At 67.3% G+C, this 53865-nt stretch carries 52 protein-coding genes and 1 pseudogene; 27 read left to right on the forward strand and 26 right to left on the reverse strand.

The window, feature by feature from the left end:
• The 6 genes and pseudogenes from ABDW21_RS01325 to ABDW21_RS01350 all read right to left on the reverse strand — a co-directional run.
• A partial coding sequence (locus ABDW21_RS01325) for a fatty acid desaturase (protein ID WP_343709971.1) occupies positions 1-866 on the reverse strand: 866 nt, incomplete at its 3' end.
• 142 nt (positions 867-1008) lie between these two features.
• A pseudogene (locus tag ABDW21_RS01330) lies at positions 1009-1665 on the reverse strand (transposase); the annotation flags it as partial.
• A gap of 319 nt (positions 1666-1984) precedes the next feature.
• On the reverse strand, positions 1985-3577 hold the full coding sequence (locus ABDW21_RS01335; protein ID WP_343709972.1) for a PPE domain-containing protein: 1593 nt from the start codon (positions 3575-3577) through the stop codon (positions 1985-1987).
• Positions 3578-3579: 2 nt separating this feature from the next.
• A complete protein-coding gene (locus ABDW21_RS01340) occupies positions 3580-3888 on the reverse strand; it encodes a PE family protein (protein WP_343709985.1) in 309 nt (102 codons plus the stop codon).
• 342 nt (positions 3889-4230) lie between these two features.
• Entirely contained in the window at positions 4231-6171 is a 1941-nt protein-coding gene (locus ABDW21_RS01345) for a neutral/alkaline non-lysosomal ceramidase N-terminal domain-containing protein (protein ID WP_343709986.1), read from the reverse strand.
• Positions 6172-6174: 3 nt separating this feature from the next.
• Positions 6175-7476, reverse strand: coding sequence for a D-arabinono-1,4-lactone oxidase (locus tag ABDW21_RS01350; protein ID WP_343602517.1), 1302 nt, complete (start codon positions 7474-7476; stop codon positions 6175-6177).
• Between the two features lie 76 nt (positions 7477-7552).
• Here ABDW21_RS01350 and ABDW21_RS01355 point away from each other — a divergent pair, with 76 nt between their 5' ends.
• A complete protein-coding gene (locus ABDW21_RS01355; RefSeq protein WP_343709973.1) occupies positions 7553-8182 on the forward strand; it encodes a TetR family transcriptional regulator in 630 nt (209 codons plus the stop codon).
• Entirely contained in the window at positions 8179-9333 is a 1155-nt protein-coding gene (locus ABDW21_RS01360; protein WP_343602514.1) for an alanine racemase, read from the forward strand. Before ABDW21_RS01355 ends, ABDW21_RS01360 begins: the two co-directional genes overlap by 4 nt.
• A gap of 6 nt (positions 9334-9339) precedes the next feature.
• Here the strand turns inward: ABDW21_RS01360 and ipdC are convergent, their stop codons facing one another.
• Genes ipdC through echA20 form a run of 4 tightly spaced genes read right to left on the reverse strand, consistent with a single transcriptional unit; the run spans position 9340 to position 12786 of the window.
• Positions 9340-10419 (reverse strand): (3aS,4S,5R,7aS)-5-hydroxy-7a-methyl-1-oxo-octahydro-1H-indene-4-carboxyl-CoA dehydrogenase, encoded by a 1080-nt coding sequence (gene ipdC, locus ABDW21_RS01365; RefSeq protein WP_343602512.1) that lies wholly within the window; start codon positions 10417-10419, stop codon positions 9340-9342.
• On the reverse strand, positions 10416-11159 hold the full coding sequence (gene ipdB / locus ABDW21_RS01370) for a cholesterol ring-cleaving hydrolase subunit IpdB (RefSeq protein WP_343602511.1): 744 nt from the start codon (positions 11157-11159) through the stop codon (positions 10416-10418). The genes ipdC and ipdB overlap by 4 nt, the downstream gene beginning before the upstream one ends.
• Positions 11156-12034 carry a cholesterol ring-cleaving hydrolase subunit IpdA gene (gene ipdA, locus ABDW21_RS01375; RefSeq protein ID WP_343602510.1) on the reverse strand — a complete coding sequence of 293 codons (879 nt, stop codon included), beginning with the start codon at positions 12032-12034 and terminating at the stop codon, positions 11156-11158. The genes ipdB and ipdA overlap by 4 nt, the downstream gene beginning before the upstream one ends.
• On the reverse strand, positions 12031-12786 hold the full coding sequence (gene echA20 / locus ABDW21_RS01380; protein ID WP_343602509.1) for a (7aS)-7a-methyl-1,5-dioxo-2,3,5,6,7,7a-hexahydro-1H-indene-carboxyl-CoA hydrolase: 756 nt from the start codon (positions 12784-12786) through the stop codon (positions 12031-12033). Before echA20 ends, ipdA begins: the two co-directional genes overlap by 4 nt.
• A 53-nt stretch (positions 12787-12839) precedes the next feature.
• On the opposite strand from echA20, the gene ABDW21_RS01385 reads away from it, so the two are divergent.
• Together ABDW21_RS01385 and ABDW21_RS01390 are read left to right on the forward strand one after the other, a co-directional pair.
• Entirely contained in the window at positions 12840-13616 is a 777-nt protein-coding gene (locus tag ABDW21_RS01385; protein ID WP_343602507.1) for an SDR family oxidoreductase, read from the forward strand.
• A 13-nt stretch (positions 13617-13629) separates the two neighbouring features.
• A complete protein-coding gene (locus ABDW21_RS01390) occupies positions 13630-14529 on the forward strand; it encodes an SDR family oxidoreductase (protein WP_343709974.1) in 900 nt (299 codons plus the stop codon).
• Positions 14530-14681: 152 nt separating this feature from the next.
• On the opposite strand, the gene ABDW21_RS01395 is transcribed toward ABDW21_RS01390, so the two are convergent.
• The 4 genes from ABDW21_RS01395 to ABDW21_RS01410 all read right to left on the reverse strand — a co-directional run bounded on the left by ABDW21_RS01395 (position 14682) and on the right by ABDW21_RS01410 (position 17497).
• A complete protein-coding gene (locus tag ABDW21_RS01395) occupies positions 14682-15185 on the reverse strand; it encodes a hypothetical protein (protein WP_343709975.1) in 504 nt (167 codons plus the stop codon).
• Positions 15134-15679 carry a histidine phosphatase family protein gene (locus ABDW21_RS01400; protein WP_343709976.1) on the reverse strand — a complete coding sequence of 182 codons (546 nt, stop codon included), beginning with the start codon at positions 15677-15679 and terminating at the stop codon, positions 15134-15136. Before ABDW21_RS01400 ends, ABDW21_RS01395 begins: the two co-directional genes overlap by 52 nt.
• Before the next feature lie 58 nt (positions 15680-15737).
• Entirely contained in the window at positions 15738-16142 is a 405-nt protein-coding gene (locus tag ABDW21_RS01405) for a nitroreductase family deazaflavin-dependent oxidoreductase (RefSeq protein WP_343602520.1), read from the reverse strand.
• A 167-nt stretch (positions 16143-16309) separates the two neighbouring features.
• Positions 16310-17497, reverse strand: a complete 1188-nt coding sequence (locus ABDW21_RS01410) for a steroid 3-ketoacyl-CoA thiolase (protein WP_343602501.1) — start codon at positions 17495-17497, stop codon at positions 16310-16312.
• Positions 17498-17615: 118 nt separating this feature from the next.
• Between ABDW21_RS01410 and ABDW21_RS01415 the strand changes: the two genes are divergently transcribed.
• The 7 genes from ABDW21_RS01415 (at position 17616) to ABDW21_RS01445 (ending at position 24593) form a co-directional block, all read left to right on the forward strand.
• Positions 17616-18884 carry a cytochrome P450 gene (locus tag ABDW21_RS01415; RefSeq protein WP_343599109.1) on the forward strand — a complete coding sequence of 423 codons (1269 nt, stop codon included), beginning with the start codon at positions 17616-17618 and terminating at the stop codon, positions 18882-18884.
• Positions 18884-19966 carry an acyl-CoA dehydrogenase family protein gene (locus ABDW21_RS01420; protein WP_343599108.1) on the forward strand — a complete coding sequence of 361 codons (1083 nt, stop codon included), beginning with the start codon at positions 18884-18886 and terminating at the stop codon, positions 19964-19966. The genes ABDW21_RS01415 and ABDW21_RS01420 overlap by 1 nt, the downstream gene beginning before the upstream one ends.
• A complete protein-coding gene (fadE29, locus tag ABDW21_RS01425; protein ID WP_343599106.1) occupies positions 19951-21114 on the forward strand; it encodes an acyl-CoA dehydrogenase FadE29 in 1164 nt (387 codons plus the stop codon). The genes ABDW21_RS01420 and fadE29 overlap by 16 nt, the downstream gene beginning before the upstream one ends.
• Positions 21111-22058: a bifunctional MaoC family dehydratase N-terminal/OB-fold nucleic acid binding domain-containing protein gene (locus ABDW21_RS01430; RefSeq protein WP_343599104.1), complete on the forward strand. Its 948-nt coding sequence runs from the start codon at positions 21111-21113 to the stop codon at positions 22056-22058. Before fadE29 ends, ABDW21_RS01430 begins: the two co-directional genes overlap by 4 nt.
• Positions 22055-22462, forward strand: a complete 408-nt coding sequence (locus tag ABDW21_RS01435; protein WP_343599102.1) for a MaoC family dehydratase — start codon at positions 22055-22057, stop codon at positions 22460-22462. The genes ABDW21_RS01430 and ABDW21_RS01435 overlap by 4 nt, the downstream gene beginning before the upstream one ends.
• On the forward strand, positions 22449-23609 hold the full coding sequence (locus ABDW21_RS01440; RefSeq protein WP_343599101.1) for a lipid-transfer protein: 1161 nt from the start codon (positions 22449-22451) through the stop codon (positions 23607-23609). The genes ABDW21_RS01435 and ABDW21_RS01440 overlap by 14 nt, the downstream gene beginning before the upstream one ends.
• Positions 23610-23735: 126 nt before the next feature.
• Complete coding sequence (locus tag ABDW21_RS01445; RefSeq protein ID WP_343599100.1) at positions 23736-24593, forward strand: hypothetical protein; 858 nt, start codon at positions 23736-23738, stop codon at positions 24591-24593.
• Positions 24594-24632: 39 nt separating this feature from the next.
• Here ABDW21_RS01445 and ABDW21_RS01450 read toward each other — a convergent pair whose 3' ends face one another.
• Entirely contained in the window at positions 24633-25496 is an 864-nt protein-coding gene (locus ABDW21_RS01450) for a MaoC/PaaZ C-terminal domain-containing protein (RefSeq protein ID WP_343599099.1), read from the reverse strand.
• Position 25497: 1 nt separating this feature from the next.
• Positions 25498-27177, reverse strand: coding sequence for a 3-oxosteroid 1-dehydrogenase (gene kstD / locus ABDW21_RS01455; protein WP_343599097.1), 1680 nt, complete (start codon positions 27175-27177; stop codon positions 25498-25500).
• Positions 27178-27250: 73 nt separating this feature from the next.
• On the opposite strand from kstD, the gene ABDW21_RS01460 reads away from it, so the two are divergent.
• From ABDW21_RS01460 to ABDW21_RS01500, 9 genes are all read left to right on the forward strand, one after another.
• On the forward strand, positions 27251-28036 hold the full coding sequence (locus ABDW21_RS01460; protein WP_343599096.1) for a 2-keto-4-pentenoate hydratase: 786 nt from the start codon (positions 27251-27253) through the stop codon (positions 28034-28036).
• Positions 28037-28046: 10 nt separating this feature from the next.
• The gene (locus ABDW21_RS01465; protein ID WP_343599095.1) at positions 28047-28961 is read left to right on the forward strand and encodes an acetaldehyde dehydrogenase (acetylating); all 915 of its coding nucleotides are present in this window, start codon (positions 28047-28049) and stop codon (positions 28959-28961) included.
• Entirely contained in the window at positions 28958-29995 is a 1038-nt protein-coding gene (gene dmpG, locus ABDW21_RS01470) for a 4-hydroxy-2-oxovalerate aldolase (RefSeq protein ID WP_343599093.1), read from the forward strand. The genes ABDW21_RS01465 and dmpG overlap by 4 nt, the downstream gene beginning before the upstream one ends.
• Before the next feature lie 66 nt (positions 29996-30061).
• Positions 30062-30373, forward strand: coding sequence for a hypothetical protein (locus tag ABDW21_RS01475; protein WP_343599091.1), 312 nt, complete (start codon positions 30062-30064; stop codon positions 30371-30373).
• Positions 30374-30468: 95 nt separating this feature from the next.
• On the forward strand, positions 30469-31596 hold the full coding sequence (locus ABDW21_RS01480; protein ID WP_343599090.1) for a hypothetical protein: 1128 nt from the start codon (positions 30469-30471) through the stop codon (positions 31594-31596).
• Positions 31597-31598: 2 nt separating this feature from the next.
• On the forward strand, positions 31599-32381 hold the full coding sequence (locus tag ABDW21_RS01485) for an SDR family oxidoreductase (RefSeq protein WP_343599088.1): 783 nt from the start codon (positions 31599-31601) through the stop codon (positions 32379-32381).
• The gene (locus ABDW21_RS01490; RefSeq protein WP_343599086.1) at positions 32381-33526 is read left to right on the forward strand and encodes a sulfotransferase; all 1146 of its coding nucleotides are present in this window, start codon (positions 32381-32383) and stop codon (positions 33524-33526) included. The genes ABDW21_RS01485 and ABDW21_RS01490 overlap by 1 nt, the downstream gene beginning before the upstream one ends.
• A gap of 790 nt (positions 33527-34316) precedes the next feature.
• Positions 34317-35558, forward strand: coding sequence for a PPE family protein (locus tag ABDW21_RS01495; RefSeq protein WP_343709977.1), 1242 nt, complete (start codon positions 34317-34319; stop codon positions 35556-35558).
• A gap of 22 nt (positions 35559-35580) precedes the next feature.
• Positions 35581-36768, forward strand: coding sequence for a PPE family protein (locus tag ABDW21_RS01500; protein WP_343599084.1), 1188 nt, complete (start codon positions 35581-35583; stop codon positions 36766-36768).
• A 55-nt stretch (positions 36769-36823) separates the two neighbouring features.
• Here the strand turns inward: ABDW21_RS01500 and ABDW21_RS01505 are convergent, their stop codons facing one another.
• Both ABDW21_RS01505 and ABDW21_RS01510 read right to left on the reverse strand, forming a co-directional pair.
• Positions 36824-37216 (reverse strand): hypothetical protein, encoded by a 393-nt coding sequence (locus ABDW21_RS01505; RefSeq protein ID WP_343709987.1) that lies wholly within the window; start codon positions 37214-37216, stop codon positions 36824-36826.
• 44 nt (positions 37217-37260) lie between these two features.
• Complete coding sequence (locus ABDW21_RS01510; protein WP_343599083.1) at positions 37261-38412, reverse strand: Rieske 2Fe-2S domain-containing protein; 1152 nt, start codon at positions 38410-38412, stop codon at positions 37261-37263.
• A 111-nt stretch (positions 38413-38523) separates the two neighbouring features.
• Between ABDW21_RS01510 and ABDW21_RS01515 the strand changes: the two genes are divergently transcribed.
• The gene (locus tag ABDW21_RS01515; protein ID WP_343599082.1) at positions 38524-39048 is read left to right on the forward strand and encodes a gamma carbonic anhydrase family protein; all 525 of its coding nucleotides are present in this window, start codon (positions 38524-38526) and stop codon (positions 39046-39048) included.
• A gap of 108 nt (positions 39049-39156) precedes the next feature.
• Here ABDW21_RS01515 and ABDW21_RS01520 read toward each other — a convergent pair whose 3' ends face one another.
• Genes ABDW21_RS01520 through ABDW21_RS01535 form a run of 4 tightly spaced genes read right to left on the reverse strand, consistent with a single transcriptional unit; the run spans position 39157 to position 43292 of the window.
• A complete protein-coding gene (locus ABDW21_RS01520; protein ID WP_343709978.1) occupies positions 39157-40047 on the reverse strand; it encodes a TIGR03619 family F420-dependent LLM class oxidoreductase in 891 nt (296 codons plus the stop codon).
• Entirely contained in the window at positions 40044-41225 is a 1182-nt protein-coding gene (locus ABDW21_RS01525; protein ID WP_343709979.1) for a thiolase domain-containing protein, read from the reverse strand. The genes ABDW21_RS01520 and ABDW21_RS01525 overlap by 4 nt, the downstream gene beginning before the upstream one ends.
• Entirely contained in the window at positions 41225-42289 is a 1065-nt protein-coding gene (locus ABDW21_RS01530; protein WP_343709980.1) for a thiolase domain-containing protein, read from the reverse strand. Before ABDW21_RS01530 ends, ABDW21_RS01525 begins: the two co-directional genes overlap by 1 nt.
• A gap of 10 nt (positions 42290-42299) precedes the next feature.
• On the reverse strand, positions 42300-43292 hold the full coding sequence (locus ABDW21_RS01535) for an OB-fold domain-containing protein (RefSeq protein WP_343709981.1): 993 nt from the start codon (positions 43290-43292) through the stop codon (positions 42300-42302).
• Positions 43293-43350: 58 nt separating this feature from the next.
• Here ABDW21_RS01535 and ABDW21_RS01540 point away from each other — a divergent pair, with 58 nt between their 5' ends.
• Entirely contained in the window at positions 43351-44382 is a 1032-nt protein-coding gene (locus ABDW21_RS01540; RefSeq protein ID WP_343709982.1) for an LLM class F420-dependent oxidoreductase, read from the forward strand.
• Between the two features lie 93 nt (positions 44383-44475).
• On the opposite strand, the gene ABDW21_RS01545 is transcribed toward ABDW21_RS01540, so the two are convergent.
• A complete protein-coding gene (locus ABDW21_RS01545) occupies positions 44476-45192 on the reverse strand; it encodes an acetoacetate decarboxylase family protein (RefSeq protein WP_343709983.1) in 717 nt (238 codons plus the stop codon).
• Between the two features lie 37 nt (positions 45193-45229).
• Between ABDW21_RS01545 and ABDW21_RS01550 the strand changes: the two genes are divergently transcribed.
• Positions 45230-46444, forward strand: coding sequence for a cytochrome P450 (locus ABDW21_RS01550; protein WP_343599072.1), 1215 nt, complete (start codon positions 45230-45232; stop codon positions 46442-46444).
• 158 nt (positions 46445-46602) lie between these two features.
• Here ABDW21_RS01550 and ABDW21_RS01555 read toward each other — a convergent pair whose 3' ends face one another.
• A complete protein-coding gene (locus tag ABDW21_RS01555; RefSeq protein ID WP_343599112.1) occupies positions 46603-47442 on the reverse strand; it encodes a hypothetical protein in 840 nt (279 codons plus the stop codon).
• A 187-nt stretch (positions 47443-47629) separates the two neighbouring features.
• Positions 47630-48418, reverse strand: a complete 789-nt coding sequence (locus tag ABDW21_RS01560) for a crotonase/enoyl-CoA hydratase family protein (RefSeq protein WP_343599071.1) — start codon at positions 48416-48418, stop codon at positions 47630-47632.
• 68 nt (positions 48419-48486) lie between these two features.
• Here ABDW21_RS01560 and ABDW21_RS01565 point away from each other — a divergent pair, with 68 nt between their 5' ends.
• The 4 genes from ABDW21_RS01565 (at position 48487) to fdxA (ending at position 53428) form a co-directional block, all read left to right on the forward strand.
• Positions 48487-50130 (forward strand): acyl-CoA synthetase, encoded by a 1644-nt coding sequence (locus ABDW21_RS01565; RefSeq protein WP_343599069.1) that lies wholly within the window; start codon positions 48487-48489, stop codon positions 50128-50130.
• A gap of 276 nt (positions 50131-50406) precedes the next feature.
• Positions 50407-52122 (forward strand): nitrite/sulfite reductase, encoded by a 1716-nt coding sequence (locus ABDW21_RS01570; RefSeq protein WP_343599067.1) that lies wholly within the window; start codon positions 50407-50409, stop codon positions 52120-52122.
• Between the two features lie 49 nt (positions 52123-52171).
• Positions 52172-52852 (forward strand): phosphoadenylyl-sulfate reductase, encoded by a 681-nt coding sequence (locus ABDW21_RS01575; RefSeq protein ID WP_343599065.1) that lies wholly within the window; start codon positions 52172-52174, stop codon positions 52850-52852.
• 261 nt (positions 52853-53113) lie between these two features.
• A complete protein-coding gene (fdxA, locus tag ABDW21_RS01580) occupies positions 53114-53428 on the forward strand; it encodes a ferredoxin (protein WP_343599064.1) in 315 nt (104 codons plus the stop codon).
• On the opposite strand, the gene ABDW21_RS01585 is transcribed toward fdxA, so the two are convergent.
• The coding region (locus ABDW21_RS01585; RefSeq protein WP_343709984.1) for a cytochrome ubiquinol oxidase subunit I at positions 53354-53865 on the reverse strand (512 nt) is incomplete at its 5' end. The genes fdxA and ABDW21_RS01585 overlap by 75 nt on opposite strands.

Genomic DNA, 53865 nt, shown 5'->3' on the forward strand with positions numbered 1-53865 from the left:
AACACCGTGGAGATGGCCGCGTTTCGCTCCAGGTAGGCCTCTTCGTTGCGCTTCCATGTCCGCAGGTAGCGATAGAACGGCACCGACGGGTGCAGATGGTGCACCAGGTGATAGTTCTGCGACAACAGCAGCGGTGTGAACAACCATTCCGCGCCGACACGGTTTCGGGTGGCCCGGTAACGGTCGGTGCGCTGGGTGTCCGCCAGTCCGTGATGCGGCAGCCAGTCGAACCACCACGCCAACACGGTCAGTCCGATTCGTTGCGGAATCAGGAATACGACCGCCAACGTCCAGAAGTGACCCGTGACGACGGCGACGGCGAGGCCGGTGGCGCTGAGGGCGAACATCGTCAGCGTTTCGGCGACCTCGGTTACCGGCCGGCTGCGAGCGCGGGGCGCGTAATACCTGAGGTAGAAAGCCTCGGCCAACGCCCAGCGCAACGGCAGCGACCACACCGAGCCGTGTGAGGCGAAGGTATCGGGGTCTTCGTCGTCGTCGTTGGCGTGGCGATGGTGCTGAATGTGGATGAATCCAAACGACGGGAACGCCACCACCGGTGCGACGAAAAGCCAAGCCAGTCGCCCGAATAGCCCGTTGACCCAGCCCTGGGAGCTGATGGAGTAATGCGACGCGTCGTGGACCACGGTGAACATCACGAAGGTCACCGCGGCATTGACCGGAATGGTGACCCACAGCGGCGCCCACCCGTTGAGATAGCCGACGGTCGACGATGCGAAAGCCGTCAGTGCTCCGACGAAAATCGCCACGGTCGGCAGCGCCAGCGTGGGGACCGACTCGCCGGGATCCGGCAGCGGCTGACGCGCGAAATCTGGGGCCGTTTGCTCGGGGGCTTCGACAGACGCCATAACTGCGTCAGCGTAGTCGACACCCGTCAACTACACCACCAGCCGCGTTCCTACGAAAATTGGAGGTGACCACGGCTGGTGAGTACAGCCTTCGGTGACCGGTCGGTCGGTCGGTCACCGGCTGAGGGGTTTGGTCTTCGTTTTATGCCGCGTCGGATTTTTCGAGGGTGACGCGGTAACCGAGTGCTTCCAGTTGGCGGACGGCGTTGGCTTTGTTGTGTTCGGGTCGACGTCGGGTGTGGTAGTCGGGATCGGGGTCGCGGTAGAACTCGCCGTTGGCGAGCATGTGCCAGGCGGCTTTGACCATGGCGTGCTCGACGGCGACGACGACCTTCATCGGTCCACGGTGTGCGCTGATGCGGCGGAATTCCGCGCCGAAAAACGTGGTGTTGGTGGATCGGGCCGCGGCCAATGCGGCGATGCCGACGGCGGCTTTGAGATGTCTGTTCCCGGGTCGGGTCTTGGTTGATTTGACTCTGCCGGCGGACTCGTTGGCTCCCGCCGACAGGCCGGCCCAGGAGACGAGTTCGGCGGCGGTGGGGAACACGCTGATATCCGCTCCGGTCTCGGCGATGAACACCTCAGCGATCCTCGTCGACCAGCCCGGGATGCTGCACAGCAGCTCTCGGGCCGCGGTGAAAGGCTTCATCGCCTCCTCGATACGAGCCTCCAACCGCTCCAAAGCCTGGGTGTGCTGGTCGATCAGGTCCAGGTGCATCCGGATCATGAACCCGTGGTGCTCGGTGAACCGGCCGTTGAGCGCCTCGGTCAGATCCAGGATCCTGCGGCGTAGTTTCCGCGCATTTGGCGCGTATGGCTCGTTCCGACTGGGCCGTGGCGTTGCCGCGGGCAGGTCCCTGACCTGCCCTTAAGCCTGCCAGCGGGCGCATAGAGGCTCGCGGGTCGAAGATGGCCGAAAGATCATCGCGAAGCGCCCTTGACGCGTGAGGGATGCGCCCGTAGGCTGCGCGGCCCAGACTCCTCAGTTCCAACAGAACCCCAGGTAGACGCCTCGGTATCTACCTGATTTTCACCCACGGAATCGTCACAAGAGCCCCACATGTGCGCGTCAAGAAGGCTCATGGGTTTTGACGGTTCGTTCGATCGGCGCCAATTCGTTAGCCGTCGTCTCCCCCTTCCCCCGCCTTGGCGGGCTGGTCGGGATCCCAGGTGCTCGGCATCATCGGCATGGCAAGCCTGCCGGTGAATGCATCGCCAGCCAGCGTGGTCAACCCTGCCGCCTCGGTGGCGGCGGCCGCGTGCGTTGTCCCGGCAAAACCGAGAGTCCCTGCACCCTGCGTGGAGGTCACCACCGAGGTGCCCCGCCCGGTGCCGTGCGGCGAGGCGTCGGGCTCTAAGTCCAGTTCTGGGTCCAAGTCCATGCATTCATAACCGCGGCCAAGCTGTTTGACCTCCGCTCGACGGCGCCGGCTTGTTTGCGCCCTATCCCGGATCGACGCTGCGGCAGCCACGGTGGACGGGACTGCCGCCCTATCATGGGTTGGCTCCTGAGCCTTGGCGCGGGTGCTCATCCCAGACCCCGTGCTGGAACCACCCACCAGGTACGGGAAGGCGCCCGGCGGCGGCGGCGGTGCGGGAGCGGGAGCCGCGGTCGGAGCGGGAACCGAGACCGGAACTGCGGCCGGGGCCGTTGCTGAGCTCGCGACGGTGGGCGTTATCGGGGTGAGCCCAACGGCCAGCGGCAGTTGGGGCACGGCCGGGGCAACCGCGGGCACCGTGGATACCGCGGCCAGGCCGGCCAGCCCCGCGAAGCCGCCCACCGCGCCGAGGGGGGCGATCAGCAGGGGGAGCGCAGCCGCCAGCACCAGCGGATACTGGACGGCAAACTGGATCACTGCGAGGATTGTGTCAATGGTGCCTTGGGCAACGACGATAAAAAGAGCTGCGAAGAACTGCGTAGGAGTTTGCGCAGCCAAAATCGCCGGCAGACCATAAACAAAAATTCCTTCATACATCCCTTGCAGGTCGTTCAATATTAGCGAGAGCGGGGTTGTCCCAGGGTGCAGTGGCGCAAAGGGATTAACGGTGAGCTGTAGACCCAGCTGGTTTAATGCCGCGGATAACTGGTTCAAGAATGGGGTGAGCAGCTGGTCTAATACGCCGGCTAATGAATCGCCGGGGTTTGATGAGGGGTCGGATGCCGTTGCGGCGGATTTCACTATCCGGGGCGCCGGTGTGGTGCGCGGCGCTGAAGCCACCGCGGTCCCGGCGACGGCCTGATAGGTGCCCATCACGGTGGCGGCCTGAACCCACATCCGCACATAGTCGGCCTCGTTCAGCGCGATCGGGATCGTGTTGATGCCAAAAAAATTCGTCGCCACCAATACCGCATGACTGGCGTGGTTGGCGGCCAGCTCGGCCAGTGTCGGCATGGTCACCAACGCGGCGCTATAAGCCGCCACCGCGGTCTCATACTGGGCGGCCACGGCGGCGCTATCCGCATTCGCCTGCATAAGCCACGCCACATACGGCGCATTGGCGGCCATATACAGCTCGGCGGCCGGACCGTCCCACGCCCCGGCCTGCATCGCACCCAGCAGCGCGGTGAGTTGGTCAGCCGCCGAGGCGTATTCGGCACTCAACGACGTCCACGTCGCGGCCGCGGCCAGCAGCGGACCCGGCCCCGGCCCGCTGCTCAGCAGCGCCGAATGCACTTCCGGCGGCGCGGCCATCCAGATCGGCGTGGTCATTGTCAGCCGCCTGTGATCAGATACGACAAGGCCGCCTGGGCGTCGCCAGTGGCATAACTGCTGCCGGATTCGCCTATACCGACATCGCAGCGGCCCAGCTCTTCCATACACTGAGCGGCCACTGCGGCGTGCTCGCCGCCCTGGGCGCAAAACCCGGCGGCGGTCTGCAGTGACACCGGGTCAACGGCCGGCGGCACCGCCGACGTCATCAGTGGGGCGGCGCCGAGATGTGCGGCCGCAAGCTGGGCGGTGAGCGTTTCGAAGCCTACGCCGGTTGCGGCCAGGCCTCCGGGAACGGCTCGCAGGATCATGACAGATACTCCTTCCCAACCAGCTGCATCCGGTGCGGCCAGCCGCACTGGATGCAGCTGAACAACCGGCTTTCGTCCCCAACCGCAACGCTCTGAGCTGCTGGTTTGTGGTGCATGACGAGCGAAATCGAGAAATCCGCCCTTACTCATCGCGCTCCTAGGTCGGGCTACCGCTGGCGTCATCCTTGGAGAGATTAGGTTAGGGTAACCTAATCTATATTCCCCTAATCGGTCAATCGGACGCGTTCCGACGAAAATTGGAGGTGACCACGGCTGGTGAGTACAGCCTTCGGTGACCGGTGGGGCGGTCGGTCACCGGCTGAGTCCTGATGACCGCTCGGGCTACTCCCAGATTGTGAACGGCTCAGTCGCACCGTTGAACTCGCGCATCGTGCCGTCCGTCGCGCGGGCGTTACCGTCGTAGCGCAGCCGGTAACGACCCGGCGGCGTATCCGCCGGCACCGTCCAGGTCATGGTGATGACCGAGGCTCGCCGTCCCGCGCGGCGCCACCGGAAGATGGTCGACCAGTCGCCGTCGTCCGCGACGGTGAGCCAGCCGTCGTCGATTTCGCGTTCCACCCGCAGGTAACTGTCGCCGCGGCGTAGGTCGTTGTTGGGGTACGCCCCCACGAATTCCGCCTGCACTGTCGCGCCGGTGTGGTAGCCATCGTCGGGTGCCCGCACGACATCGCCGAACCGGTGTCCCGCGACCGGCTTGTCGACTGCGGGGCGTCGCCGTGTTCGTCGCCGGCCGGACAGGTCGACGGGTTCAGTGCCCGCGGACACCGGGCGGCCGTCGCGCATCGCGGTGGCGAGCTCGGCGGCGACCTGCTGCAGCGCCGGCAGCTCCCAACGGCCGAACATCGTGCTGCCGCCCTCGTAGCGCTGCTCGTCGTATTCCTCCGGGGTGGTGACGTAGTGCAGGTAGCCGTTGCTGTAGCCCGCGACGAGCACATCACCCAGCGCGGCGCCGACGATGCCCGCCACAGTGCGGCGCAGCCGCAGCCCAGCCACGATGGTCACTTCGGCGGGAATACCGATCAGATACAGCTGGCCGATCCGCAGCAATTGAACCGGAGCGCGTTCGGCTATCAGGGGTACCAGCTTGTTCAGCCGGCTACCCCCGACCACAAAGCCTTTGGGAGCGTGGGCATCTCGCAGCCGCGGCGACAGGCGGTAGACGACGTGGCGGATCATGCCGTCGACGACGGGGTTGCGGCCCTGCTTGAAAAGCGGGTATAGCGGGCCGGGGCCTTCATCGGTTCCGGCCAGTGCGGCCGCACCGGCCAGCGCCGGACCGGTGCGGTGTTCGCGGCCGTCGCCGGTGAAGTGTGGCGCAACAGTGCAGTCGGACAGGTCGACGTAGCTGGTGCGGGTGTCGAGGCCACCCGTGAGCTCGGTCCCCGGCGCGGTCGCGAGTTTCACTGCGGCAGCGGCTTGGCGGCCGCCGATGATCCGAGTGTTCTGGAATTCGTCTTCGGTGGGCCCGCTGCCCGGTCGGCGGTTGAGATTCGGCGACATGTCACCGGTGTTGGTCTGGGCGAAGGCCGCCACGAAATCCATTGGCCCAGTGGCGAGGTAGTCGACGTGCGCGTCGAGCCGTTCCCAGTGGTAGGCCGCGTAGCCCTTGTTGTCACCGCTGATCAGGGTGTTGCGGTTGGTCATGCTGGTGCCGTGGGTGGCGAACCAGTTCACGACGCCGACGAGTCGGCCCGCACGTTCGATGCGCAAAAGGGTTGTCTGCGGGTCGATTTCGTGCGGGAAGTGAGCACGGTCGGCGGCGGGATTGCGCGCGAACGCCGACGGCGACCGGTTGATGCTCGCGTCGTGCAACTCCGCGTTGGCGACGCTGAGGTGAGCCGGCGCGAGGTCGGCGTGCGCGTGCGCGACGGCCTCGACGATGCCGTCGACGATGGCCCCGAAGGTCTGCGGCCGAAAGCCGCGGGTGTTGGATTTGTAGAGCAGGTGCTCGGAGTAACCGCCCGGGCCGCAGTGCGTGTGCGTTGCGGTGAGCATGACGTTGTCGAGCGTGTACAGCTCGCCGTAGGTCGCGGCCAGTCGCCGCAGCACTTCGCGGTGAACGCTTTCCAGCAGCAGCGGCAGCTCGCAGACCACCAGCAGTAACCGCCTCTGGCCGGCGGCGATCACGAAAGCCCTTGCGCGCAGTCGGTTGTGCAGCCCGGTGGTCTGTTGCGAGGCCACCCCGTAGCCAAGCATCCCGCATTCGGCGGGCTCGCCGGTGATGTCAGCGATGCCGCGCCCGACCTGGTACTCGCTCGTAATTGTTCAGTCTCCCAGGACGCGGGTCAGGTACTCGTTGCCGAAAACCCGCCCGGGATCGAGCTTGTCGCGCAGCGCGACGAACTCGTCGAAATGTGGATACGCGGGGCGCAGGTCGCCGGCGCAGCGGTTGTGCATCTTGCCCCAGTGCGGTCGGCCGTCCACCGCCCGGGCGATCGCTTCCACCGCATCGAAGTACGTGCGGTGGTCGCGGCGGTGGTATTGGTGCACGGCTATGTAGGCGCTGTCGCGCTCGTTGGCGGTCGACAGCCAGATGTCGTCGGCCGCGGCGAAGCGCACCTCGACCGGGAACCCGACAAGTTCGCCGCTGCGCCGCAGATACGCCTCGACCTCGGCCAGCACGTGGCGAACGGCCGTCCGCGGCACCGCGTACTCCATCTCCCGGAATCGGACCGAGCGCACCGAGGCGAACACCCGATACGAGCGGTCGACGTAGTCGCGCGCGGACAGCGCGTACACGGACATCGCGTTGGCGCGGGGGATCAGGTGAGGCCAACGCGTCGTCACACGCTGGATGCCCTCGAAGACCTTGTTCGGCAGCAGCTCGTCCTCGACGTAATGCCTCAACCTGCCCACTGGGCGAAGCGGGGTGCCCGAGGGCACGCGGTTGTTGCGTTTGGTCAGCACCCGATGGGTGTGCGGAAACCAGTAGAACTCGAAGTGGTCGTTGTCGTCGATGTTCGCGTCGAGGTCGGCCAGCACCGCGTCGAGTGGTTCCGGCGCCTCGGCGGCCGACAGGGCGTAGGCCGGTTCGCATTGCAGCGTGACCGCGGTGATCACGCCGAGCGCGCCCAGACCGACCCGCGCCGCGGCGAACACCTCCGCGTTCTGCTCGGCGGTGCAGTGCAACAGCGAACCATCGGCCAGGACGAGATCGAGTGCGCGCAACTGCGTGGCGATCCCGCCCATTCGCGCACCTGTCCCATGCGTGCCCGTCGACACCGCACCCGAAATGGTCTGCACGTCAACGTCACCGAGGTTCGTCATGGCCATACCCAGCTGCCACAGCGCCTCGTTGAGTGCGAGCAGCCGGGTACCGGCGCGAACCGTGACCAGCCCGCTGTCGGTGTCGGCGTCCACGATGCCGGTGAGCCGGTCCAGCCGCAGCTGGACGCCGTCGGTCTGCCCGATCGAGGTGAACGAGTGGCTGGCGCCGATAGGCTTGACTCGCAGCCCACGTCCGGTCGCGCTGGCCACCGCATCCTGTAGCTCGGCGAGGCTGCCCGGCGACTCGACGCCGGCGAGCTGCGCGGTGCTGGTGCCCGCCCAGTTCGTCCACGTCGTCATGCATACCACTATCAGTTGGACGCCTGTCCAAGTCAAGCGTTGACTTGGACAGGCGTCCAGATGTTGTATGGACTGCGTGCGATCCCGACTCCCGCAGGCGCAGCGTCGTACCCAGTTGGTCTCGGCCGCGCTCGACGTCGCCATCGCGGAAGGGATCGCGGCCACCACGATCCGGCGGGTCGCCAAGCGCGCCGGGGTCGCCCTCGGAGTCGTGCACTACTGCTTCGCGGACAAGGACGACCTGTTCGTCGCGCTGGCCGATCAGATTGTGACCGACCTGCTTGCCGCCGCGTCGGATGCACCGGGATTCGACGACGCCGAAGACCTCGCTGTTGCTTTGCGGTGCGCCGTGGACGGGCTATGGGATGGCATTGAAGCCACCCGTGCTGCCCAACTGCTGACCTACGAGATCACCGCACATGCGTTGCGCAATCCCGCCCTGCATCGCGTCGCGGAACAGCAGTACGCGGTGTCCCGCGCTGCGGTCTGCGCGCTGCTGTCGTCAGCGGCGACGAGTACCCGCTCGGCCTGGCTGCGCCCGGTCGACGAACTGGCCGACGAGGTGCTTGCGATGCTCGACGGAATCATCCTGCGCTGGCTGGTGGACGGCGACGGGGCGGCCGCGCGGGCACGGCTCGCCAGGTTCGTCGACTACTTGCGGATTTACGCCAAGACCACCCGCCGCCGGCGGAAGGCATCCGTGTGACCGATGTGAACGCGCTGACCCGCGCGACCGCTGCGCTGGACCCGCCACTGGCCGCCCTCGACCTGCGCGCGTTCCGCGCGAACGCCGCGGATCTGGTGCGCCGGGCAGGAGGCAAGCCCGTGCGGGTGGCCAGCAAATCGGTGCGCTGCCGCTGGGCGCTCGAGCAGGCGCTCGCGACACCCGGCTTCGCCGGGGTGATGGCGTACTCGGTGCGTGAGGCGATCTGGCTGGCGAAAAGCGGCGTGACCGATGTGCTCCTTGGCTACCCGAGCACCGAGGGCACCGCGCTGGCCGAACTCGCCGCCGACGAGGCGCTGCACGACGCGATCACGCTGATGGTCGATGACCCGGCACAGCTCGCGGTCATTCGCGCCGCCGGGGGGCGGGCGCCGCTGCGGGTCTGCCTCGACGTCGACGCCTCGCTCCGTATCGGACCGCTGCACCTCGGTGTGCGACGCTCGCCGATTCGCACTCCGGCGGCTGCCGCGGTGCTCGCGGAAACGGTTCTCGCAGAGGGGTTCCAGGTCGTCGGCGTGATGTTTTACGAAGCGCAGATCGCCGGACTGCAGGACACTTCGGCGGCCGTGCGGCTGATGAAGAAAGCGTCCGCGGCCGACCTGTCGCGGCGGCGCTCAGCCGTCGTGCAGGCGGTGCGGAACGTCCTACCCAACCCCGCCGCAATGGAGATCGTCAATTCCGGCGGCACCGGCAGCCTCGAGATCAGTTCGGCCGACCCATGTGTGACCGAGGTGGCCGCGGGGTCGGGGCTGTACATGTCGGGCATCTTCGACCGCTACGACGCGTTCGAGTCACGGCCGTCGCTGTACTTCGCACTGCCGGTCGTCCGCAAGCCGGCCCGCAAGATCGCGACCCTGTTCGGCGGCGGCTACATCGCCTCTGGTCCGGCAGGGAGGTCGCGACTGCCCAAGCTGGCGACACCCGGCCTGACGCTGATCGGCACCGAGGGCGCGGGTGAGGTGCAAACGCCCGTCACCGGACCATCCGAATTGCACATCGGCGACCGGGTCTGGCTTCGCCACGCGAAAGCCGGTGAGTTGTTGGAACGCTTCGACACCGTGCACGTCGTCGACGGAGACCGAATCGTCGATTCGGTGCCGTCCTACCGCGGTGAGGGCCGGAACTTCGGCTGATGCGCTCTACTGCACGAGGCCTGCCGCGGACTGCAGGTGCTTGATGGCGTCAGCGACGATCGCGTCGATCAGGTCCGCGCACGACGGCAGGTCGTCGACAATGCCGGCCACCTGACCGGATGCCAAGACCCCGGCGTCGGTATTACCTTCGACCAGGCCGGCTTTCAGCAGCATCGGGGTATTCGCCGCCATCACCACCTGCGACCAGCTGAGCTCCTTGCCGTGGCGCATGGCCAGGCCGTCGCGGATCATCGACCGCCAGGTCATGCCCGACATCTTCTTGAACTTCGCGGCATTGCGCACAGCAGCGGTGAAACCCCTTGCTCGCGAGCCGCTCTCCAGTTTTTCAACCAGTCCCGTGCGCAGCACCCGATGCGGCATGCCGTCGACGCGGGTGGTGACCACCGTGCCGTCCAGCGCGGCCTCGAGGTAGCGCGTTTTGACGGCGTCGGGCACGGTCGAATCGGAGGTGAGCAGAAACCGGGTCCCCATCGCCACGCCCGCGGCGCCGTAACTCAACGCGGCCGCCAGGCCACGCCCGTCGAAGAATCCGCCCGCCGCGATCACCGGAATCCCGGAGCCCTGAACGGCGTCGAGCACCGACGGCAGCAGCAGCGTGGTCGGCACCGGCCCGGTGTGCCCGCCGCCCTCACCGCCCTGCACGATCACCGCGTCGGCACCCCACGACGCCACCTTGCGGGCATGCTTAGCCGCACCGACCGACGGAATCACCACCGTGCCGGCGTCTTTCAAACGAGCAATCAGCTCCGGCTTGGGCGCCAGCGCGAACGACGCCACCTTGACGCCTTCGCGGATCATCAGCTCCACCCGGTCGCCGGCGTCGGCAGCGTCGGCGCGGATATTGACGCCGAACGGCCTGTCGGTGGCGGCCTTGACCTTGCCGATCGCCACCGCCAACTCGTCCACAGTCATGGTGGCCGACGCCAAAATTCCCAGCCCGCCGGCGTTGGCGGTGGCCGACACCAGTCGCGCTCCGGCCACCCAGCCCATCCCGGTCTGTACCACCGGATGCTCGACGCCGACCAACTCGGTCAGCGGGGTGCTGATTCGTGATGTGGACGTCATGACCGAACCTCGTTGTCGCGCAACGGCAGCGGGTCGATCACCTCGCGGATCAGCCGCAGCTCGTCGACACCGGGCGGCCCCGTCTCCTCGGCATCGGAGAGCCCGTGCACCTCGAACGAGGTCGCATCCTGGACATCGGAGGCGGAAACCCCCGGGTGCAGGCTCACCGCCCGCATGGTGTGTCCGGGCCCACCGAAGTCGAACACGCCCAGGTTGCTCACCACCCGGTAGACGTTGACGAACCGGAACGCCGGGTTGTCCGGGTCGATCTTGTCGTAGCCGATGCCGCAGACCACGTCGACGGCGTCGCAGAACACCCGCGGCGAATGGTTGCCGACCCAGTAACTGGTGGCGTGGTTGACGGTGTTGCCCGGCGCACCGCGCACCCCGAACATCTGACGGGTCGGCTGCTGCAGCGGACCCAACGCCGACAGGTTCTGGTTGCCGTAGCGGTCAATCTGGTTGGCGCCCATCACCACATGTCGTCGCCCCCACGCCAGCGTCTCGAACACCCGCCCGAACGGCATCCAGCCCTCGACCAAACCGGACGCGCTCAGCGCCGGCGTGTCCGCCAGCAGCTGGGCCTCGCCGTCGGTGAGCAGGATGTCCGGAGCAAACGTCAACCGGGCGAGCCGCGCGCCGATCGACGCCACGGTCGTCATCGGGCTGACCATGATCTCGCCGGCCCCGCGGAACAACTCCGCACACGCCATCACGCAGATTTCGGCTCGGCTGATCACGCGGACTCTCCAAACTTGCGCACCGCCGCCTGGTAGTCGGCTTCGCTGCCGGACAGATACGCCTCGACGAACACCCGCCAGCCCTCCGGCGTGGCCGCGGCCTGCGCGTAGTGCCGCTGGAATGTCTCGTCGCGCCCGTAATCGGTTGCGGCGGTGGTGAAGTGAGCGCCCAAAGGCGCTTCCACCACCGCGTCGACCATCATCCGGTTCACCAGCAGCGCCTGCGGCGGCACCGCCTTGACAAGCTCGTCGGTGGACACCACCCGCTCCACCGACAGGTAACGGCTCTCGGCGGCCATCAGGAACAGGTCGTCAAAATACGGGTCGATGCCGGTGTAGGCGGCATTGCCGCGGGCGTCACCGAGATTCAGATGCACGAACGCGGCATCCAGACGCAGCGCCGGCATCGCGATCAGCGTCTCGCACCGGCCGTCGGGCAAAGGATACGGCGAGGTGATCGTGCGCAACTCGCCCTCGAAGAAGTCCGGCACCGAGCTGCCCAGCCCGGCGCGGATCGGCAGGAACGGCAGCCGCTGCGCCGCCGCCTGCAACCCGCAACGCAGCATGCCCTCGTCCATCTCCCGCGCCTCGATCACGCCATGCGTGCGGGCGTGCGCGAACCACGGGTCGTAGAACGGCGGCGAATCCAGCGACACGAAACCGTAGTAGACGCGTCGCACCTTGCCCGCCGAGCACAGCAGCCCGAGATCCGGCCCGCCGTAGGTGACGACGGTCAGATCCGTGACGTCGGTGCGCAGGATCGCCCGCACGAACGCCATCGGCTTGCGCCGCGACCCCCAGCCGCCGATCCCGATTGTCATGCCGCTGCGCAACGAGGCGACGGCGTCGTCGAGGGTGGTCACCTTGCTGGTCATGACTTCGTCACAAAGGCGTCGCGGTGCTCGTCGGCAACCCCGGCGAGATTCAACTCAAACGTAAACCCTTGCTCCATACGGTAACTGGCGTTCACTCGTTGCACGTCGATGAAGTTCAGCGCCTCCTTGGCGGCGCGGATGACCCGGGCGTCCTTGGCGGCGATGTCGCGGGCCACCCGTAACGCGGCCTCGTCCAACTGCTCGGAAGGCACCACCTCGTGCACCGACCCGAAGTGGTGCAGCGTGGCGGCGTCCACGGTCGCCGCCGTGAAGAACAGTCGTCGCATCATGTGCTGCGGCACCAGCCGGGACAGATGCGTGGCTGCGCCCAGCGCGCCGCGCTCCACCTCCGGCAGGCCGAATGTGGCGTCGTCGGCGGCCACGATCACGTCGGCGTTGCCCACCAGCCCGATACCGCCGCCCAGGCAAAAACCATGCACCGCGGCGATCACCGGCACCGCGCACTCGTAGACCGCGCGAAATGCCGCGAAGCAGCCCCGGTTGGCGTCGATCAGCGCGGTGTGGCCCTGGCCGGCGGCCCGGGTGCGCTGCATCTCCTTGATGTCCACCCCGGCGTTGAACCCGCGGCCTTCGGCCCGCAGGATCACCACGTGGGTGGCGGGATCGCGGCCCGCGGCCGTCACAGCGTCGGCCAGCTCGAACCAGCCGGCTGACGGGATGGCATTGACCGGCGGAAAGTCAACGGTGACCGCGACGATGCCGGGTGCGACGGTGCGGGAATCGATGGGCATGGCACTCCTGGCTCGATGTACCTGAGCAAGCACTTGCTTGGTACGCTAGCACAGTGACTCACGCCGACGGAGCCTCCGCGATCAACCTAGGCCTGGCCGGGCGGGTGGTGCTGGTGACCGGCGGTGTGCGCGGGGTGGGCGCGGGGATCAGCTCGGTGTTCGCCGGCCAGGGCGCGACGGTGGTGACCTGCGCGCGACGCGCCGCCGAGGGTGTGGCGTACGAGTTCCACTGCTGCGACGTCCGCGACGACGATGCGGTCGCCCGGCTGGTCGACGCCATCGTCGAGCGGCATGGGCGCCTCGACGTGGTGGTCAACAACGCGGGCGGGTCGCCCTATGCGCTCGCCGCCGAGGCAACGCCCAACTTCGCGCGCAAGATCGTCGAACTCAACCTGATAGCCGGCCTGCTTGTGTCGCAGCGTGCCAACGCGGTGATGCAGCAGCAAAACGGCGGGTCGATCGTCAACATCTCCAGCGTCAGCGGGCGTCGTCCGTCGCCGGGCACCGCGGCCTACGGAGCGGCCAAGGCCGGCCTGGAAAACCTCACCCAGACACTGGCAGTCGAGTGGGCGCCGAAGGTACGGGTGAACGCGCTGGCCGTCGGACTCGTCGAGACCGAGCAGTCGGCGCTGTTCTACGGTGACGCCGAGTCGATGGCCCGGATTGCCGCCACCGTGCCGTTGGGCCGGCTGGCCAAACCGACTGAAATCGGCTGGGCCGCAGCGTTTCTGGCCTCGGACGCGGCGTCGTATGTCAGCGGTGCCACGTTGGAGGTACACGGCGGGGGTGAGCCGCCGCCGTATCTGGCTGCCACGAGTGCCAACAGGTAAAGGAGCAACGGGTATGGGTTTGGTCGACGGCCGGGCGGTCATCGTCACCGGGGCGGGCCGCGGCATCGGGCGCGCGCACGCCTTGGCGTTCGCCGCCGAGGGTGCGCGGGTCGTGGTCAACGACGTCGGGGTCGGCCTCGACGGGTCCCCGGGCGACAGCCCCGCGCATGAGGTCGTGGAGCAGATCCGGGCCGCCGGTGGCGACGCCGTCGTCAACGGTGACGACGTCGCCGACTGGGCGGGGGCGCGCAACCTGATCCAGACAGCCCTCGACAGCTTCGGTCGCCTGGACGTGCTGGTGAACAACGCCGGCATCGTGCGTGACCGGATGATCGCCAACACCAGCGAGCAGGAGTTCGACGCCGTCATCGCCGTGCACCTCAAGGGCCACTTCGCCACGATGCGCCACGCCGCGTCGTATTGGCGCGGGTTGTCCAAAGAGGGCAAACTCGTCGATGCCCGGATCGTCAACACCAGTTCCGGCGCAGGCCTGCAAGGCAGCGTCGGGCAGGGCAACTACAGCGCCGCCAAGGCGGGCATCGCGGCGCTGACCCTGGTTGCCGCCGCCGAGATGGGCCGCTACGGCGTCACGGTGAACGCGATCGCGCCGGCCGCCCGCACCCGGATGACCGAGAGCGTCTTCGCGGAGATGATGGCGAAACCCGGCGAAGGATTCGACGCGATGGCGCCGGAGAACGTCTCGCCGCTGGTGGTGTGGCTGGGCAGCGGCGACTCACAAGACGTCACCGGCAGGGTGTTCGAGGTCGAGGGCGGTGTGATCCGGGTGGCCGAGGGCTGGGCGCACGGCCCCCAGGTCGACAAGGGCGCACAGTGGGATCCCGCCGAGCTCGGGCCAGTGGTTGCCGAACTGCTGGCGAAGGCGCGTCCGCCGGCCCCGGTGTACGGGGCGTAGTCGGCCTGCGCCGAACGTGAAACTGTTGCGAGATTTCGCGTGATTTTTCGCAACAGCTTCACGTTCGGCGCCAGCAGGGTCGGCGCCAGCAGGGTCGGCGCCAGCAGGGTCGGCGCCAGCAGGGTCGCGGCAGCAGGGTCGCGGCAGCAGGGTCACAGCGCCGCGAGGGCGCCGGTCACGGCGTTGACGATGTCGTCGATCACGGCGATCGGGAAGTGGACTGTCGCCGCGCCGACGTCGCCGACGGCGCCCCCAACCGCGGTCAGGATCGTCGTCAAATCCCCGGTGAGCAATGACTCCCCGACGGTGTACGCCGCCATTTGCGGCGCCGTGATCAGGTCACGCACGTCGACGAACAGGTCGGTCGGCAACCCCGGATCCTGGGGGACGGGGGCCCCGTTCCAGCTGACCAGTGTCCAGCCGTCGGCGGGATCGCCACGGACTTCGACAATGCCGGTGTAGGGCAGCAGTTGGCCGGTGGTGAACAGCTCGGTGGCGACCAGCGGGAAGTCCGGATTGTTGACGTTCATCAGCGTCCAGATCGTGATCGCCCCTTCGTGGGAGAACACCGCGTCGGTGACGGCGCCGTTACTGTTTGCGGCGCTCAGGGCGTAGAGGGTGTCGACGGCGCCGCTGAAGCGGCTCTCGAACGCCATCCCGTCGAAATCCGACGAGCCCAGCTCCGGCACGACCCACAACCCCAGCGTCCACAGCGCCGGGGCCAGCAGATACACCGCGCCCCCAGCGGGATCGGGCCCACGTTGACCGGTATGCCTTCGAAAACGCCGGCGTTGATCTCGTCGAGCCCGGGCAGGACATGCACCGGTAACCCCAGGTCGGTGGCCAACGGAGCCGCGGTCTGCTGCGCCCTGGTCATCGCCGAGGCGAAGATCTCGTCGATGCCGGCGCCCTTGAGAACGTCGGCGACGGCATTCGCCTGATCCATGCCCGTCGACGTGAGCGGGGGCCCGGGTACCAGCGTGTTGACCACGGCGGTGTCGCCCGCTTCGCCGTGCCGCACGAGGTCCAGCGTGATCAGCTCGTCGGCCCGGGCCGTCGCCGCTGCGAGGAACAGCAGGCTCGTCGACAGCAGCGCGGACGCGACACAGCCGCGCTTGCTCGGCAATCGACGCCGACGCGGGTTGGGCATCACTTCTCCATCCGCAGCGGCGAGGGCAGCACTGCCACGTCTCGATCTGGTGTGTGTGTTACGGCTCGCAGACGACGACCGGAATCTTCCGGTCGGTCCAGGACTGGTAGTCCGCGAAGGCGGGGTACATCGCCACCAGCTGCGGCCAGTAGGTGGCGCGCTCTTCCTCGGTGGCATCCCGCGCGGTCAGGCGCAGCACCTCTTTCTTAATCTGCACCGAGACGGTGGGATTGGCCGTCAGGTTCAGATACCACATCGGGTTCTTCGCGGAACCGCCCCGGGATGCGACCAGGATGACGCGCTCGCCGTCGCGCAGGTAAAGCAGCGGGCTCACCCGCGGCTCACCCGTCTTGCGGCCGGTCGTGGTCAGCAGCGCTACCGGCCGCTTGAGGAACGTCCCGCCGAGACCCTCACCGCCGCGGCGGCGGTACATGATGGTGTTGACGCGCGACATCCACTTCATGAAGAAATCGGTGAACGGCGAATTCAGAAACCGCGGTGGTGATTTCGGGGGCACGACGACGATCCTATAGGCGCTCGACGAACGGGCGGAATCGCATCCTGATGTGTGCGATCCGGGCCGCGCCGCCAGTGTCGTCGGCCTGCGAAACCGTCATGACACCTGGGACACTAGATCCGCTCGATGATGGTGCCCGTCGACAACGCGCCGCCGGCGCACATGGTGATCAGCGCGGTGGCCTGGTCGCTGCGCTCCAGCTCGTGCAGTGCCGTGGTGATCAGCCGGCTGCCGGTGGCGCCCACCGGGTGGCCCAGCGCGATCGCGCCGCCGTTGACGTTGACCCGCGCCATGTCCGGGTTGTGCACCCGCGCCCAGGACAGCACCACCGACGCGAAGGCCTCGTTGATCTCGACGAGGTCGATGTCGCCGATCTTCATGCCGGCCTTCTCCAACACCTTCGAGGTGGCCTGCACCGGCCCGTCCAGGTGGTAGTAGGGCTCGGCGCCGACCAGCGCCTGGCTGACGATCCGTGCCCGCGGCCGCAGGCCCAGCGCGCGGGCTTTGTCTTCGTCCATCCACAGCACCGCGGCCGCGCCGTCGGAGATCTGCGACGACGTCCCCGCGGTGTGGATTCCGTTCTCCAGCACCGGTTTCAGCGCGCCGAGTCCCTCCAGGGTGGTGTCGCGCAGGCCCTGGTCGCGGGACACCATGTGCCGCTCGGTGGTGGGTTGGCGCTGCTCGTCGAGCACCGGTGCTTCGATGGGCGAGATCTCCCGGTCGAAGCGACCCTCGTCCCAGGCGCGCTTGGCGTGCTGCTGAGAGGCCAGGCCGAACTCGTCGATGTCGGCGCGGGTGATGCCGCGCCGCTTCGCAATTCGCTCGGCGGCCTCGAACTGGTTGGGCATGTCGATGTCCCACGACTCGGCCCGCCAGTTGTGGTCCGGTCCGGCGTTGGCGCCCAGGCCGACCCGGCTCATCGCCTCGATGCCGCAGGCGATGCCGACGTTGATGGCGCCGGCCGCGATCAGCCCGGCGATCAGGTGGTTGGCCTGCTGACCGCTGCCGCACTGGCAGTCCACGGTGGTGGCGCCGACGTGTTCCGGCAGACCCGCGGTCAGCCACGCCACCCGGGTGATGTTGTTGGACTGCTCGGCATACTGCGTGACGCAGCCGCCGATCGCCTGCTCGACGTCACCGGCGGTGAAGCTGGTGTCCAAGCCGGCCTTGTCCACGAGGGCGCGGTCCACGAGGGCGCGCTGCACCGCGCCGAGCAGTTCGGTGGCGTGCAGGCCCGACAACCAGCCGTTGCGTTTGCCGATCGGGCTGCGGGTGGCTTCGACGATGACCGGGTTACCCATGGGGCCAGGCTAGAACACGTTTCATTACTCTGACAAGCGACGATGTCGCCACCCTTTTGGTCTGCAGCGGAGGCGTGTTTTACTGGCACTAGATCACGTCGCAAACAGGAGCGCACGCATGGCCGAGTCCCTTCTTCCCCCCGGGTTCGACTTCGTCGACCCCGACGTCAACGTCAAGGGCCTGCCGGTGGACGAATTCGCCCGGCTGCGCCGCACTGCGCCCGTCCATTGGGTTGCGCAGGCGCCCGGTAAGGGGGGCGGCTTCCACGACGGCGGTTACTGGGCGATCACCAAGCACAGAGATGTCAAAGAGGTGTCGTTGCGCAGCGACGTCTTCTCCAGCCTCGAGAACTGTGTGATCCCCAGGTTCAGCAACGACACCCCACGCGAGAGCATCGAGGTTCAGCGGTTTGTGATGCTCAACATGGACGCGCCGCACCACACCCGGCTGCGCCGGATCATCTCCCGGGGGTTCACGCCGCGGGCCATCGAGGGGCTGCGCGGTGAGCTGAGCGCGCGGGCGCAGAACATTGTCAAAACCGCGGCGGCGCAGGGCTCCGGCGACTTCGTCGAGCAGGTGGCGTGCGAACTGCCGCTGCAGGCGATCGCCGAGCTGCTCGGGGTGCCGCAGGAAGACCGCGACAAGCTGTTCCGCTGGTCCAACGAGATGACCGGCAGCGAGGATCCCGAATACGCCCACATCGATCCGCAGGCCCCGTCCGTCGAGCTGATCTCCTATGCGATGCAACTGGCCGCCACCAAGGCGGAGAACCCGGGCGACGACATCGTCACCACGCTGGTCAACGCAGACATCGACGGGGAAAAACTCTCCGACGACGAGTTCGGGTTCTTCGTCGTGATGCTCGCGGTCGCCGGCAACGAAACCACCCGGAACTCCATCACCCACGGCATGATCGCGTTCTCCGAACACCCCGACCAATGGGAGCTGTTCAAGAAGCAGCGCCCGCCGACCGCCGCCGAGGAGATCGTCCGGTGGGCCACCCCGGTCACGTGCTTCCAGCGCACGGCGCTGCGCGACTACGAGCTGTCCGGGGTGCAGATCCGGGCGGGGCAGCGGGTGGTGATGTTCTACCGCTCCGCCAACTTCGACGAGGACGTCTTCGACGACCCGTTCGCGTTCGACATCCTGCGTGACCCCAACCCGCATGTGGGTTTCGGTGGCACCGGCGCCCACTACTGCATCGGCACTCACCTGGCCCGTCTGACGATCAACCTGATTTTCGACGCGGTCGCCGACCACATGCCGGACCTCTTGCCGCTGGCGCAACCGCAGCGGCTGCGCTCGGGGTGGCTCAACGGCATCAAGCACTGGCAGGTCGACTACACGGGACGTCATCATCCCGATTTGGGCCCGGTGGTGCACTGATGGATTTCACGCCGGACCCGGCTCAGCAGGCTGTCGCCGACGTGGTCACGTCTGTGCTGAGCCGGGAGACCACCTGGGACGCGCTGGTTGCCGGGGGCGTGACGGCCCTGCCGGCGCCCGAGCGCCTCGGTGGCGACGGGGTCGGCCTCGCTGAGGTGGCGACTGCGCTGACCGAGATCGGACGCCACGGCTGCGTCGGCCCGGCGCTGGCCACGCTCGGGTTGGGTGCGGTGCCGCTGCTGGAGCTGGCGTCCGAGGTGCAGCAGGACCGCTACCTCGCCGGCCTGGCCAAGGGTTCGCTGCTCACCGCTGCGCTGAACGAACCCGGCGCCGCGCTGCCGGATCGGCCGACGACCCGGATCGCGGGAAACCGGCTGTCGGGCACCAAAGTCGGCGTGGCCTACGCCGAACACGCCGACTGGATGATCGTGACGGCCGACGGCGGGGTCGTCGTGGTGTCGCCCGGCGCCGACGGCGTGGCGCTGACCAAGACGCCGGCCTCCAACGGGTCTGACGAGTACGTGGTGACGTTCACCGAGGCGGCGGTTGACGGTGTGCTGGAGGGGGCGAGCGCGCACCGGGTGAACCAGCTGGCGCTGGCGTTCGTCGGCGCCTACGCGGCCGGCCTGGTGGCCGGTGCGCTGCGGTTGACCGCCGACTACGTGGCGAACAGACACCAGTTCGGCAAACCGCTTTCCACCTTCCAGACGGTGGCGGCTCAGCTGGCCGAGGTCTACATTGCCTCGCGGACAATCGATTTGGCGTCACGATCGGTGATCTGGCGACTGGCCCAGGGATACGCCGGCGATCATGTGGCCGACGGCGACCTCGGTGTGCTCGGCTACTGGATCACCTCGCAGGCGCCGCCCGCAATGCAGATCTGCCACCACCTGCACGGCGGGATGGGCATGGATGTCACCTATCCGATGCACCGCTACTACTCGACGATCAAGGATCTGATCCGGCTGCTGGGTGGGCCGTCACATCGCCTCGACCTGGCGGCGATCGCGAGCGCGGCGGAGCCGGGCGTGGCGGGTCGCCGCCCAGAAAACCAACTGGGAGCGCAATGTTCATCGACTTGACACCCGAGCAGTGGCAGCTGCAAACCGAACTGCGGCAGTACTTTTCGAACCTGATTACGCCCGACGAGGCGAAGGAGATGGAGGCCGACCGCCACGGCGAGGCCTACCGGTCGGTGATCCGCCGGATGGGCCGCGACGGCAAGCTCGGTGTCGGGTGGCCGAAAGAGTTCGGCGGCTTGGGCTTCGGCCCGATCGAGCAGCAGATCTTCGTCAACGAAGCCCATCGGGCCGACGTGCCGCTGCCCGCGGTGACGTTGCAGACGGTGGGCCCCACCCTGCAAATGTACGGCAGCGAGATGCAGAAGCAGAAGTTCCTGCCAGCGATCCTGGCCGGCGAGGTGCACTTCGCGATCGGCTACAGCGAACCCGAAGCGGGCACTGACCTGGCGTCGTTGCGCACCACGGCGGTACGGCAGGGCGACGAGTACGTCGTCAATGGCCAAAAGATGTGGACCACCGGCGGACACGACGCCGACTATGTCTGGCTGGCGTGCCGCACCGACCCGGATGCCCCCAAGCACAAGGGGATTTCGATCCTCATCGTCGACACCAAAGACCCGGGTTATTCGTGGACGCCGATCATTTTGTCCGACGGAGCCCACCACACCAACGCCACCTACTACAACGACGTTCGGGTGCCGGCCGACATGCTCGTCGGCGCGGAGAACTGTGGATGGCGGCTGATCACCACCCAGCTCAACAACGAGCGGGTGATGCTCGGCCCCGCCGGCCGTTTCGCCGGCATCTACGATCGGGTGCATGCGTGGGCGTCGAGGCCGGGTGGCGACGGAGTCACCCCGATCGACCACGACGACGTGAAACGCGCGCTCGGCGAGATCCGGGCGATCTGGCGGATCAACGAGCTGCTCAACTGGCAGGTGGCGGCCGCGGGCGACGACATCAACGTGGCCGATGCCGCGTCGACGAAAGTTTTTGGCACCGAGCGGGTTCAGCACGTCGGGCGGCTCGCCGAGGAGATCGTCGGCAAGTACGGCAACCCCGCCGAGCCGGACACCGCCGAGCTGTTGAGTTGGCTGGACTCCCAGACCAAACGCAACCTCGTCATCACCTTCGGCGGCGGCGTCAACGAGGTGATGCGGGAAATGATCGCCGCGTCGGGTCTGGGCGTACCAAGGGTCCCCCGATGACCGACATCCAGGCCGCCGTCGAGCAGGTCAAGGCGGCGGGAAAGAGCAAGCCGCGGGTGGGCCGCGACCCGGTGAACCAGCCGATGATCAACAACTGGGTCGAGGCGATCGGTGATCGTAACCCGATCTACGTCGACGAGGAGGCGGCGAAGGCCGCCGGGCATCCCGGAATTGTGGCCCCGCCGGCGATGATCCAGGTGTGGACGATGTCGGGGCTGGGCCGCGCCCGCGCCGACGACGACCCGCTGGGCCGAATCCTCGGGCTGTTCGACGCGGCAGGGTATGTCGGCGTGGTCGCCACGAACTGCGAGCAGACCTACCACCGGTATCTGCGTCCGGGGGAAGAGGTTAGCGTCGCTGCCGAACTCACCGACGTCATCGGGCCCAAACAGACCGCACTCGGCGAGGGTTACTTCATCAACCAGCACATCAGCTGGCAGGTCGGCGACGAGGACGTCGCCGAAATGAACTGGCGCATGCTCAAGTTCCGGCCACGGCACGCCGACAAACCTCCGGTTCCCGACGACCTGGATCCGGTGTCGCTGATGCGGCCGTCGTCGTCGCGGGACACCCGGTTCTTCTGGGACGGGGTGGCCAGGCACGAGCTGCGCATCCAGCGGCGCCCGGACGGCAGTCTGCAGCATCCGCCGGTGCCGGCGATCTGGCAGGGCCCCGCCGAGCCGATCGACTACGCGGTGGCCAGCGGCAAGGGCACGGTGTTCAGCTTCGTGGTGCACCACGCGCCCAAAGTTCCGGGCCGCACGGTGCCGTTCGTTATCGCCCTGGTCGAATTGGACGAAGGTGTGCGGATGCTGGGCGAGCTGCGCAACGCCGACCCGGCGCGGGTGCAGATCGGAATGCCTGTCCGCGCAATGTATCTCGACTTTCCGGAGAGTGATTCCGGCCCGGCCTGGACCCTGCACGCCTGGGAGCCCGACGCGTGAACGCTCCGACGGTGGGCACCACGTTGCCGGAATTCAAGCTGTACGCCGATCCGACGTTCATCGTGTCGACCGCATTGGCCACCAGGGATTTTCAGGATGTCCACCACGACCGGGACAAGGCGCAGGCCAAAGGCTCCAAGGACATCTTCGCCAATATCCTCACCGACACCGGCCTGGTGCAGCGCTACATCACCGACTGGGCCGGCCCGCAGGCGGTCGTGAAGTCGATCGCGCTGCGACTGGGCGTGCCGTGGTATGCCTATGACACAGTGACGTATTCCGGCGAGGTGACCGCCGTGACAGACGGCCTGGTGACCGTTGACGTGCTGGGCCGCGACAGTCTCGGTGATCACGTCATCGCCACCGTGACGTTGACGATCGGCGCTGACGATGCTGTCCGGTAAGGCCGCGATCGTCGGGATCGGCGCCACCGACTTCTCCAAGGACTCCGGCCGCAGCGAGCTGCGACTGGCCGCCGAAGCGGTGCTGGATGCGCTGGCGGACGCCGGGCTCACCCCCGCCGACGTCGACGGCATGGTCACCTTCACGATGGACTCCAACACCGAGGTCGCCATCGCACGAGCCACCGGGATCGGGGAGCTGACCTTCTTCTCCAAGATTCATCACGGCGGCGGTGCGGCGTGCGCCACCATCCAGCAGGCCGCCATCGCGGTGGCCACCGGTGTCGCGGAATGCGTTGTGGCGTATCGGGCTTTCAACGAACGCTCGGGTATGCGGTTCGGGCAGGTGCAGACCCGGCTGGTGGAGAATGCCGATTCCACGGGCGTCGACAACTCGTTCTCCTACCCCCACGGTTTGAGCACGCCCGCCGCGCAGGTGGCGATGATCGCCAAGCGCTACATGCACCTGTCCGGCGCGACCAGCCGCGACTTCGGCGCGGTGTCGGTGGCCGACCGCAAGCACGCCGCCAACAACCCGAAGGCGTACTTCTATGAAAAGCCGATCACTATTGAGGACCACCAGAATTCGCGGTGGATCGCCGAGCCGTTGCGGCTGCTGGACTGCTGTCAGGAGACCGACGGCGCGGTGGCGATCGTGGTGACCTCGTCTGCGCGGGCCAAGAACCTCAAGCACCGGCCGGCCGTCGTCGAGGCGGCCGCGCAGGGGGCCGGCCCCGACCAGTATTCGATGGTCAGCTATTACCGGCCGGAGCTTGGCGGCCTGCCGGAGATGGGTCTCGTCGGCAGGCAGCTCTGGGCGCAGTCAGGACTGAAGCCGGCTGACATCCAGACCGCGATCCTCTACGACCACTTCACCCCGTTCACGCTGATTCAGTTGGAGGAGTTGGGTTTCTGCGGCTGGGGCGAAGCCAAGGACTTCATCGCCGACGGGGCGATCGAGATCGGCGGGCGGTTGCCGCTGAACACCCACGGCGGCCAGCTGGGCGAGGCCTACATCCACGGTATGAACGGTATCGCCGAAGGAGTGCGGCAGCTGCGCGGCACGTCGGTGAATCCCGTGCCCGACGTCGAGCACGTGCTGGTGACCGCTGGTACCGGGGTGCCAACGTCGGGTTTGATCCTGGGCTGAGTGTCGTCGCGCACCCAGCGTGAAGTTAGGTGCACTCCCGTCGCGCCGCGGTGAAGCCAGCTTCACGCTCGTGCGGCGGACCAGCGGTGAAGTGACGTAATCGCCGGCTCGTGCGAGGCTGCGCCGATGGGGGAGCCGTTTATTGGCAGCGAAGCACTCGCCGCAGGCGCGCTGACCAAGGGCCAGTTGGCCACCTCCCACACTCGGTTGTTTCGCGATGTCTACATCTCGCGCCACAGCGACGTCACCGCCGTCGACCGCGCCACGGCCGGGTGGCTTTGGTCGCGTCGTCGCGGTGTCGTTGCCGGCTTCTCCGCCGCGGCGCTGCACGGCAGCAAATGGGTCGAGGCGATGCGGCCCGCTGAGCTCATCCACGACAACCGGCATCGCCTCGGTGGTCTGGTAGTGCACACCAATACCCTCGAGCCTGACGAGATTCAGACCATTGCGGGGGTGCCGGTGACGATCCCGGCGCGTACCGCGCTTGACCTGGCCTGCTGGTACCCGACCCTGGCGGCTGTGCCGGCGATGGACGCACTGACCCGCGCAACCGACCTAAAATTCGCCGACGTGGAATTGCTGATGCAGCGGTATAAGGGCCGTCGTGGCCTACGCCGTGCGCGGGTATCGATGGACTTGGTCGATGCGGGAGCAGAATCTCCGAAAGAAAGCTGGCTGCGGCTCATTTTGATTCGGGCCCGGCTGCCCAGACCGAAGACGCAGATTCGGGTCTATGACGAGCTCACCGGTAGGGTGGCCTACCTCGACATGGGGTGGGAGGATCTCAAGGTCGCCGCTGAATACGATGGCGAACACCATCAAAGTGATCTACGCCAATACCGCCACGACGCCAAACGCCATGAGATGCTGCAACGCCTCGGCTGGATCGTGATCAGAGTGCTCGCAGGCGACCGAGAGCCTGAGATCATCCGCCGCGTCCGGGCCGCGCGGGCTCGACGTACACCACTACCGACACGACAGTGAACGTGGGTTCACTGACAGTCGTCCGCCGTGAACCTAACTTCACGCTCGCCGTAGCTCTACCCCGGACAGCACCACAGCGTTTTCGCGCGACGGCGCGACGACGCTGGCCAGCAGCCGGCCGTCGTCGCGCCAGACGCCGGCGCGCAACGTCTCGCCGGGGAACGCCATCCCGGCGAAGCGGGCGCCGTAGGACGCGACCCGGCTGACGTCGCTGTCGAGGCACGCATCGACGAGCGCCTTGCAGGTCATGCCGAAGGTGCACAAACCATGCAGGATGGGCCGTGTAAAGCCTGCGGCAGCGGCGAACTCGGGATCGGAGTGCAGCGGGTTGCGGTCCCCGCAGAGCCGGTAGAGCAGCGCCTGCTGCGGCAGTATCGGGATGTCGAGTTCGACGTCGGGTGCCCGATCCTCCACCGACGACCCGCCCCCTGACGGCCCGCGCTCGCCGCCGAAGCCGCCCTCGCCGCGGGCGTAGATCGACCGACGCTGAGTCCACAGCAGGGCCCCGTCGGGCGTGGTCACGACGGTCTCAGACCAGATCACTGCGGCCTTGCCCTTGTCCCAGATGTCCGTCAGCCGCGTCACCGCGCGGGCGCTGCCGGACGGCGGCAGCGGTGCCGGCACACTGACCTGCTCGGAGGCGTGCAGCACCTTGGCCAGCTCGACGTGGACGCCGGGAAACCTGACGGCCGGCGGTTCGGTGGCGTGGAAGGTGGCCGCCACACAGCCGAATGTCGGCAGCACCTGCGGAGCACCGTCGGCAAGGTAGCGCAGCTCCTGCGGGTCCATCGGATCTGCCCCGGCGCCCAGGGCCAGCTGGTAGAGCTGCACATCGGTGCTGCTCCAACGGAATTCGACCGGCTCGAGCTCGGCGCCGAGTGCGGCGTCCAGGTCGATCGGCATATCAGCGGGTCTCGGCGATGTGCAGGGCCGCCACGTAGCCGAACGTCATCGCCGGGCCGATGGTGCCGCCCGGGCCGGGATAGGTGTGACCCATCACCGGAGCGCTGACGTTCCCGGCCGCGTACAACCCGTCGATGACGCTGCCGTCGTCGCGCAGTGCCCGGGCGTGCACGTCGGTGCGGATACCGCCCTTGGTGCCCAGATCGCCCGGCACCATCTTGGCCGCGTAATACGGCGGGTGGCTGATCTCGCCCAGGTTCGGGTTCGGCTTGTTGGTCGGGTCGCCGTAGTAGCGGTCGTAGGCGCTCTCGCCGCGGTGATGGTCCTCGTCGACGCCCGAGCGGGCAAATCCGTTGAAACGCTGCACGGTTGCCAGGAAATCATCGATGGGCAGCCCGGCCTTGCCGGCCAGCTGCTCGAGGGTGTCCGCTGCGACGATCACGCCGGAGTCCACCCATTTGCTCGGAATGCGTTGCCCCGGTTGCAATCCCGCGAAGATGTAGCGGTCCCGATACCGCTGGTCGAACACCAGCCACGCCGGGATGTTCTCGCCCGGGCCGGGCCCCTGGCCGTATTTCCCACCGTACATGCGATGACACGCCTCGACGTAGGGCATCGACTCGTTCATGAACCGCTTGCCTGACATGTTGACGATGATCGACCCCGGCGAGTTGCGCTCCGACAGCGCGAACCACGGCGCGCCCACCAACGGCACGGTCGGGCCCCACCACGCGTCTTCCATCAGATCCACGGTTGCACCGAGCTTTTCAGCGGCCACGATGCCGTCGCCGGTATTGGCCGCCGCGCCCACCGTCCACTCGGTGGTGATCGGAGCGCGCTGGTATTTGATGCGCATCTGCTCGTTGTGCTCGAAGCCACCGCACGCCAGGATCACCCCGCGCCGTGCCCGGATGAGCGTCGGCTCGCCGGCATCGGTAGCGCTGTCGGCGACGTACACGCCACGCACCGAGCCGTTTTCGACGTGCAGATCGGTCAATGCGGTGTTCAACAGGACGGGGACGCCGGCCTGTCGCAGACCGATCCGCAGCGGACCGATCAGCGCACGGCCCATGCCGACCAGGTTCTGACCGGTTGCCTTCGCCCACATGGTCCGGACACCGACCTTCACGCTGCGCAGCATACCGCGGGGATGGCGCTTCAGCTGGTTGAGGCGCACGTAATCCTGTTGCATCACAACAACATTCAGGGGGACCTTACCGTATGGTGGCTCCAGCCCGGCCAGGTCCGGCCCGAGCGTGCCGGCGTCGAAGGGCTTCGGCTCGATCGACCGGCCGCCCGGACGTCCGCCGGGGGCTTCCGGGTAATAGTCGGAATATCCCGGCACCCAGCACATTTTCAGCGGCGTGTGTGCGAGCACGAACGAGAGCATCGCGGGACCGCGCTGCAGGTAGGTGTCGATCCGCTCCGGCTCGACGACGTCGCCGACGATGCCGTGCAGATAGGTGCGGGCCGCCTCAGGGGTGTCGGAGACGCCGTCGCGCCGCAGCACCACGTTGTTGGGAATCCAGACACCGCCGCCCGAGCGTGCTGTCGACCCGCCGTAGTGCGCGGCCTTCTCGACGACGATCGTCGACAGGCCCCGGTGCGCGGCAGTCAGCGCAGCCACCATGCCGGCGCCGCCGCTGCCGACCACGACGACGTCGTACTCCCGGGCTGTCATGTAGAACACGTTATAGAATTGCTCCGGCTGGGCGCTACCGGCCCGGTCACACCGACGAGGGGACTTCGGTCGAATGATCCCGGTTGCCATCCGTGACGCGCTGGCCGCCGACCTGGCGCAGGCCGAACGGAGCCGCGAGCCGGTCGCCCCGCTGACGGCCGCGCACCCGCAGATCGACGTCGTCGACGCCTACCAGATCCAGTTGGTCAATATCCGCCAGCGGGTCGCCGAGGGTGCCCGGGTGGTCGGGCACAAGGTGGGCCTGTCCTCACGAGCTATGCAGCACATGATGGGGGTCGACGAGCCGGACTACGGCCATCTGCTCGACGACATGCAGGTGTTCGAGGACTCTCCGGTCGAGGTGGCGCGCTACCTGTACCCGCGGGTGGAGGTGGAGGTGGGTTTCATCCTGGCCGACGACCTGCCTGGCGCGGGGTGCACCGAGGGCGACGTGCTGGGTGCGACGGCCGCGTACGCGCCGGCGATCGAGTTGATCGACAGCCGGATCACCGACTGGAAGATCGCGCTGTGTGACACCATCGCCGACAACGCCTCTTCGGCCGGCTTCGTCCTCGGCGAACAGCGGGTGGCGCCCGCCGACATCGACATCACCGCGATCGAGGCGGTGCTGACCCGCAACGGAGAGGTGGTGGCCGAGGGCCGCAGCGACGCGGTGCTGGGCAACCCGGCGACGGCGGTGGCGTGGCTGGCCCGCAAGGTAGAAAGCTTCGGGGTGCGGCTGCGAAAGGGCGACATCGTGCTGCCCGGCTCATGCACCCGAGCGATCGACGCTCGGCCCGGTGACACCTTCGTCGCCGACTTCGCCGGTCTGGGCTCGGTCCGGTTGTCGTTCGAATAGAGGAGCGCCAGTGCCTACAAAAGCCTCAGTCGCCATCGTCGGATCGGGCAACATCAGCACCGACCTGCTGTACAAACTGCTGCGTTCGGACTGGCTGGAGCCGCACTGGATGGTCGGGATCGACCCGGACAGCGAAGGCCTCAAGCGGGCGCGCGGCTTCGGTCTGGAGACCACCCACCAGGGAGTCGACTGGCTGCTGGAGCAACCCGAGAAGCCGGACCTGCTGTTCGAGGCGACCAGCGCCTACGTGCACACGGCGGCCGCCCCGCGCTACGCCGAAGCCGGGATCCGGGCCATCGACCTGACACCCGCGGCGGTCGGCCCAGCGGTGATCCCACCGGCGAACCTGCGTGAGCATCTCGACGCGCCGAACGTCAACATGATCACCTGCGGCGGGCAGGCGACGATCCCGATCGTGTACGCCGTCTCGCGGGTGGTGGAGGTGCCCTACGCCGAGATCGTGGCCAGCGTGGCGAGTGTTTCAGCCGGGCCGGGCACCCGGGCCAACATCGACGAGTTCACCAAGACCACCGCCCGCGGCGTGGAGACCATCGGCGGCGCGCGACGCGGCAAGGCGATCATCATCCTCAATCCGGCCGACCCGCCGATGATCATGCGCGACACCATCTTCTGCGCCATCCCCGAAGACGCCGACCGCGACGCGATCGCGACATCCATCCACGACGTCGTCGCCGAGGTGCAGACTTATGTGCCCGGCTACCGGCTGCTCAACGAGCCGCAGTTCGACGAGCCGTCGCTCAACTCCGGCGGGCAGGCCGTGGTCACATCCTTTATCGAAGTGTCGGGGGCCGGCGACTACCTGCCGCCGTATGCGGGCAACCTCGACATCATGACCGCGGCGGCCACCAAAGTGGGCGAGGAGATCGCCAAAGAAACACTCAGTGTTGCTGGAGGCGCGCGATGACTATGTGGGACGTGCGGATCACCGACACCTCGCTGCGCGACGGGTCGCACCACAAACGGCACCAATTCAGCAAAGACGAAGTCGGGGCGATCGTGGCAGCACTGGACGCCGCCGGCGTCCCGGTGATCGAGGTGACCCACGGCGACGGCCTAGGCGGGTCGAGCTTCAACTACGGCTTCTCCAAGACGCCCGAACAAGAATTGATCAAATTGGCCGCTCAGACAGCCAAAGAGGCCAAGATCGCGTTTTTGATGCTGCCCGGTGTCGGCACCAAAGACGACATCAAACAAGCGCAGGACAACGGCGGGTCGATCTGCCGCGTCGCCACCCACTGCACCGAGGCCGACGTGTCGATCCAGCACTTCGGGCTGGCCCGCGAACTGGGCCTGGAAACCGTCGGGTTCTTGATGATGGCCCACACCATCCCGCCGGAGAAGCTGGCCGCGCAGGCCCGCATCATGGCCGACGCCGGCTGCCAGTGCGTGTACGTCGTCGACTCCGCCGGCGCACTGGTCCTGGAGGGTGTGCGCGACCGGGTGGCCGCACTGGTGGCCGAGCTCGGCGACGACGCGCAGGTGGGCTTTCACGGGCACGAGAACCTCGGGCTCGGGGTGGCCAACTCGGTGGAAGCGGTCCGTGCCGGCGCCAAGCAGATCGACGGTTCCTGCCGGCGGTTCGGGGCCGGGGCCGGCAACGCGCCGGTGGAGGCACTGATCGGGGTATTCGACAAGATCGGCGTCAAGACCGGCATCGACTTCTTCGACATCGCCGACGCCGCCGAGGACGTGGTGCGCCCGGCGATGCCGGCCGAATGCCTGCTCGACCGCAACGCCCTGATCATGGGGTACTCCGGGGTGTACTCCAGCTTCCTCAAGCACGCCGTCCGGCAGGCCGAACGCTACGGGGTGCCGGCCCACCAGCTGCTGCACCGCGCCGGCCAGCGCAAGCTCATCGGCGGCCAGGAAGACCAGCTCATCGACATCGCGCTGGAGATCCAGCGCGAGCAGGCCGGCGGTCACGCCGTCACGCACTAGACCCGGCGTTTCCCGGGCAACGGCATGCATAGCCCACGCAAAGATAGCGGACGTAGCCTGGCCCGCATGAGCACATCTAAGACAGTCGACCCTCGTCGCCGCGGGTTGTACGGCCTGCTCGCCGGCGGGTTGCTCGCTGCGACCGCCGCGACGGTGATCGCGCTGCCCTTGGCGGGCACAGCCAACGCGGATCCACCGTGTGATCAGACCGTCGGTAATTCCATCAACGACTACCTGTTGCGGCATCCTGACCTCCATCGGCAGCTTCAGCACGACGCGCAGGCGGAGAACGGTAACGGCAACGTTATCGACTACCTGAACCGGCACCCAGATCTGCGACAGCATCTGATCGATCTGTCGCAGCAGTGCGTACCGTAGCCGGCATGTGAGCGCGCGTCGTCGCTGACCGCCCTCGGCGACACGCAAAATGTCCGCCCATTGACGGAAACTAGAACACGTTCTAGCGTCGAGGCGTGTTTTCCCAGCCCCTTGCCGAGGCGATCGCCGAAGCCGAGACGCTCGTCGCCGCCGCGCCGCACATCGAGACCGAAGCAGACCTGCTCGAGGGGCTGCAGTACCTGGCCGGCTGTGTCGCCGCCTGCACGCATGTTGCGTTCGATTACGACCGTGACCACCCATTCCTGCTGTCGGGCACCGGGCCGTTCACCAAGATGGGCCTGGACAACCCGGACACCCTCTACTTCGGCTGCCGGGTGCACGCCGGGCACGACTACCTGGTGACCGGGACACGGGGCACCACCACGGATGTGAGTTTCCAGCTGCTCGGGGGTGAGTACACCGACTCGGGTGTGCCCGTCAGCGAGGCCGCTTTCGACGACCGGGAACTCGACATCGCCGCCGACGGCAGCTTCCAGTGGCAATTCCGCCCGACCGGACCCGCTCAACTGTTGATCCGCGAGGTCTACGGCGACTGGGCGCAGCGGCGCGGCACGGTGGCCATCGCGCGGTGCGACACCGCGGGCACCGCGCCGCCGCCGCTGAGCCGTGCGATCATCGAAAAGCGTTATGCCACAGCAGCAAAGCAACTCGTCAACCGGGTGAAGACATGGCTTGCCTTCCCGCAGTGGTTCTACCTGAACATCCCGGTCAACACCATGGTGGCGCCGCGGCTGACCCCGGGCGGCCTGGCGACCCAGTACTCGTCGGCCGGTCACTTCGACCTGCGGCCGGATCAGGCGCTCGTCATCACCATCCCGGTCAGCGACGCGCCCTACCTCGGGTTCCAGCTGGGCAGCCTGTGGTACATCTCGCTGGATTACATCAACCACCAGACGTCGCTGAATGCCGGCCAGGCGCAAGCGGATCCCGACGGCAAGGTCCGCATCGTCGTCGCCGACCAGAACCCCGGAGTGACCAACTGGGTCGAGACGCTCGGGCATCGCCGCGGGTTCCTGCAGTTCCGCTGGCAACGGGTGTCGTGTCCGCTCACCGACGCCGACGGCCCCGGCGTCGAACTCGTCGACGTCGACTCTGTCCCGGCGGTGCTGCCCTACCACGAGCACAACAAGATTTCCGAAGAAGCCTGGCGCGCACGAATTGCCCAGCGCCAGAATCACATTGCCAACAGAATGCTGGGGTAGAAATGACCGGAATGCTCGACGGCAAGGTCGTGGTGATCAGCGGTGTGGGGCCCGCGCTGGGCACCACGTTGGCGCGGCGCTGCGCACAGGACGGCGCCGACCTGGTGCTGGCTGCCCGCACCGCGGAACGCCTCGACGACGTCGCCAAGCAGGTCGCCGACACCGGGCGACGTGCGATAGCGGTGGCCACCGACATCACCGACGACGACCAGGTGCAGAACCTGGTGGACTCCGCGCTCGCGGCCTACGGCAAGGTCGACGTGCTGATCAACAACGCGTTCCGGGTACCGTCGATGAAACCGTTGGCCGCCACCACGTTTGCGCATATCCGGGACTCCATCGAACTCACCGTGCTGGGCGCGTTGCGGCTCATCCAGGGCTTCACCCTGGCGCTGGCCGAGTCCAAGGGCTCGATCGTCAACGTCAACTCGATGGTGATCCGGCACTCCGACGCCAAGCACGGGGCGTACAAGATGGCCAAGTCCGCCCTGCTGGCGATGTCGCAGTCGCTGGCCACCGAACTCGGCGACCAGGGCATCCGCGTGAATTCGGTTGCGCCCGGATATATCTGGGGTGACACCCTGAAGGGATACTTCGCCCACCAGGCCGGCAAATACGGGACCACCGTGGAGCAGATCTACACCGCCACCGCCGCCAAATCCGACCTGAAGCGGCTGCCCACCGAGGACGAGGTGGCGTCGGCCATCTTGTTCCTGGCCGGCGATCACTCCAGCGGTATCACGGGTGCGACGCTCGACGTCAACTGCGGTGAGTATCACACCTGATGGCCGAGCGCACCGACGTCGGAACCGTCGACGAGCTGCACGCCTCGGCAACCAAGCTGGTCGGCCTGGACGACTTCGGCGCCGACGACGACAACTACCGCGAAGCCCTGCGCGTACTGCTGGACTCCTACCGGAGTGAGGCCAACCTGACGCCGTTGGGCAGCAAGATGTGTCGGTTCTTTCTGCGCGGTGCGCTGGCGGCCAGACTGGTGTCGGAAGCGTCGTGGAAGCAGTATCCCGAGCACGCCGACGTCGTCATCCGCCAGCCGATCTTCGTGACGGGCCTGGTGCGCACCGGCACCACCGCGCTGCACCGGCTGCTCGGGGCCGACCCGGCTCACCAGGGCTTGCAGATGTGGCTGGCCGAATATCCGCAGCCGCGGCCGCCACGCCACACCTGGGCGTCCAACCCGGTGTATCAGCAGATCGACGCGCAGTACACCATGCACCACAACGAGAATCCCGGTTACACCGGGCTGCACTTCATGGCCGCCGACGAGCTCGAGGAGTGCTGGCAGCTGCTGCGGCAGTCGCTGCACTCGGTGTCCTACGAAACGCTGGCCCATCTGCCGAGTTACGCGCAATGGCTGTCGCGACAGGACTGGACTCCGGCCTATCGGCGGCACCGCAGGAACCTTCAGCTGATCGGTCTGGGCGACGCCGACAAGCGGTGGGTGCTGAAGAACCCCAGCCACCTGTTCGCGTTGGACGCGTTGATGGCGACCTACCCCGACGCGCTGGTCGTGCAGACCCATCGACCGGTCGAGACCATCATGGCCTCGATGTGCTCACTGGCCCAGCACACCGCGCAGGGCTGGTCGACGACATTCGCCGGCGCGCAGCTCGGCGACGATGCGATGGACACCTGGTCGCGCGGGCTGCAGCGGTTCAACTCCGCACGCGCCACCTACGATCCCGCTCAGTTCTACGACGTCGACTACTCCGATTTGGTCGCCGATCCGCTGGGCATGGTGGCAGATATCTATCGGCATTTCGGGCTGACCCTCACCGATGCGGCCAGCCGGGCGATCAAGCGCAGCCATGCCGAGAGCCAGACCGGTCCGCGGGCTCCGCGCCACACCTATGCGCTGTCCGACTACGGGCTCACCGTCGAGGTGATCAAAGAGCGCTTCGCCGGGCTCTGATTGCTCATCGCCGCGCAGCCGCCGCCGCGACCCGATGCCTGCCGATGCAGCGCAATCACCGGGTCGAATTTGTCCGGCGTGGTTCTTACATGCGTCAGCAGTGTTTACTCGTGCTGATTTCTCGTGGCGTCCGATAGGCGCGGACTGCACGAGTTTCTACTCAGACTGATTCGAAATACTCGCCCTGGACGTCGACCGTGCAATCGGTGCGGATCAACCGACGTTTCCGCGGGTCGGGTTCATGCTGCCGGGCCGGGCAGCGATGCTGTCGTCATACGCTTGCAGCAACCTCACATTTTCCTCGCAGCGTGATCGCAGATCCGTGTACGTAAATAATCGGGTCGTAACACCGAGCACCAATAGCGAGGTCGCGCCTCGGTGTTAGCAGAACCAGGAATTGCGCGCCGATTGCGCCGCGGACAATAGTCCGGGGAGCGCGAGCAACGTCGTGTCCGTTACCGGGCAGTCGGTGTGCGCCACGGGTCAGGGCGATTTGCCGGCGCAGGGAGGGATGGCTATGCACACCGTTGAGGCCGGGTGGGTGCACCGAGATTGTGGCCGCGGTCAGCACGCTGGTGACGGGCCTGTTAGGACCGCCCCGCACGTTCTCGCCGGCGCCCGCGACACCGGCCCCGGGGTGGCGGCCTGCGCCGAGCTGTCGACGACGGGCTCGGTTCGTCGATGCGCCATTCGTCGATGCGCCAGGGCTTGTCGTGCACAATTCCGTGCAGAGCGCCGCGGACCGCGGTCAGCGTTCCACGAAACTCGGAAGATCCTCTAGGGAGGTGTGGTGCTGGATTTCGCAGCGCTGCCTCCGGAGGTCAATTCGGGGCGCATGTATGCCGGGCCGGGGCCGGGGCCGATGCTGGCCGCCGCGGCGGCGTGGGATGTGCTGGCCACCGAGCTGGAGTCCACCGCGGCCGGGTATGCGGCGGTGTTGTCGGGCCTGACCGGCCGGGCCTGGTCGGGTCCCGCCGCGGCGGCGATGACGGGCGGGGTGACCCCGTATGTGGCGTGGCTGCAGAACACCGCGAGTGTGGCCGAGCAGACCGCGGCGCAGGCCATGGAGGCGGCGGCGGCCTACGAGGCGGCGTTCGCGGCCACGGTGCCTCCGCCGGTGGTAGCGGCCAACCGGGCGACGTTGATGGCGCTGATCGCGACCAACTTCTTCGGGCAGAACACCCCGGCGATCGCGGCCACCGAGGCGCACTACGCGGAGATGTGGGCCCAGGACGCGGCCGCGATGTACGGGTATGCCGGGGCCTCGTCGTCGGCGAGTGTGCTGACCCCCTTCGGCGAGCCGCCGGCCACCACCGACCCGGCCGGGCTGGGCACTCAGGCCGCGACGGTGGCCCGAGCGGCCGGCACTGCGGTCAGCGGCGAGGTGACGACGCTGGCTCGGCTGATCGCGGCGCTGCCCACCGCGCTGCAGCAGCTCACCTCGACCGGGGCGGCGTCCAGCGCGGCGGGTGTGCCGCTGTTCGGCACGACGACGCTTTTCAGTTCGGAAGCCATCTTCGGCGTGCAGGGCCTGCTGGGGCCCACACTTTTTGGGCAGAACAGCTTTTTCCTCGCCAACAGCGCTTTTCGCGCCAACTCGCAGGTCAACCTGGGCACCAGGATCGTGGGGATAAAGGACAAGCTCGAGCGGGAAGCCGCGCAGGCCGCCAAGTACGCGCAGAAGTACGCCACCAGCGGGCTCGGCGCCGGGCTCGGGTCGGCCCCCCGGGTGTCGGCGGGGATGGGCCAATCCGGGCTGGTGGGGTCGTTGTCGGTGCCGCCCGGTTGGGCCGCCGACCCGGTGGCGATCCGCCCGGCCGCGCTGGCGCTGCCCGACCCTGGACCTGCCGGCGTGACGGCCGCCGCCGGTGCTGTCGCGCCACCGGAGCCGATGCCGGGCAGCGTGTTCAGCCAGGGCCTGATGAGCGCGCTGTCGAAAGACGCCGGCCAGCCGGTGCACCCGAAGTCCAAACCCGTACTCGTGCGTAATGCGGCCTCCGAGCGTGGCGGTCGCGTGAGCACCCGAAGTTGAACACAGAGAAGGGAAACTGACCATGGATTACGGAGCGTTGCCCCCCGAAATCAACTCCGGCCGGCTGTATTCGGGTCCCGGCACAGCGCCGCTGCTGGAGGCGGCGACAGCCTGGCAGCAGCTGGCCAGCGAGCTGAATTTCTCCGCTGCCTCCTACGGGTCGGCGATCGCCAACCTGACCAGTTCGGGATGGCAGGGCCCGGCGTCGTCGGTGATGGCAGGCGCGGTCGGTCCCTACGTGACCTGGCTGCACACCACCGCCGCCCAGGCCGAACAGACCGCCGCGCAGGCCACAGCCGCCGCCGGCGCGTACCAGACCGCGTTCGCGGCCGTGGTGCCCCCACCGCTGATCGCGGCCAACCGCACCCAGTTGACGGCGCTGATCGCCAACAATTTTTTCGGGCAGAACAGCCCGGCGATCGCGGCCACCGAAGCCGCCTACGACCAGATGTGGGCCCAGGACGCCGCGGCGATGTACGGCTACGCGGGCGCCTCGGTGTCGGCGACCCAGTTGGCCCCGTTCAGCCAGCCTCCGCAGACCACCAACCCGGCCGGGCAGACAGCGCAAACCGCCGCCGTCGCCCAGGCCGCCGCGACCGGCGCCGGCCACGCCCAGGCCGCCGCGAGCAGCTCGTCGCTGCTGTCGCAGCTGAGCACGGCCCTGCAGAGCCTGGTCTCGCCCGCTTCGGCATCCTCGGCGTCCGCGTCGTCGGGTATCGTGCCGGTGATCGCCGGGGAGCCGATCACCACATACGGCATATTCGGTTTCAGCTCGGCCTTGTCAACCAACGACGAGGCCTTCCGGCTCATCGCGTTGGCGACCAGGCTCCTCGGCTTTCAAACCAGCGCGGTGCGCGACTTCGCCCAGGGGATCGGGCCGTTCGACCCATTTTTCGGCGTCCCGCTGCCGTCAACGGCCGCCAGTGTCTCGGCCGCGTCGGCAGTGATGGGCCGAGCCAGCCAGGTCAGCGCCCTGTCGGTACCGCCGAGCTGGACCGCGATCAGCGAGCCGGTCCAGACAGCGGCCGTGACTCTGCCGGCCGGCGCCGATGCGCAGGACGTCGCCGGCCTGCCCGGCCCGATGTTGTTCGGCGAAACCCTGCTCGGGACTCTGGCCGGACGAATGGTCAGCGCCGCCGCCGCCAAATCCCGGGAAAACAAAGACAAAACCAACAACAAAGTGATCCCCCGATCGCCGGCCGCGGGATGACCTCCGCCGAGTCCGGCTGCGGTCCGCGCCGTGCGCACGAGGGTGAGCGGAGTACTCAGCCGTCAGCGAGCGGATCCACGAAGCCCTCGGCCACCGCGTGCGCGATGCTGTCGGTCAGCTTCGGGCAGGCCTTGGTCCGCGCGCTGTCACCGCCGGCGGCACGGATCTCAGCGAAGTGGGCGCAGCGTTGCGATGCTTCGGTATTCCATTGCACCGCAGTATGACCCGGCCCCAGCTTCTTCACGCTGACCGTGACATGGCAGAACCGGCAGTCGACCTGCTGCAGACCCGATGTCAGGTAGCGCTGGCGGTCGGCTTCGGTGGCTGCGCGCACTGCTGCCGCATGACCGAGATCACCAGCGAAAGGCATTGCCTTAGAACAGGATCCGCTGCGGCGACCGGGCGCAGAGGTATCCGGGTCGTCGTGGCCGCCACGCAGCCGAACCATCGACCGAGCCAGCCGGTCCACGTCAGGCGGCTGCTCAGCACCGGTCACGTCGCGGGCTGCTCGGCCTCGTGCATGGCTCGGCGATTGAGGTTCTCATCGACCTCGGCATGCCATTTTTCGTTGGCGACGGTGGTGTCGACCTCGATCTCGAAGCGGTCGGTCATGTCCGCGGTCACCTCGGCGACGTCGACGTAGAACTGCTGATACCACCGTCGCATCTGGTAGACCGCGCCGTCTTCCTCCACCAGCAGGGGATTCTCGATCCGGGTCTTGTGCTTCCAGATCTCGACGTCCTGCAAGAAACCCTTGCTCACCCCGTCGGTGAACACCTCGGACAGCCGCTCGGTCATGGCGTCATCCATGCCTCGGGGCTTTTCGACGATCACACCCCACTGCAGCACGAACGAGTTCTGGGTCACCGGGTAGTGGCAGTTGATCAGGATCGACTCGGCCTTGAACTTGCCGTAATTGTTGTGCAGCCAGTTGATCATGAACGACGGCCCGAAGTAGGACGCTTCCGAATCAAGTTGCGCCACTCCGTAGGACGTACCCAGATCGTTGACGTCGGAACGACCGACGTTGTGCAGGTACTGCGTGGCGATGTGACCCTCGAAGACGTTCTTGAAATACGTCGGCAGCCCGAAGTGGATGTAGAAGAAGTGCGCCATGTCGGTGACGTTGTCGATGATGTCGCGGCAGTTGGAGCCCTCGATCAGCAGGGAATTCCAGCGCCAGTCGGTCCACTCGTCACTGAAGTACTCACCGATCTCCGGAACGCGGACCTCGGGCTGCGGCGGATTGCCCTCGTGGTCATGCCAGACGAACAGCAGCCCGCCCCGGGTGTCGGTGTGCCAGGCGCGGGTGCGGGCCAGTTTCGGGGTGCGCTTGGCATACGGAACCAGCTTGCAGCGGCCGTCGCCGCCCCAGCGCCAGTCGTGGAAGGGGCAGGCGATCTCGTCGCCCTTGATGGTGCCCTGCGCCAGGTTGCCGCCCATGTGCCGGCAGTAGCCGTCGAGCACGTGCAGCTCGCCGTCAGAGTCGGCGAACACGACGAGCATGGTGCCGAACGCCTCGATCCCGTGTGGCTTGCCGTCCAGGTAGTCCCGGACCGGGCCCAGGCAGTGCCAGCCCCGGGCATACCGGTCGGGCAGGGTGCCGGCGTCGATTTCGCGAATGCCGGCGGTCTCGGTAGCCATGGCGCCTCCCACGTCGTCGTTCGCCAATTAGAACACGTTACAGTTTTGCGGCGGGATTCCGCAATGCACCGGCTCCGGCGACGGTGCGCCCGCCTGCGGTATATCTGAACGATGCCTCTGTTTTCGTTCGAGGGTCGATCGCCGACGGTCGATCCCACCGCGTTTGTAGCGCCTACCGCGACCCTGATCGGCGACGTCACCGTCGAGGCGGGGGCGTCGGTGTGGTTCAACGCCGTGCTGCGCGGCGACTACGCGCCGATCGTCGTGCGGAAGGGCGCCAACGTGCAGGACGGATCGGTGTTGCATGCTCCGCCGGGCATCCCGGTGGACATCGGTCCGGGGGCCACGGTCGCGCATCTGTGCACCATCCACGGAGTGCACGTGGGCGCCGGGGCGCTGATCGCCAACCACGCGACGGTCCTCGACGGTGCGGTGATCGGGGCGCGCAGCCTGATCGCCGCGGGATCGCTGGTACTGAGCGGCAGCCAGATTCCCGCCGAGGTGCTGGTGATGGGTGCACCGGCCACCGTCAAGGGCCCGATCGCCGGGACGTCCGCCGAGACGTGGGTGAACGCCAACCCGCAGGCCTACCAGGAACTGGCCCGGCGCTACCTGGCCGGGCTGGCGGCGCTGTAGCCTCTCGATCTCGTCCGTCGCCGCGACCGCCGTATCCCCGAGGCACCCGTGCCGCGGGCCGTCACGGCCGACGCGAACGCCGGCCGGCCCTGTGGACCGACCACGCGGTCATCGGTCCTGCCATCCCGAGTGGATGTAGGTGTCGGCGAAGCGTTTCAGCGAGTCCTTCTTTTTGTCCAGCGGCGCGTCGAAACCCAATCCTCCAAACTCGGGGTAGACCCAGGGGATCACGATGTTGTCCGTGACGCCGACGGCGGCCAGGTCACGGTGCCCGTCGACGCCGAACTTGTCGACGCACACCGCCTGGAACTCGAACGGCTGCCCGGCGCGGCCGTACTCGGCCCGCAACACGTCGAGCCGGCCGATGGTGTCCGCGAGCTGCTCGCAGGTCATCATCGCGCTGGTCCACCCGTCGCCCACCCGCGCGGCACGCTTGAGCGCCACGTCGGTGTGCCCGCCGACGTAGAAGGGCACCGGCCGCGACGGCGCCGGGCTCATCTGCAGCCGGTCGAAGTCGTAGAACTCGCCGTGGAATTCGACCATGCCACCGCCCAGCACCAGCTTGATGACCTCGATCATCTCGTCGACCCGGGCGCCGCGGCGTGCGTACGGCACCCCGCACCACTCGAATTCCTCGGGTGCCCAGCCGATCCCGACGCCGAAGCCGAACCTGTTGGCCGTCAGGTTGGTCACCGAGCCGACCTGGCGGGCCAGCAGCAGCGGGTTGCGGGAGCCGAGCTTCATCACGTTGGTGTAGAACCGCAGCGTCGAGGTGACCGCGCCCATCGCGCCGGCGGCGATCAGCGGGTCGACCCAGGGGGTGTTCTCGTCCCACATCCGCGACCCGTCCGGGGTGTAGGGGTAGGCGGCGGCTGCGCTTTCCATGTAGAACAGCGAGTCCGGCAACGCGATCGCGTCGAATCCGACCTCCTCGGCGGTCCTGGCGATCTCCGGCAACTCCTCGACGGGGCCCATCGCGACGCTGCAGGTGTACTTCATCGCTCGGCCCCGGGTTTGTCGGACCCGACCACCCACATCGAGTAGTACTGCGAGCCACCCCCGTAGGCGTGGCCCACCGCCTTGCGCGCATCCGGAACCTGGTGCGCCCCCGCCTTTCCCGTCACCTGGATGGCGGCTTCGGCGAACCGGATCAGACCCGACGCGCCGATCGGGTTCGACGACAGCACGCCGCCGGAGGGATTGACCGGCAGCCGGCCGCCGATCGCCGTCTCGCCGGCCTCGGTCAGCTTCCAGCCCTCGCCCTCGGGCATGAAGCCGAGGTTCTCCAGCCACATCGGCTCGAACCAGGAGAACGGCACGTAGATTTCGGCTGCGTCGATCTCGTCGACAGGGCTGCTGATGCCGGCCGCCTTCCACAAGGCCGCGGCACAGTCCCGGCCGGCCCACGGGTTCACCTGATCGCGGCCGGAATACGCCAGCGGCTCGGTGCGCAGCGCGGTGGCATGGATCCAGGCGACCGGATGACCGTCGGCAACCCGTGCGTCGGCGGTCTGTTCGTCGCCGATGACCAGCGCGCAGGCGCCATCGGAGGACGGACACGTCTCGTCGAAACGTATGGGATTCCAGAGCATCTGCGATTCCAGCACCTTTTCCAGCGTGATGTCGGGCTGCTGCAGATGAGCCAGCGGGTTGCGGCTGCCGTTGAGCCGGTCCTTGACCGCGACCATCGCCCCGATGTGCGTCGGCGCGCCCGAGCGGCGGATGTAGGCCCGCACGTGCGGCGCGAAGTAGCCGCCCGCGCCCGCACCGACCGGTTTGGTGAACGGCACCGGAATGCTCAACGCCCACATGGCATTGGACTCCGACTGCTTCTCCCACGCCATCGCCAGCACCCGGCGGTAGCGGCCCGACTGCACCAGGCTGGCCGCCACCACACCGGTCGATCCGCCCACCGACCCGGCGGTGTGCACCCTTATCAACGGCTTGCCGGTGGCGCCGACGGCGTCGGCCATGAACAGCTCGGGCATCATGACGCCCTCGAAGAAGTCCGGTGCCTTGCCTACCACGACAGCGTCGATATCGTCGAACGTGCAGGCGGAATCGGCCAGCGCGCGGTCGATCGCCTCGCGCACCATGCCGTTCATCGAGACATCCTGGCGCTTGGCGACGTAGCGGGTCTGGCCCGTGCCGAGCACCGCGGCGAGTGCGCCGGCCATCAGTTATCACCCTCCATCACCGCGACGAGATTCTGTTGCAGCGCCGGCCCGCTGGTGGCGTGCGCCAGCACCCGCCGGGCTGAGCCGTCGAAGATGTGTTGTGCGGCAAAGCCGATACGCTCCAGGCCGGCGACGAACATCGGGTTGGCCGACAGCGCGCCGCCGGACGGATTGACCGTGGTCGACGATCCGAGCCCGATGGCCTCGGTGAGGATCAGTTGCTGGTGGGTGAACGGGGCGTGCAGTTCGGCGACGTCGACGGACGTGACGTCGCCGCCGGCCGCCGTGTGCGCCGAGGTCGTCGTGGACGGCGAGACGGTCAGGTCCCGCGCGCCCAGCACCGGCGTCTCGATGCGGTGGTCGATCCCGGTGATCCAGGCGGGCCGCTCGCGTAGTTCGCGGGCCCGGTCGCCGGCGGCCAGCACGACCGCGGCGGCGCCGTCGGTGATCGGCGCGATGTCGTGGCGGCGCAGCGGGTCGGCGAAGAACGGCCGGGCCAGCAGTTCGTCGAGACTCTTGGCGGGCTTCTCCGCGTCGGTGCGCTCGGCGCGGGCGAACGAGTCCAGCGCCACCTGGGCCATCTGCTGGGCGGTCCACTTTCCCGTGTCGAGGCCGATGCGGGCCTGCAGACCGGCCATCGACACCGAGTCGGGCCACAGTGGCGCCACGGTGTAGGGGTCGGTCTGCCGCGACAGGATCTGGCGCAGCACCCCCGCCGACGATTTGCCGAACCCGTACACCAGAGCGGTGTCGACCTCGCCGGTCAGCAGCTTGATATAGGCTTCGAAAAGCGCCCAGGCAGCGTCCATCTCGACGTGAGACTCGTTGATGGGAGGGACGGCGCCGATCGAATCGATCGCCGAGATGAACGAGAACGCCCGTCCGGCAAGGAAATCGGACGATCCCGAGCACCAGAACCCGATGTCGGCTTTGGTGATCTGCAGCTCGTCGTAGAGCTGGGCGAAACACGGCATCAACATCTCCACGCCGTTGGTGGTGCCGTCGGTGCGGCGCACATGCGGTGCGTGGGCGAAACCCACGACCGCGACTTCGCGAGCGATCATTGCCAAACCCTCAGAGGTGGTGTTTGTAGGTGTCGTAGTCGGCGTCCGGTTCGCCGGTCGGCCGGAAGTGCGAGATGTTGTCGATGCCCAGGCCCCATTCCTCGCGGGGCTTCCACACCGCCTGCACTCGCATGCCCATCCGCACCTCGGACGCGTCGATGTCGGTCACCAGGTGCAGGAACGGGATGTCGGCGCCGTCGAGCAGCACGTACGCCGCCACATACGGCGGCGGGATACGCTGGCCGGCGAACGGGATGTTGATGATTGCGAACGTCGTCACCGTGCCCTTGTCCGGCAACTCGACGTAGTTGTCCAACGCCAAACCGGTTGCGGGGTCGGCTTCCCGGGCCGGGAAGTAGATCTTGCCGTCCGTGCCGGTCTTCGCTCCCAGCAGCGTGCCTTCCTGCAGCGCCCGCAGATAGGCGCTCTCGGGCTGCGACGCGCTGTGCTGGATCTGCATGCTGATCGGCGTGACGATCATCGTGACCGGGTCGCGGTCGCCACCGGCGTCGGGCACCGCTTCGGCGTCCTCGCCCGGCACGAAATACGCGATGTCGGTGATGGCGCCGACGGGTTCGTCGACCCAGTGCGCGTGCACCCGCGCCCCGGTGTAAATCGCGTCGGCGGAGCCTGCGTCGACCGCGTGCAGCAGCGGGGTGTCGGCGCCGTCGAGGGTGATCAGCGCCCACGCGAACGGGCGGTCCAGCGGCTGGCCCGGCACCGGGTGCGCCTGCCAGGTCCATGAGACCACCGTGCCGACACTGGCCACCGGTACTATCTCGGCCAGCGGTTCGTGGGTGAGCGGGTCGTATTCGGGCGGCGGCACGTGCACCCGGCCGTCGGATCCGCGCACCCCCAGGATGCGGTGCTCACGCAGTGCGGTGAAGAAGGCGCCCAGCGTGGGACCGACCGAACGGGTGTAGTCGAAGGAGAATGTCAGCGGCGCCGAGAGAGGCGGCCCAGGGTGGTCGATCAGGGGTGGGCTGCTTGAGCTGGCTGTCACGCCTTCGAGTAGAACAGGTTCTAACAATCTGAGCAAGAAGGCAGGTAAGGAGCCGGGGATGAAGCTGGGATTGCAGTTGGGATATTGGGGCGCCGCACCGCCGGAGAACGCCGCCGCACTGGTCGCCGCCGCCGAGGACGCCGGCTTCGACGCGGTGTTCACCGCCGAGGCGTGGGGATCGGACGCCTTCACGCCGCTGGCGTGGTGGGGGGCGTCGACGAGCAGGCTGAGGTTGGGCACCTCGGTGGCGCAGCTGTCGGCCCGCACCCCGACGGCATGCGCGATGGCGGCGCTGACGCTCGACCACCTGTCCGGCGGACGGCACCTTTTGGGGCTCGGGGTGTCCGGCCCGCAGGTGGTGGAGGGCTGGTACGGCCAGAAGTTCCCCAAGCCGCTGGCGCGCACCCGCGAGTACGTCGACATCGTCCGTCAGGTGTGGGCTCGACAGAGGCCGGTCACCAGCGACGGCCCGCACTACCCGTTGCCGCTGACCGGTGACGGCACAACGGGTTTGGGGAAGGCGCTCAAGCCGATCACCCATCCGCTGCGGCCCGACATCCCGATCATGCTGGGCGCCGAGGGCCCCAAGAACGTCGCGCTGGCCGCCGAGATCTGCGACGGTTGGCTGCCGATCTTCTACACGCCGCGGCTGGCCGACATGTACAACGAGTGGCTCGACGAGGGCTTCGCCCGTCCCGGCGCACGGCGCAGCCGGGAGGACTTCGAGGTGTGCGCCACCGCGCAGGTGGTGATCACCGACGACCGGGCCGCGGCGTTCGTCGGCATCAAGCCGTTCCTGGCGCTTTACATGGGCGGCATGGGCGCCGAGGACACCAACTTCCACGCCGACGTCTACCGCCGGATGGGCTACGCCGAGGTGGTCGAGGAGGTCACCGCGCTGTTCCGCGGCAACCGCAAGGACGAGGCCGCCCGCGTCATCCCCGACGAACTCGTCGACGACGCGGTGATCGTCGGCGACATCGATTACGTGCGCAAGCAGATCGCGGTCTGGGAGGACGCCGGCGTCACCATGATGGTGGTCTCGGCCCGGTCGGCCGAGCAGGTCCGCGAGCTCGCCGCACTGGCCTGAGCATTGCGTTCCTGGGCATTGCGGCCCTGGGCGTTGCGGCCCTGGGCATTGCGGCAGCGTTAGAACACGTTCTAGATTGTCCGGATGGTGCGGTCAGCTCAGGACGCGGGCGTCGCCGAAGGACATCGCCACGTTGGCGACGCCTCCCGACATCATGGCCCGCTTCGGCAGGCCCAGCGCCGCCAGTTCCCGGGCGTACGGGTGATCGCCGAGGCGCACCGTCGCGCCGCCGACGATGCCGCGAAGCCCGGTGACCGTCATCTCCCAGGGCACCTCGCGGGTGGTGCCGTCGGCGTGGGTGTAGGTCGTGAGCACGCGTGGCTTCGGCAGCGACGGGACGGGCACGCCACGCCTGAAGTCGATGCCGACGATGTGGGAGCCGTCGGCGCTGACGTCGAACCCGAACGAACGTCCCTCACAAACGGTGAAGTCCGCCATGGTCTTTGGGAAACCCCAGATGGTGCGGCCGGCTTCCAGTGTGAAGGTCTGGTCGACCGGCAGCCGGTGGACGAAAGCGGCGGCGCCGGACAATGCCCGCCAGCCGCCGGCGGTCGCGCCCGGCGGGTTGACCATCACGCAGACGCCGAACTCGTGATACCGCCCGAGGTCGCCGTCGACGTAGCGGGCCAACATCAAGTTGACCACACCACGCCCCGGGCGGTACTGGCAGACGTGCAGGCCGCTGTAGTCGACGAGCCGTTGCGCCGCGTCGGCCGGCACCGAGAACATCGCGGTGTGCACGTCGGCTTTGCGGACCCGGACCGGCATGGTGAGCACCGTTCCGGCGACGACGTGTTGTGAACCGGGCATGCCGGAGACTGTAATCCCCGCGGCAGGAGGCAAGTAGATGACGTCGACCATTCCCGACACGATCCTCAACCTCGACCTGACCGACGGCACCTTTTACGCCGACGGCGCCCGGGCGCGTGACGCGTATCGCTGGATGCGGGCCAACCAGCCCGTCGTCCGGGACCGCAACGGCCTGGCTGCGGCGTCGACGTATCAGGCGGTGATCGACGCCGAACGCAACCCGGAGGTGTTTTCCAGCACCGGCGGGATCCGTCCCGAGCAGCCGGGTATGCCGTACATGATCGACATGGACGATCCGGCACACCTGTTGCGGCGCAAGCTGGTCAACGCCGGGTTCACCCGTAAGCGGGTGCGCGAGAAGGAGCCGTCGATCCGGCGGTTGTGCGACACGCTGATCGACGCCGTCTGCGAGCGCGGCGAGTGTGACTTCGTGCGCGACATAGCGGCTCCGCTGCCGATGGCGGTGATCGGCGACATGCTGGGTGTGCTGCCCGAGGAGCGCGGCATGCTGCTGACGTGGTCCGACGACCTGGTGACGGGCCTGAGCTCGCACATCGACGACTCCGGATTCCAGACCGTGCTGGACGCGTTCGCCGCCTACACCGAATTCACCGGCGCCATCATCGCCAAGCGTCGTGACGAGCCGACCGACGACCTGTTTTCCATCCTGGTCAACGCCGAGGTCGAGGGACAGCGGCTGTCGGATGACGAGATCGTCATGGAGACGCTGCTGATCCTCATCGGCGGCGACGAGACCACCCGGCACACGCTGTCCGGCGGCACCGAACAGCTGTTGCGGCACCGCGACCAGTGGGACATGCTGGGCGCCGACCCCGGCGTGCTGCCCGGGGCGATCGAGGAGATGCTGCGCTGGACCTCCCCGGTGAAGAACATGTGCCGGACGCTGACCGCCGACACCGAGTTTCACGGCACCGAGCTGCACGACGGCGAGAAGATGATGCTGCTGTTCGAGTCCGCCAACTTCGACGAGGCGGTGTTCGACAAGCCAGAGCAGTTCGACATCCGTCGAGACCCGAACAGCCACTTGGCTTTCGGCTTCGGCACCCACTTCTGTCTGGGCAATCAGCTGGCCCGGCTGGAGCTTTCGCTGATGACGGGCCGCGTGCTGGAACGGCTACCCGACCTGAAGCTGGCCTCCGACGACGCGCTGCCGCTCCGGCCGGCCAACTTCGTCAGCGGCGTGGAGTCGATGCCGGTGGTGTTCACGCCTTCCGCACCCGTCGGCGCTTAGCCCCTCTACGTCCGTCGTGACCCCTCTGCGCCGTGCGTGACCCCTCTGCGCCGTGCGTGACCCCTCTGCGCCGTGCGTGACCCCTCTCCGCCGTGCGTGACCCCTCTCCGCCCAGCGTGAAGCTGTTGCGAAAAATCCGCGAAAATCTCACAACATCTTCACGTTCGGCGATCCCATGCTGCTGACACCCGCCGGATGATGCCGGCTTCGGCGTCTTCAGCTGTGACCCTGACGTCGATCCACCCCGACTCGGCGACGGCTTCGGCGCGCCGGATGTCCTGGTTGAACCGGCGCCGGTCTGTCCAGTGGTGATCGCCGTCGTAGTCGGCAGCCACTTTGACGTCCTCCCAGCCCATATCGAAGACCGCGACGAGGACGCCGTATTCGTCGTGGAGAGGAATCTGGGTCTGCGGCGGGGGGAAGCCGGCGCGGATCAGAAGCAGGCGCAGCCACGTCTCCCGCGGCGATTCGGCACCCGGATCGACCAGCGGCAGCGCGATACGGGCCCGCCTGATCCCCCGGCGACCTCGATACCGTTCAGCAAGCAACTCGACGTCGGCCGTCTTGAGGCGCGTCTTCCGGGCGAGGGCATCGATGAGTGCGACCGCCTCGTCGACGGGGTACCGGCACGCCAGGTCGAGGGCGGTGCGTGGGGGCGTCGTCACCATCGTCCCGTCGATCAGTTGCACCTCGTCGTCGTCGATAGTGTCGGACCAGGTACGGATCATGGCCGGGGCATGGCGATTGTCGTACAGGATTTCCGCTGGCCGGTTGCCGTCAACCCATTTGGCGCCGTGTAGTGCCGACGCGGAGAGGCCGGTGAGTACCCCACGGCGCCCCGACCACAACCACGCCGCCTTCGCTCGGATTACCGGGCTGAGCTCGGTGCCGCGAGGAACGAAGACGTCGCGGTGGATCGCGACGTATCTGCTGCGCAGTTCATATGGCGTCACCCGACCAGACGCGACGGCCTCGCTGCCGATGAAAGGTTCCCCCATGGCCCCCATAGCCCGGAGTGTGCCGGACGGCACCGACACTTCGCCCAGCGTGAAGCTGTTGCGAAAAATCTGCCGAAAAGTCGCAACAGTTTCACGCTCGACGCCGGGGGGAGGGGTTGGCGGCCCGCCGGGGGGAGGGGTTGGCGGCCCGCCGGGGGGAGGGGTTGGCGGCCCGCCGGGGGAGGGGTCAGCGGCCGTGGAATTGGGGCGCGCGCTTCTCCTTGAACGCGCGCGGCCCCTCCTTGGCGTCGTCGGACAGGAACACCTCGACGCCCAGCCGGGTGTCGATGACGAAGGCCTCGTCTTCAGGCAGGCCCTCGGTCTCGCGGATCGATTTCAGGATCGCCTGCACCGCCAGCGGCCCATTGTTCGAGATGACCTCGGCGATCTCGAGCGCTTTGGCAAGCGCCTGCCCGTCGGGGACGACGTGCCCGACCAGACCGATCTCCCTGGCTTCGGCGGCGCTGATGTGCCGCCCGGTCAGCAACAGGTCGCAGGCGACCGTATAAGGAATCTGACGGACCAGCCTTACCGCCGAGCCGCCCATCGGGTACAGGCTCCACTTCGCCTCCGAGATGCCGAACTTCGCGCTCTCGCCGGCCACCCGGATGTCGGTGCCCTGGAGGATCTCGGTGCCGCCGGCGATCGCCGGCCCCTCGACGGCCGCGATCAGCGGTTTGGTCAGCCGCCGGCCCTTGAGCAGCGCGTCGATGCGCGACGGGTCGTAGCTGCCGTCCTTGAAGGAGTCACCCGGCGGCCTGGCCGTGGCCGCCTTGAGGTCCATGCCCGCGCAAAAGTAGCCGCCGGCCCCGGTCAAAATACAGCACCGGACGTCGGGATCATCGTCGACGTGGTCCCAGGCATCGACCATGATCGCCATCATTTCCCCGCTCAGCGCGTTGCGGGCTGCCGGCCGGTTCAGTGTCACGATCAGGGTGTGTCCGCGCCGCTCGACCAGCGCATGAGCCTCGCTCACGGGTGTCCGCCTTCCTGTGCGCAGGTCCCAGACTTGCTAGGAAATGTAACACGTTCTAATTTAGGTCCGTGGCTCTCAACATCGCCGACCTCGCCGAGCATGCCATCGACGCCGTGCCCGACCGGGTGGCGTTGATCTGTGGCGACGACCAGCTGACCTACGCGCAGCTGGAGGAGAAGGCCAACCGCCTCGCGCACTACCTCATCGATCAGGGCGTCCGCAAAGACGACAAGGTGGGGCTGTATTGCCGCAACCGGATTGAGATTGTGATCGCGATGCTGGGCATCGTGAAGGCGGGCGCCATCCTGGTCAACGTCAACTTCCGTTACGTGGAAAGCGAACTGCGCTACCTGTTCGACAACTCCGACATGGTCGCGCTGGTGCACGAGCGTCAGTACGCCGACCGCGTGGCCAACGTGCTGCCGCAAACCCCCGACGTCGCGACGGTGCTGGTCGTCGAGGACGACAGTGACGTAGGGGATGAGGCTTACCAGCGCTACGGCGGCGTCGAGTTCTACGCAGCTCTCGAAAAAGGCTCGCCGGCCAGGGATTTCGGTGAACGGAGCGCCGATGACATCTACCTGCTGTACACCGGCGGCACCACCGGCTTCCCGAAAGGGGTGATGTGGCGCCACGAGGACATCTACCGTGTGCTCTTCGGCGGAACCGACTTCGCCACAGGTGAATTCGTCAAGGACGAGTACGACCTGGCCAGGCAGGCGTGCGCGGGTCCACCGATGATCCGGCACCCGATCCCGCCGATGATCCACGGCGCTACCCAGTCAGCCACCTGGATGGCGCTGTTCGCGGGTCAAACCACCGTCTTGGCGCCGGAGTTCGACGCCGACGAGGTGTGGCGCAGGATCGACAGGCACAAGGTCAACATGTTGTTCTTCACCGGCGATGCGATGGCGCGACCGCTGCTGGACGCACTGAGCAAGAACAACGACTACGACCTGTCCTCGTTGTACGTGTTGGCCAGCACCGCTGCGCTGTTCTCACCGAGCATCAAGGAGAAACTGCTTGAGCTGCTTCCGAATCGGATCTTGACCGACTCGATCGGTTCGTCGGAGACCGGTTTCGGGGGCACCGGTGTGGTCGCCAAGGGAGAGGCGCACACCGGCGGTCCGCGGGTGGCCATCGACCATCGCACGGTGGTGCTCGACGAGCACGGCGACGAGGTGCAGCCCGGTTCGGGTGTGCGCGGCGTCATCGCCAAGAAGGGCAACATTCCGATCGGCTACTACAAGGACGAGAAAAAGACCGCCGAGACGTTCAAAACCATCAATGGCGTCCGCTACGCGATCCCCGGGGACTACGCACAGGTCGAAGCGGACGGCACCGTGACCATGCTGGGGCGCGGGTCGGGGTCGATCAACAGCGGCGGGGAGAAGGTCTATCCCGAGGAGGTCGAGGCCGCTCTCAAGGGCCACCCCGACGTGTTCGACGCGCTGGTCGTCGGGGTGCCCGACGAGCGCTACGGCCAGTGCGTGGCCGCCGTCGTGGCGCCGCGACCCGGGGCGCGTCCACCGCTGTCCGAACTCGACCGATTCGTGCGCGGTGAGATCGCGGGATACAAAGTGCCCCGGGCGCTTTGGTATGTCGACGAGGTCAAGCGGTCTCCGGCGGGCAAGCCGGACTACCGCTGGGCCAAGGAGCAGACCGAAGCCCGGCCCGCCGACGAGCGGCATGCCAAGCACGCGGGTGTTTGACGCGGGGCGCCGCAGCCTGTCCGTTGGCCTTGATGACGGAGGCGGAGAAGACTCCGAATCATCGCCGTTCCCGCTCAAGGGGTGACGCAGCGACCGTACCCAACCGGGTATCCGAGATCGAGGTTTACGGCGTCGATCAACGTCGGTAGCCTCGGACTCAGCCACAATGTTGCCCGACACCGACAAACCAACGCGGCTCACGCGGCGGGCGGATTCGTCCGGCTGGCCCGCTGCCGGCTCACCCCCTTTACCTGCCGCTGCGGAAGCGAATTGGCGATGTCGGCAACGTTGGCGTGCCGACAAACGTCGAGAAGGGGAGATTCAGTGAGCGCACCGCGGTCGGGCAAGACACGCAGCGAGGGACAATGGGCGCTGGGCGAAAAACAGCCGCTCAACGACAACGAAGAGTTCAAACAGGAAGATGCGCCGCTCAACGTGCGTGAGCGGATCCTTGACGTCTATGCCAAGCAGGGTTTCGACAGCATCGACAAGAACGACTTGCGCGGCCGGTTTCGGTGGATGGGTCTATACACCCAGCGCGAGCAGGGTTATGACGGATCCTGGACCGGTGACGAGAACATCGACACCATCGAGGCCCACTATTTCATGATGCGGATCCGCACCGACGGCAAGGCGCTCTCGGTGCCCGCGGTGCGCACCATGGGTCAGATCTCCACCGAGTTCGCGCGCGACACCGCCGACATCGGGGATCGGGAAAACCTGCAGATCCATTGGGTCGACATCGAGAACGTTCCCGAGATCTGGCGACGGCTGGCCTCCGTGGGCCTGCAAACTACCGAGGCCTGCGGCGACTGTCCCCGCGGCATCCACGGTTCGCCGCTGGCCGGTGAATCCGTAGACGAGGTGCTGGATCCCACTCCGGCGATCGAGGAGATCACCCGGCGGTTTTTGGGCAACCCGGAGTATGCGAACCTGCCCCGCAAGTACAAAACCGCGATCTCGGGGTTGCAGGACGTCTCGCATGAGACCCACGATGTCGCTTTCGTCGGCGTCAACCATCCCAGCCACGGCCCCGGTATGGACCTGTGGGTCGGGGGTGGGCTGTCCACCAACGCGATGCTGGCCCAACGGCTCGGCGCCTGGGTGCCGTTGGCTGAGGTCCCGGACGTGTGGGAGGCGGTGACCGCGCTGTTTCGCGATTACGGCTACCGGCGGCTGCGCTCCAAGGCGCGGTTGAAGTTCCTGGTCAAGGACTGGGGGGTGGAAAAATTCCGCGAGGTGCTCGAAAACGAGTACCTCAAACGCCGCCTGCTCGACGGGCCGGCTCCCGAGCCGGTCACCCACCCGATCGATCACGTCGGAGTGCAGCGCCAAAAGAACGGGCTCAACGCGATCGGGGTCGCCCCGATCGCCGGGCGGGTGTCGGGCACCACGCTGTCTGCGGTGGCCGATCTGATGGAACAGGTGGGCTCGGATCGGGCCCGGTTGAGCCCGCATCAGAAGCTGATCATCCTCGACGTGCCCGACGAGAAGGTCGAGGAGATGGTGGCCGGCCTTGACGCGCTGGGGTTGCCGTCGCGGCCGTCGAGCTGGCGCAAGAACCTGATGGCCTGCACCGGCATCGAGTTCTGCAAGCTTTCCTTCGCCGAGACCCGGGTCCGGGCCCAGGCGCTGGTGCCCGAGCTGGAGGCTCGCCTTGAGGACATCAACGACGGTCTGGATGTGCCGATCAGCGTAGGCCTCAACGGTTGCCCCAACTCGTGCGCCCGCATCCAGGTCAGCGACATCGGATTGAAGGGTCAGATGGTCGACGACGGCCACGGCGGATCGGTCGAGGGCTTCCAGGTACACCTGGGCGGTGGACTCGGCCAAGACGCCGGGTTCGGCCGCAAACTGCGCCAACACAAGGTGTACAGCCACGAACTCGGCGACTACATCGACCGAGTGGTGCGCAACTTCGCCACCAAACGCGAGCCGGGCGAACGGTTCGCGACCTGGGCACTGCGCGCCGACGAGGACGACCTGCGCTGAGAACCTGCGATGAGAACAGGAGAACCAGGTGAGCCCAGAGGATAACCCGTTGACTGAAGCGGAACTGCGGGAGCTGGCCGCGCGCGGTGCCGCAGAACTCGATGGCGCCAGCGCCACCGACCTGTTGCAGTGGACCGACCGAACCTTCTCTGGCAAGTGGGTGGTTGCCTGCAACATGCAAGACGCCGTGCTGGTGGACCTGGCAGCCAGGGTGCGGCCAGGTGTTCCCGTGATGTACATCGACACCGGAAACGAATTCCCCGAGACCCTGGGTATGCGGGATGCGGTCGCGGCCACCTACGACATCGAGTTGATCACGCTCCACCCCGAACCCGCGGTGCTGGACTTGGGCACGAGCCTGTGCCAGACGGACCCCACCGAATGCTGCCGGCTCCGGAAGGTCGTCCCGCTGACCAACGCGCTGAGGGGGTATTCAGCATGGGTGACCGGGCTGCGCCGCGTCGATGCGGCGACCCGCGCGGACGCCCCGCTGGTCAGCTTCGACGAAAAGTTCACATTGGTGAAGGTCAACCCGCTGGCCGCGTGGTCCGACCAGGACATGGCCGACTACATCAGCGAGCACAATGTGCTGGTCCATCCGCTGGTCGACGAGGGGTACCCGTCGATCGGGTGCAAACCCAACACGACCAAACCGGCTCCCGGCGCCGACAAGCGCAGCGGTCGATTTGCAGCATTTAACAAGACCGAATGCGGGCTGCACGTTTCGTGACCCTGCTCCAGATGACACGCATGGCCGGGGGCGCGCTCGGCGACGCGGTCTTTGGCGGCAGAACTGCTTTGTCCGGCAACGTTGGCTCTGTCTATTCCCTAGCCATGTGAGGTCGAGATGGCAAGTCTGTTTGACCACCGCGATGTCCACTTTCCGAGGAGGTGACTACCCGCTCCTGTCGCGATCGTGGCTGATTACCGCGTGCGACGAACGGATTGTGTAGGGCTATTTGCAAATCAGTAGAGTAAGGAGAGATGTTGTATGACCTTTGTGATCACCGAACCCTGCGTCGACGTCAAAGACAAGTCGTGCGTTGATGAGTGCCCGGTCGACTGTATCTACGAAGGTGCCCGGATGCTCTACATCCACCCAGACGAGTGCATCGACTGTGGTGCCTGCGAGCCGGTATGCCCAGTCGAGGCTATCTATACCGAAGAAGACGTCCCAGACGAGTGGAGCGACTACACGCAGGTGAACGCCGACTTCTTCGCAGACCTCGGCTCACCCGGTGGTGCGGCGAAAGTCGGTCTCACCGAAAATGATCCGGTTGCAGTGAAAAATCTGGCGAGCAAATAACCGGCTGCTGTTCATCCAGGCGTTGGCGCACACCACGCAGAACGCCGACAACACGCCGGCGACCATGATGGGCACACCGGACAACAGATGCACGCGCGGCGAGAGCCGATCCCAGCCGTACAGATAGATTCCCGGGAAGATCGCCTCGATGAAAAACGCGAAACCCTCGACCGCGAACGGGAGACCGATCACCGATCCGTAATGCTGCATCAGGCCCGACCACAGCAGACCCATCTCGAACGACAAGATCGTGCCCGAAACGGCGCCGAAGGCAAACAACACGCCCAACCCACGGCCTAAACGCCGGGCCAACAGTCGGTACGTCAAATCGCCGGTACGCTGACCGCGCCATTCCATACGGTGCGTCCCGAGGGGGCCGGCGGCTTGAGCCGTCGGGGGAATCGGGACTTCCGCCGCGTGGCGGCGGATCTTGTCGT

It is taken from the genome of Mycobacterium sp. (assembly GCF_039583805.1).
GTDB lineage: Bacteria > Actinomycetota > Actinomycetes > Mycobacteriales > Mycobacteriaceae > Mycobacterium.

Excerpts from the sequence above, each read along its gene's own strand:
- ABDW21_RS01335 (WP_343709972.1), bottom strand. The coding sequence starts at position 3,577 with ATGACCACGCCGATCTGGATGGCCGCGCCGCCGGAAGTGCATTCGGCG.
- ABDW21_RS01340 (WP_343709985.1), bottom strand. The coding sequence starts at position 3,888 with ATGATCCTGCGAGCCGTTCCCGGAGGCCTGGCCGCAACCGGCGTAGGC.
- ABDW21_RS01350 (WP_343602517.1), bottom strand. The coding sequence starts at position 7,476 with ATGACGACGTGGACGAACTGGGCGGGCACCAGCACCGCGCAGCTCGCC.
- ipdC (WP_343602512.1), bottom strand. The coding sequence starts at position 10,419 with ATGACGTCCACATCACGAATCAGCACCCCGCTGACCGAGTTGGTCGGC.
- ipdA (WP_343602510.1), bottom strand. The coding sequence starts at position 12,034 with ATGACCAGCAAGGTGACCACCCTCGACGACGCCGTCGCCTCGTTGCGC.
- echA20 (WP_343602509.1), bottom strand. The coding sequence starts at position 12,786 with ATGCCCATCGATTCCCGCACCGTCGCACCCGGCATCGTCGCGGTCACC.
- ABDW21_RS01390 (WP_343709974.1), top strand. The coding sequence starts at position 13,630 with ATGGGTTTGGTCGACGGCCGGGCGGTCATCGTCACCGGGGCGGGCCGC.
- ABDW21_RS01395 (WP_343709975.1), bottom strand. The coding sequence starts at position 15,185 with ATGGCGTTCGAGAGCCGCTTCAGCGGCGCCGTCGACACCCTCTACGCC.
- ABDW21_RS01400 (WP_343709976.1), bottom strand. The coding sequence starts at position 15,679 with ATGCCCAACCCGCGTCGGCGTCGATTGCCGAGCAAGCGCGGCTGTGTC.
- ABDW21_RS01405 (WP_343602520.1), bottom strand. The coding sequence starts at position 16,142 with ATGAAGTGGATGTCGCGCGTCAACACCATCATGTACCGCCGCCGCGGC.
- ABDW21_RS01410 (WP_343602501.1), bottom strand. The coding sequence starts at position 17,497 with ATGGGTAACCCGGTCATCGTCGAAGCCACCCGCAGCCCGATCGGCAAA.
- ABDW21_RS01415 (WP_343599109.1), top strand. The coding sequence starts at position 17,616 with ATGGCCGAGTCCCTTCTTCCCCCCGGGTTCGACTTCGTCGACCCCGAC.
- ABDW21_RS01420 (WP_343599108.1), top strand. The coding sequence starts at position 18,884 with ATGGATTTCACGCCGGACCCGGCTCAGCAGGCTGTCGCCGACGTGGTC.
- fadE29 (WP_343599106.1), top strand. The coding sequence starts at position 19,951 with ATGTTCATCGACTTGACACCCGAGCAGTGGCAGCTGCAAACCGAACTG.
- ABDW21_RS01430 (WP_343599104.1), top strand. The coding sequence starts at position 21,111 with ATGACCGACATCCAGGCCGCCGTCGAGCAGGTCAAGGCGGCGGGAAAG.
- ABDW21_RS01440 (WP_343599101.1), top strand. The coding sequence starts at position 22,449 with ATGCTGTCCGGTAAGGCCGCGATCGTCGGGATCGGCGCCACCGACTTC.
- ABDW21_RS01445 (WP_343599100.1), top strand. The coding sequence starts at position 23,736 with ATGGGGGAGCCGTTTATTGGCAGCGAAGCACTCGCCGCAGGCGCGCTG.
- ABDW21_RS01450 (WP_343599099.1), bottom strand. The coding sequence starts at position 25,496 with ATGCCGATCGACCTGGACGCCGCACTCGGCGCCGAGCTCGAGCCGGTC.
- kstD (WP_343599097.1), bottom strand. The coding sequence starts at position 27,177 with ATGACAGCCCGGGAGTACGACGTCGTCGTGGTCGGCAGCGGCGGCGCC.
- ABDW21_RS01460 (WP_343599096.1), top strand. The coding sequence starts at position 27,251 with ATGATCCCGGTTGCCATCCGTGACGCGCTGGCCGCCGACCTGGCGCAG.
- dmpG (WP_343599093.1), top strand. The coding sequence starts at position 28,958 with ATGACTATGTGGGACGTGCGGATCACCGACACCTCGCTGCGCGACGGG.
- ABDW21_RS01475 (WP_343599091.1), top strand. The coding sequence starts at position 30,062 with ATGAGCACATCTAAGACAGTCGACCCTCGTCGCCGCGGGTTGTACGGC.
- ABDW21_RS01485 (WP_343599088.1), top strand. The coding sequence starts at position 31,599 with ATGACCGGAATGCTCGACGGCAAGGTCGTGGTGATCAGCGGTGTGGGG.
- ABDW21_RS01490 (WP_343599086.1), top strand. The coding sequence starts at position 32,381 with ATGGCCGAGCGCACCGACGTCGGAACCGTCGACGAGCTGCACGCCTCG.
- ABDW21_RS01500 (WP_343599084.1), top strand. The coding sequence starts at position 35,581 with ATGGATTACGGAGCGTTGCCCCCCGAAATCAACTCCGGCCGGCTGTAT.
- ABDW21_RS01505 (WP_343709987.1), bottom strand. The coding sequence starts at position 37,216 with ATGGTTCGGCTGCGTGGCGGCCACGACGACCCGGATACCTCTGCGCCC.
- ABDW21_RS01510 (WP_343599083.1), bottom strand. The coding sequence starts at position 38,412 with ATGGCTACCGAGACCGCCGGCATTCGCGAAATCGACGCCGGCACCCTG.
- ABDW21_RS01515 (WP_343599082.1), top strand. The coding sequence starts at position 38,524 with ATGCCTCTGTTTTCGTTCGAGGGTCGATCGCCGACGGTCGATCCCACC.
- ABDW21_RS01520 (WP_343709978.1), bottom strand. The coding sequence starts at position 40,047 with ATGAAGTACACCTGCAGCGTCGCGATGGGCCCCGTCGAGGAGTTGCCG.
- ABDW21_RS01525 (WP_343709979.1), bottom strand. The coding sequence starts at position 41,225 with ATGGCCGGCGCACTCGCCGCGGTGCTCGGCACGGGCCAGACCCGCTAC.
- ABDW21_RS01530 (WP_343709980.1), bottom strand. The coding sequence starts at position 42,289 with ATGATCGCTCGCGAAGTCGCGGTCGTGGGTTTCGCCCACGCACCGCAT.
- ABDW21_RS01540 (WP_343709982.1), top strand. The coding sequence starts at position 43,351 with ATGAAGCTGGGATTGCAGTTGGGATATTGGGGCGCCGCACCGCCGGAG.
- ABDW21_RS01545 (WP_343709983.1), bottom strand. The coding sequence starts at position 45,192 with ATGCCCGGTTCACAACACGTCGTCGCCGGAACGGTGCTCACCATGCCG.
- ABDW21_RS01550 (WP_343599072.1), top strand. The coding sequence starts at position 45,230 with ATGACGTCGACCATTCCCGACACGATCCTCAACCTCGACCTGACCGAC.
- ABDW21_RS01555 (WP_343599112.1), bottom strand. The coding sequence starts at position 47,442 with ATGGGGGAACCTTTCATCGGCAGCGAGGCCGTCGCGTCTGGTCGGGTG.
- ABDW21_RS01570 (WP_343599067.1), top strand. The coding sequence starts at position 50,407 with ATGTCGGCAACGTTGGCGTGCCGACAAACGTCGAGAAGGGGAGATTCA.
- fdxA (WP_343599064.1), top strand. The coding sequence starts at position 53,114 with ATGACCTTTGTGATCACCGAACCCTGCGTCGACGTCAAAGACAAGTCG.